The organism is Streptomyces sp. NPDC050418, assembly GCF_044458745.1.
In the GTDB taxonomy this organism is placed as follows: domain Bacteria; phylum Actinomycetota; class Actinomycetes; order Streptomycetales; family Streptomycetaceae; genus Streptomyces.
This window is the reverse complement of sequence record NZ_JBITIG010000008.1, coordinates 1-57671: the sequence shown is the minus strand read 5'-3', so window position 1 is coordinate 57671 and position 57671 is coordinate 1. Positions and strand designations below refer to the sequence as shown.

39 protein-coding genes and 1 rRNA gene (1 of these 40 running past the window's edge) are annotated in these 57671 nt (G+C 71.2%); 19 read left to right on the top strand and 21 right to left on the bottom strand.

All coding sequences use genetic code 11. The features are described from left to right. Positions 1-3514, bottom strand: partial view of a CDP-glycerol glycerophosphotransferase family protein gene (locus tag ACIBI4_RS20405; protein WP_399205349.1) — the 5' portion only. Its footprint begins 110 nt before the window's first position; only the first 3514 of its 3624 coding nucleotides appear in the window; the start codon lies at positions 3512-3514; its stop codon lies beyond the left edge, outside the window. Between the two features lie 120 nt (positions 3515-3634). Then, on the bottom strand, positions 3635-5707 hold the full coding sequence (locus tag ACIBI4_RS20400; RefSeq protein WP_399205348.1) for a CDP-glycerol glycerophosphotransferase family protein: 2073 nt from the start codon (positions 5705-5707) through the stop codon (positions 3635-3637). A gap of 244 nt (positions 5708-5951) precedes the next feature. Between ACIBI4_RS20400 and ACIBI4_RS20395 the strand changes: the two genes are divergently transcribed. After that, positions 5952-9452 (top strand): CDP-glycerol glycerophosphotransferase family protein, encoded by a 3501-nt coding sequence (locus ACIBI4_RS20395; RefSeq protein ID WP_399205347.1) that lies wholly within the window; start codon positions 5952-5954, stop codon positions 9450-9452. A gap of 68 nt (positions 9453-9520) precedes the next feature. Then, positions 9521-11017, top strand: a complete 1497-nt coding sequence (locus ACIBI4_RS20390; protein ID WP_399205707.1) for a hypothetical protein — start codon at positions 9521-9523, stop codon at positions 11015-11017. A gap of 67 nt (positions 11018-11084) precedes the next feature. Here ACIBI4_RS20390 and ACIBI4_RS20385 read toward each other — a convergent pair whose 3' ends face one another. Beyond that, complete coding sequence (locus tag ACIBI4_RS20385; protein WP_399205346.1) at positions 11085-13076, bottom strand: glycosyltransferase family 39 protein; 1992 nt, start codon at positions 13074-13076, stop codon at positions 11085-11087. A gap of 98 nt (positions 13077-13174) precedes the next feature. Next, entirely contained in the window at positions 13175-14587 is a 1413-nt protein-coding gene (locus ACIBI4_RS20380; RefSeq protein WP_399205345.1) for a CoA transferase, read from the bottom strand. Between the two features lie 129 nt (positions 14588-14716). On the opposite strand from ACIBI4_RS20380, the gene ACIBI4_RS20375 reads away from it, so the two are divergent. Beyond that, on the top strand, positions 14717-16366 hold the full coding sequence (locus ACIBI4_RS20375) for a glycosyltransferase family 2 protein (protein ID WP_399205344.1): 1650 nt from the start codon (positions 14717-14719) through the stop codon (positions 16364-16366). A gap of 38 nt (positions 16367-16404) precedes the next feature. Here ACIBI4_RS20375 and galE read toward each other — a convergent pair whose 3' ends face one another. Then, positions 16405-17385, bottom strand: a complete 981-nt coding sequence (gene galE / locus ACIBI4_RS20370; RefSeq protein ID WP_399205343.1) for a UDP-glucose 4-epimerase GalE — start codon at positions 17383-17385, stop codon at positions 16405-16407. Positions 17386-17454: 69 nt separating this feature from the next. Next, a complete protein-coding gene (locus ACIBI4_RS20365) occupies positions 17455-18129 on the bottom strand; it encodes a TetR/AcrR family transcriptional regulator (RefSeq protein WP_399205342.1) in 675 nt (224 codons plus the stop codon). 132 nt (positions 18130-18261) lie between these two features. Between ACIBI4_RS20365 and ACIBI4_RS20360 the strand changes: the two genes are divergently transcribed. The 5 genes from ACIBI4_RS20360 to ACIBI4_RS20340 all read left to right on the top strand — a co-directional run bounded on the left by ACIBI4_RS20360 (position 18262) and on the right by ACIBI4_RS20340 (position 25132). Beyond that, the gene (locus ACIBI4_RS20360; RefSeq protein WP_399205341.1) at positions 18262-19173 is read left to right on the top strand and encodes an ABC transporter permease; all 912 of its coding nucleotides are present in this window, start codon (positions 18262-18264) and stop codon (positions 19171-19173) included. Continuing rightward, entirely contained in the window at positions 19166-19999 is an 834-nt protein-coding gene (locus ACIBI4_RS20355; protein WP_399205340.1) for an ABC transporter ATP-binding protein, read from the top strand. The genes ACIBI4_RS20360 and ACIBI4_RS20355 overlap by 8 nt, the downstream gene beginning before the upstream one ends. A 158-nt stretch (positions 20000-20157) precedes the next feature. Then, positions 20158-21315 (top strand): alpha/beta hydrolase, encoded by a 1158-nt coding sequence (locus tag ACIBI4_RS20350; RefSeq protein ID WP_399205339.1) that lies wholly within the window; start codon positions 20158-20160, stop codon positions 21313-21315. Continuing rightward, the gene (locus tag ACIBI4_RS20345) at positions 21312-23510 is read left to right on the top strand and encodes a CDP-glycerol glycerophosphotransferase family protein (protein ID WP_399205338.1); all 2199 of its coding nucleotides are present in this window, start codon (positions 21312-21314) and stop codon (positions 23508-23510) included. Before ACIBI4_RS20350 ends, ACIBI4_RS20345 begins: the two co-directional genes overlap by 4 nt. Beyond that, positions 23507-25132, top strand: a complete 1626-nt coding sequence (locus tag ACIBI4_RS20340; RefSeq protein WP_399205337.1) for a glycosyltransferase family 2 protein — start codon at positions 23507-23509, stop codon at positions 25130-25132. Before ACIBI4_RS20345 ends, ACIBI4_RS20340 begins: the two co-directional genes overlap by 4 nt. 31 nt (positions 25133-25163) lie before the next feature. Here ACIBI4_RS20340 and ACIBI4_RS20335 read toward each other — a convergent pair whose 3' ends face one another. The 4 genes from ACIBI4_RS20335 to ACIBI4_RS20320 form a co-directional block, all read right to left on the bottom strand. Then, positions 25164-26450 carry a hypothetical protein gene (locus tag ACIBI4_RS20335; RefSeq protein ID WP_399205336.1) on the bottom strand — a complete coding sequence of 429 codons (1287 nt, stop codon included), beginning with the start codon at positions 26448-26450 and terminating at the stop codon, positions 25164-25166. Continuing rightward, positions 26431-26910, bottom strand: coding sequence for a GtrA family protein (locus ACIBI4_RS20330; protein ID WP_399205335.1), 480 nt, complete (start codon positions 26908-26910; stop codon positions 26431-26433). The genes ACIBI4_RS20335 and ACIBI4_RS20330 overlap by 20 nt, the downstream gene beginning before the upstream one ends. Positions 26911-26946: 36 nt before the next feature. Then, entirely contained in the window at positions 26947-27741 is a 795-nt protein-coding gene (locus tag ACIBI4_RS20325; protein ID WP_399205334.1) for a polyprenol monophosphomannose synthase, read from the bottom strand. Between the two features lie 179 nt (positions 27742-27920). Continuing rightward, positions 27921-32867 (bottom strand): NAD-glutamate dehydrogenase, encoded by a 4947-nt coding sequence (locus ACIBI4_RS20320; RefSeq protein WP_399205333.1) that lies wholly within the window; start codon positions 32865-32867, stop codon positions 27921-27923. A 516-nt stretch (positions 32868-33383) separates the two neighbouring features. On the opposite strand from ACIBI4_RS20320, the gene ACIBI4_RS20315 reads away from it, so the two are divergent. Further along, a complete protein-coding gene (locus ACIBI4_RS20315; RefSeq protein ID WP_399205332.1) occupies positions 33384-33950 on the top strand; it encodes a DJ-1/PfpI family protein in 567 nt (188 codons plus the stop codon). Between the two features lie 57 nt (positions 33951-34007). Here the strand turns inward: ACIBI4_RS20315 and ACIBI4_RS20310 are convergent, their stop codons facing one another. Further along, positions 34008-34667 carry an HAD family hydrolase gene (locus ACIBI4_RS20310; protein ID WP_399205331.1) on the bottom strand — a complete coding sequence of 220 codons (660 nt, stop codon included), beginning with the start codon at positions 34665-34667 and terminating at the stop codon, positions 34008-34010. A gap of 89 nt (positions 34668-34756) precedes the next feature. On the opposite strand from ACIBI4_RS20310, the gene ACIBI4_RS20305 reads away from it, so the two are divergent. Together ACIBI4_RS20305 and ACIBI4_RS20300 are read left to right on the top strand one after the other, a co-directional pair. Continuing rightward, positions 34757-35851 (top strand): LLM class flavin-dependent oxidoreductase, encoded by a 1095-nt coding sequence (locus ACIBI4_RS20305; protein WP_399205330.1) that lies wholly within the window; start codon positions 34757-34759, stop codon positions 35849-35851. Next, positions 35848-36582, top strand: a complete 735-nt coding sequence (locus ACIBI4_RS20300; protein ID WP_399205329.1) for a CE1759 family FMN reductase — start codon at positions 35848-35850, stop codon at positions 36580-36582. Before ACIBI4_RS20305 ends, ACIBI4_RS20300 begins: the two co-directional genes overlap by 4 nt. Before the next feature lie 61 nt (positions 36583-36643). Here the strand turns inward: ACIBI4_RS20300 and ACIBI4_RS20295 are convergent, their stop codons facing one another. Further along, positions 36644-37150 (bottom strand): DUF6912 family protein, encoded by a 507-nt coding sequence (locus ACIBI4_RS20295; RefSeq protein ID WP_399205328.1) that lies wholly within the window; start codon positions 37148-37150, stop codon positions 36644-36646. Positions 37151-37447: 297 nt separating this feature from the next. On the opposite strand from ACIBI4_RS20295, the gene ACIBI4_RS20290 reads away from it, so the two are divergent. After that, positions 37448-37885: an Rv3235 family protein gene (locus ACIBI4_RS20290; RefSeq protein ID WP_399205327.1), complete on the top strand. Its 438-nt coding sequence runs from the start codon at positions 37448-37450 to the stop codon at positions 37883-37885. Between the two features lie 98 nt (positions 37886-37983). On the opposite strand, the gene secA is transcribed toward ACIBI4_RS20290, so the two are convergent. Beyond that, entirely contained in the window at positions 37984-40845 is a 2862-nt protein-coding gene (gene secA / locus ACIBI4_RS20285; protein WP_399205326.1) for a preprotein translocase subunit SecA, read from the bottom strand. A 280-nt stretch (positions 40846-41125) separates the two neighbouring features. On the opposite strand from secA, the gene ACIBI4_RS20280 reads away from it, so the two are divergent. Both ACIBI4_RS20280 and ACIBI4_RS20275 read left to right on the top strand, forming a co-directional pair. Then, positions 41126-41695 carry a GNAT family N-acetyltransferase gene (locus tag ACIBI4_RS20280; protein ID WP_399205325.1) on the top strand — a complete coding sequence of 190 codons (570 nt, stop codon included), beginning with the start codon at positions 41126-41128 and terminating at the stop codon, positions 41693-41695. 52 nt (positions 41696-41747) lie between these two features. Further along, on the top strand, positions 41748-42920 hold the full coding sequence (locus tag ACIBI4_RS20275) for a winged helix-turn-helix domain-containing protein (RefSeq protein ID WP_399205324.1): 1173 nt from the start codon (positions 41748-41750) through the stop codon (positions 42918-42920). A 9-nt stretch (positions 42921-42929) separates the two neighbouring features. Here the strand turns inward: ACIBI4_RS20275 and ACIBI4_RS20270 are convergent, their stop codons facing one another. The 7 genes from ACIBI4_RS20270 to mtnA form a co-directional block, all read right to left on the bottom strand. Continuing rightward, the gene (locus tag ACIBI4_RS20270; protein WP_399205323.1) at positions 42930-43691 is read right to left on the bottom strand and encodes a response regulator; all 762 of its coding nucleotides are present in this window, start codon (positions 43689-43691) and stop codon (positions 42930-42932) included. Positions 43692-43879: 188 nt separating this feature from the next. Then, positions 43880-44569: a ribosome hibernation-promoting factor, HPF/YfiA family gene (hpf, locus tag ACIBI4_RS20265; RefSeq protein WP_399205322.1), complete on the bottom strand. Its 690-nt coding sequence runs from the start codon at positions 44567-44569 to the stop codon at positions 43880-43882. Positions 44570-44917: 348 nt separating this feature from the next. Further along, the gene (locus ACIBI4_RS20260) at positions 44918-45754 is read right to left on the bottom strand and encodes a ComF family protein (protein ID WP_399205321.1); all 837 of its coding nucleotides are present in this window, start codon (positions 45752-45754) and stop codon (positions 44918-44920) included. A gap of 162 nt (positions 45755-45916) precedes the next feature. Then, positions 45917-47797 (bottom strand): LpqB family beta-propeller domain-containing protein, encoded by a 1881-nt coding sequence (locus ACIBI4_RS20255; RefSeq protein WP_399205320.1) that lies wholly within the window; start codon positions 47795-47797, stop codon positions 45917-45919. Beyond that, positions 47787-49847, bottom strand: a complete 2061-nt coding sequence (gene mtrB, locus ACIBI4_RS20250; protein ID WP_399205319.1) for an MtrAB system histidine kinase MtrB — start codon at positions 49845-49847, stop codon at positions 47787-47789. The genes ACIBI4_RS20255 and mtrB overlap by 11 nt, the downstream gene beginning before the upstream one ends. Before the next feature lies 1 nt (position 49848). Further along, positions 49849-50526 (bottom strand): two-component system response regulator MtrA, encoded by a 678-nt coding sequence (gene mtrA, locus ACIBI4_RS20245; protein ID WP_399205318.1) that lies wholly within the window; start codon positions 50524-50526, stop codon positions 49849-49851. A gap of 193 nt (positions 50527-50719) precedes the next feature. Continuing rightward, on the bottom strand, positions 50720-51868 hold the full coding sequence (gene mtnA / locus ACIBI4_RS20240; RefSeq protein ID WP_399205317.1) for an S-methyl-5-thioribose-1-phosphate isomerase: 1149 nt from the start codon (positions 51866-51868) through the stop codon (positions 50720-50722). Positions 51869-52017: 149 nt separating this feature from the next. On the opposite strand from mtnA, the gene ACIBI4_RS20235 reads away from it, so the two are divergent. From ACIBI4_RS20235 to ACIBI4_RS20215, 5 genes are read left to right on the top strand one after another with little or no spacing between them, the layout of a single operon-like run. Further along, positions 52018-53328 (top strand): glycerophosphoryl diester phosphodiesterase membrane domain-containing protein, encoded by a 1311-nt coding sequence (locus ACIBI4_RS20235; RefSeq protein WP_399205316.1) that lies wholly within the window; start codon positions 52018-52020, stop codon positions 53326-53328. Between the two features lie 4 nt (positions 53329-53332). Further along, the gene (locus tag ACIBI4_RS20230) at positions 53333-54025 is read left to right on the top strand and encodes a DUF4129 domain-containing protein (RefSeq protein WP_399205315.1); all 693 of its coding nucleotides are present in this window, start codon (positions 53333-53335) and stop codon (positions 54023-54025) included. After that, positions 54022-55200: a DUF4350 domain-containing protein gene (locus tag ACIBI4_RS20225; RefSeq protein WP_399205314.1), complete on the top strand. Its 1179-nt coding sequence runs from the start codon at positions 54022-54024 to the stop codon at positions 55198-55200. The genes ACIBI4_RS20230 and ACIBI4_RS20225 overlap by 4 nt, the downstream gene beginning before the upstream one ends. Beyond that, positions 55197-56180: an AAA family ATPase gene (locus ACIBI4_RS20220; RefSeq protein WP_399205313.1), complete on the top strand. Its 984-nt coding sequence runs from the start codon at positions 55197-55199 to the stop codon at positions 56178-56180. The genes ACIBI4_RS20225 and ACIBI4_RS20220 overlap by 4 nt, the downstream gene beginning before the upstream one ends. Positions 56181-56191: 11 nt before the next feature. Further along, positions 56192-57502 (top strand): DUF58 domain-containing protein, encoded by a 1311-nt coding sequence (locus ACIBI4_RS20215; RefSeq protein ID WP_399205312.1) that lies wholly within the window; start codon positions 56192-56194, stop codon positions 57500-57502. A gap of 79 nt (positions 57503-57581) precedes the next feature. Here ACIBI4_RS20215 and rrf read toward each other — a convergent pair. After that, a 5S ribosomal RNA gene (gene rrf / locus ACIBI4_RS20210) occupies positions 57582-57671 on the bottom strand; the annotation flags it as partial.

The following is a 57671-nucleotide window of genomic DNA, read 5'->3' as shown; positions in this document are numbered from 1 at the left end:
CGCGCACGCTGTCGATGTCGCGTACGGCCTGCAGCACCTCGCTCGACGTGGTGAGCAGCGGGCCGGGTGCCTCCGCCTCGAAGTCGAAGTAGAAGCCGCGCAGGGTGTCGCGGTAGTGCTCCAGGTCGTAGGTGAAGAAGAGCATCGGGCGGCCGGTGTGGGCGTAGTCGAACATCACCGAGGAGTAGTCGGTGATCATCAGGTCCGCGATCAGATAGAGCTCGGAGATGTCCGGGTACTCGGAGACGTCGAAGACGAAGCCGTCGCCCGCGCCCGGCACCGCGTCGACCGCGTTGGAGTGCCGGCGCACCAGGACGACGTGGTCGTCACCGAGGCTCTCGCGGGCCTCGGCGAGGTCGAGCCGGAGATCGAAGCGGAACTGTCCGCGCCCGTGCGACTGGTCGTCGCGCCAGGTCGGCGCGTACAGGACGACCTTCTTGCCGGCGGGGATGCCGAGGCGGTGCTTCACGCGGTCGGCCTGCTGTTCGCGGTCGGGGGCGTGCAGCAGATCGTTGCGCGGGTAGCCGGATTCGAGGATCTCGCCCTCGTAGCCGAAGGCCCGCTCCAGGATCGGGGTGCTGAAGCGGTTCGCGGAGACCAGCAGGCTCCAGTTGCGCACCTCGCGTGGCAGCCGCTCCAGATAGCCGGGGTCGAACTTCGGGGCGGCGATGTCCAGGCCGATCTTCTTCAGCATCGTGCCGTGCCAGGTCTGCACGATGACCTGGCCGTCGCGCCGCTGCAGCCAGTCGGGCAGATGGGCGTTGGTGACGATGTAGCGGCAGGTGGCCAGCGCCTCGTACCACTCGCGGCCCCACAGCCGTACGGGCGTCACCCCCTCGGGGAGCTCGACCTGGCCGTCGCGGACCACCCACAGGTGTTCCAGGTCCGCGCCGCGGCGCGCGAGTTCGGCCTGGACGGACTTGGGGCTGTCGGAGTACTGCTTGCCGTTGTAGCTGACGTACAGGACGGAGTCGCGCAGCGGCTTGGCGGTGCGGGAGGCGTGGTAGATCTCGCGGCGCAGCTTCTTGCCGCGGTACGGGCCCTCCTCGTCCGGCGCGAGGTGCGAGTAGCAGTACAGGTTGGGGAAGTCGGGTCCCTGGGTCTCCAGGGCGTACCTGCGGCCGCGTACCTCGGCGGTCAGCGGGAACGCCTGGGCCACGAGGCGGTCCGTCTTGAACGGCACGTTCAGCACCAGACCGGTCTCGGCGTCGGTGGTCCTCAGCCAGAAGTCCCAGCGGCCGGACTGCAACGGCAGGGTGCCGCTGAGCCCGGGGTGCGCGGCGGGGTGGAACACGACACGGAAGCTGCCGTCCTCCGCGACCTCGAGGGGCAGCGACTTCTCGGCGGCACCGCCCCACTTGCGGACGACGAGCGTCGGATCGGCGGGCGCCGCGGTGGTCGTGCCGGCGAGCAGCAGGCCGCCGTCGTCGCCCCAGGCGACCTCGGTCAGCATGGCCCGGCTGGTGCGGCCCCACACCTGGAGGTAGCCGTCGTTGCCGGAGGTGAGCGCGATCTCGCAGGGCACCGGGCCGCGGGTGCGGGCGGCGGCGCGCAGGGGGGCGGGCAGCGGGAAGTGGCGGTCCCCGAGACCTTCGGCGGCGACCACGGAGTGCCGCTTGCTGCTGCCGTCGGCTTCCTCGACGCGGATCCGCACCTCCCAGCCGCGCTTGTTGGGCTTGGGGTCGTCGGCGCGTCCCGCGGCCCATTCGGCGGTGGTGACGGCCGCGGGCAGGAACGCCACGTCGTGCACGGGGATCTCGACCGAGAACGGGCGCCGGCCGTGCGCGTCCGGCTCCCCGGGCGTCAGCTCGTACTGCAGGGTGGTGCTGTCGTCCATGCAGTCGAGTTCGAGGCGTACGGAGCTTCCCTGCGCGGCCTCGAGCCGCAACTCGCCCTCGATGCACACCGATTCGCCCTCGACGCGCATCGCCTTGGCGAGGGCCCGCACCTTCTCGACGCGGATGCGGAAGCTGCGGTTCTGGGTGATGGGCAGCATGCGGTGGTCGTCGTCGAGCCAGCGGTACTCGGCGTGTCCGGCCTGCACGTTGTGGGTCGCGGCGAGCCGGGACCTGCCGAGGCCCGCCACGCTCAGGCTGCCGAGGCCGATCCGCCAGACGCCCTCGCGCCAGCCGTCGCGTCCGCGCAGCCGGGCGGGGTCGATGGTGAAGCTGTAGCCGGCCCAGTCGTAGCAATGGCGGTTGCCGCCCGAGGCGTTGGTGCGCTCCGGGCGGTACTCGGGACGGGTCGGCAGCACGATCACCCGCTTCGAACCCGCCTCCTTCATGACAGCGAGGCGCTTCGTCCGCCCGGGCGAGGCGAGCCCGATCCGCGGCACCCAGGCGTCACCGGTGACGACCAGCCGTCCGTCGTGCCAGATGGCGGTGCGGAGCGGGGCGCGCAGCCGCAGTTGCGACGGCTGGACGCGGGTGGCCCAGCGGGGCAGGTCCACCTTGGCCGGGAGGTCGGTGATGCGGGCGTGGCGGCGGCGCAGCCCGCGCAGCCGGTACGGGTCGCGGACCTTCTCGGCGGCGAGCAGCGCGAGAAGTTCGTCCTCGGCGGCGCGCTGGACGAGCAGCCATTTGATGCGCAGTTCGACGGGCAGCGACATCAGCGTCTCGCGGCTGACCCCGTCGAGGAACGCGCGGGCGACGGCGAAGAAGACGGACCGGAACTCCTCGTCGCCCTGCGGCAGGACCCGCAGGAAGATCAGCGCGTCGGCGAGCAGGGCGCTGCGGTCGTAGAGGTGCTTGAGGCGGGCGTCCTCGGGGCGCTTGGCGAGGAAGCGGCTGACCTCGGTGGCGCCGTCGATGCGGTCGCGCGCGGCCTTCGGCTCGGTGCGGCGCTGGGTGATGGAGGGCGCGGAGCCGCCCTCGCGCTCGCGCCACAGGTAGACCGGAGACCTGAGGATGTCGACGGACGTGGCGAGGACGTGCGCGGGGACGACGACCGGAGTGTCCTCGTACAACACGCCCTCGGGAAACGCGAGTTCGTGCTTCCGCCAGAATTCCGTGCGGAACATCTTGTTGCAGGCGATGCGGTCGCTGAGGAGTTCCGTCAGTTTGCTGACGTGGGTGCCGACGACGTCGCGCTGTGCGTGGAACCGGTGCATCGGAGACTGCGATGTGCCGCGCGAGTTGTAGCGCAGCACGTTTCCGGTGGCGAAATCCGAGCCCGATTTCTCCAGGCTCTCCACCATGATGCTGCAGGCATCGGGCGTGAGCAGGTCGTCGCTGTCGACGAACATCAGGAACGCGCTGCCCGGCGCCATGTTCCGCACGCCGACGTTCCTGGCCCTGCCGAGGCCGCCGTTCTCCTGCCGGATGAGCCGGAACCGGGAATCCTTCGCCGCGAACTCCTCGGCGATCTCGGCCGAATGGTCCGTCGACCCGTCGTCCACCATGACGACGTCGATGTTCTGGAAAGTCTGCCGCGCCAGTGATTCAAGGCATTCGGCGACGTATTCGACCACATTATAAATGGGGACGATGATCGAGACAGTCGGATTCCGGTCCATACGGGGATCAACCCCTCGTTCGTCCCCCGGTCACCCACCGTCCACCGTTCGGCGCAACACGAGTCGGACGAAACGCGAGTCACACCAGACGATCAACGGCGGGCGGGGGTACGGCGGTACTCAGACGCCGAAGACCGCTCGCACCACCCGCTCCGCCGCCCGTCCGTCGTCGTGCGGACAGAAGCGGGCCCGGAAGGCCTCCCGCAGTTTGGTGGTGTCGTCCGTGTCCCAGCTGCCGTCCTGGAGCAGGGAGATGAGCTGGTCCTCGGTGGTGGCGACGGCGCCCGGGGTCTCGCCCGGCACCCCCGAGAGCAGGTCGAAGTAGGCGCCACGGGCCAGGCGGTAGGCCTGCCAGTCGGGGGCGTACGTGATGATCGGACGGTCCAGGCAGGCGTAGTCGAACATCAGGGACGAGTAGTCCGTGATCAGCGCGTCGGCGGCCAGGCAGAGGTCCTCGACGCGGCCGTGGTCCGTGACGTCGAGGATCTGCGGGTGGTCGGCGAGGTCGGCGGACGAGCCGTAGAAGTAGTGGGCGCGGACGAGGACGACGTACCCGGGGCCGAGGGCGCGGACCAGGCGCGGCAGGTCGAGGCGGGGCAGGAAGCCCTTCTGGTAGTCGCGGTGCGTGGGGGCGTAGAGCAGGACCTTGTGGTCCTCGGCGATGCCGAGTCCGCCGCGGACGCGGGCGATGTCGGCGGGCGTCGCGGAGGCGTAGACGTCGTTGCGGGGGTAGCCGAGTTCGAGGGCCGCGTACGCCGAGGGGTAGACGCGCTCCCAGACTTCGGTGGAGTGCGGGTTGGCGGAGAGGCTGAAGTCCCACTGGTCGGTGTGGTCGAGGACCTTCTGGAAGCTGATGCCGTGCGTGCCCGCGGGGTAGCGGCGCTGGTCGAGGCCCATCTTCTTGAGCGGGGTGCCGTGGTGGGTCTGGAGGTAGATCTGGCCGGGGCGTTTGACGAAGCCGCCGGGGAACGAGGCGTTGTTGACCAGGTACGTGGCGCGGGCCATGGCCTGCCAGTAGCGGCGCGAGCCCTCGATGACGTACGGCATTCCGGCCGGGACCTTGTCGCGGTGGCGGCTGCTGACCACCCAGACGCCCTTGATGTGCGGGGCGAGTTCGCGGGCCTTGTGGTAGATCGCGAGCGGGTTGCAGGCGGGGCCGCGGTTCCAGTAGGCGCTGAAGACGGCCAGCTGCGGGTCGAGGGCGCGGCGTCGGTCGGTGCGGTAGGCCAGCTTCATCAGCGAGGCGCGCAGCCGCTTCTTGTGCCGGGTCAGGGCGGACCGGGCCGCGCGGACACGGCCGTTGGCGGTGCGCAGGGTCTCGAAGGCGGTGTACGAGCCGGCGGCGAGCGCGCGCTGGGCGTCACCGGCGGGTTCGTGTCCGGCCGGGCGGTAGGTGCGGTGCAGGCGGGCGACCGCGCGGAAGAAGTCGGCGCGGTCGGCCGGGCGGATGCGTCCCGGGTCGGCGAGGACGGTGAGCAAGTGCGCGACGGCGTACGGGAAGAGGCGGGGCCCTGAAGGGGAGCCGAGGAGGTGTTCGTAGCGGTCGGTGATCGCGAAGTGGGCGCGGCCCGGTGTCGTGGAATGGCTGCCGCCGCGGCGGCGGCGCCAGCGCACGCACACACGGTCGAGCAGGCGCAGGCGTTCGGCGGCGAGCAAGGTGGCGCGGTGGACGGGCACGACGTCCTCGTACGGCCCGTCGTCGAAGCGCAGCGCGTGGGTCACCCAGAACGAGCGGCGGATGACACGGTTCCATGCGGCCGGGGTGACGGCGAGCGGGTCGGCGCCGGGGGCGAGTTGGTCGCCGCCGGGCCGGACCGTCTCCCACCAGTCGACCTTGTCGTGTCCGAACAGGACCACGTCGGCCTCGGCGTCGAGGGCGTCGTCGATCGAGTGGAGGGCGCCGGGCAGCAGCAGATCGTCGCCGTCGAGGAAGAGCAGGAACTCGCCGCTCGCGTGCGAGGCACCCGTGTTGCGGGCCACGCCCGTGCCGCCGTGACGGTCGAGCCGGATCGGACGAACGCGCGGGTCACGTTCCGCATATTCCGCGGCAATGGCGGCCGACGCATCCGGTGACGCGTCGTCCACGACGATCAGTTCGAGATCGGCGAAGGACTGCGCGAGGACGGATTCCAGGCATTCCCGCAGGTAGCCCTGGACTCGATGGGCGGGTACGACAACGGAGAAGCGGGCCATGCCCCACGACCGTAGTCACCGGCGCGGGCCCTGTCGAAGACCGTCAAGTCGTTGCGGAAAGGTTCCGCTTGAAGATCACTGGGCTGTGGCGCCGCTGCGGTGTGCCTAATACGACAACCGAAGTCCCGACGATCACTCGTTACGGTGAGGCGACAGTGGCGAGTTGACGCGAACAGGAGAAGAACGGGCAAACAGGGCTGACACGGCACCACCGGTCTCGCTCTGCGCAGAAAGGCCCGCCTCCGTGCAGCACAGCACCGCCCCCGCCCCGTCCGCCTCTCTTCCCCGTCTCACCGTCGTCGTACCGATCTACAACGTCGAGGACTATCTCGAGGAATGCCTGCGCTCGATCGCCGGCCAGACCTTCAGGAACCTCCACGTCGTGCTCGTCGACGACGGATCGAGCGACGCGAGCCCGCGGATCGCCCGCGCCTTCGCGGCCCGCGACCCGCGCTTCCGGTACGTCCGGCAGGAGAACGCGGGGCTCAGCGCGGCCCGCAACACCGGGGTGCGCGAGGCGGATCCGCAGGTCGAGTTCCTGACGTTCGTCGACAGCGACGACATCGTGCCGCACGACGCGTACGAGCGGATGATCGCGAGCCTGGACGCCTCCGGCTCGGACTTCGCCAGTGGGAACGTGTGGCGGCTCAACGAGCGCGGGCGGCAGCAGGCCTGGCAGTACAAGTGGCTGAAGGGCGACCGCACCCGCACCCACATCACCCGCGATCCGCAGCTGCTCGCGGACCGCGTGGCGTGGAACAAGGTGTTCCGCCGCGCGTTCTGGGACGCGCACGCGTTCACCTTCCCCGAGGGCCGGCTGTACGAGGACACCCCGGTGATGATCCCGGCGCACTTCCTCGCGAAGAGCGTGGACGTCCTCGAAGAGCACGTCTACTACTGGCGGGTGCGCGAAGGGTCGATCACCCGGCGGCGCACCGAGGTCCGCGGCGTACGCGACAGGATCGCCGCGTGCGACAGCGTGAGCCGCTTCCTCGGCGAGCGCTTCCCGCAGCACAAGCGGATGTACGACCTGTCGTGTCTGCGCGACGACTTCATCTACTTCCTCGAAGGGCTGCCGCTCGGCGGCCCCGAGTACCGCGCCGCGTTCCTCACCGGCACCGCCGCGTTCCTCGCGCGCGCCGACGCCTCGCTGATCCACGAGCTGCCGGTCGATCTGCGCATCAAGTGGCAGCTGCTGCGGCAGGGGCGCTCGGCCGAGCTGATCGAACTGCTCGCGTACGAACAGCGCAACAAGGCGGCGTTCGCGGTGCGCGGCGGGCTGCGCAAGCGCGCGGACTACCCCGGCGTCAAGGGCGTACCGCGCCGTCTGGCCACGCTCAAGCGGGGCGAACTGCCCGTCGTGGCGCGGCTGTCCGAGGCCCGCTGGGACGACGACGGGCTGCTGCGGATCAGCGGCTACGCCTACATCCGCAACCTCGACGCCACCCGCCCCGGCCACTCCGTCAAGGCCGGACTCCTGAAGTCGGCGCACCACCGCGCCCGGTTCAAGCACGTCCCGACCCGTACGGTCCAGCGTCCTGACGCCACCGTCGACTCCGGCCAGCAGCTGCACTGCTACGACTACGCGGGCTTCGAGATGACCGTCGACCCCCGGCAGCTGAAGTCAGGCGGCCGCTGGCAGCCCGGCAACTGGCTGCTCGGCGTGGTCGTCGCCGGGCACGGGGTCGTACGCCGGGCCGCGGTGCGGGCCATGGACGGCTCGGCCGCGCAGTCCGTCGTACGGGAACTCGGCGACGGCATGCGGCTCGTGCTCGGCTACTCGCAGGGGCGGCTCGTCCTGCGGATCCAGGAGTACGCGGCCCGCGTGGAGACGCACGAGCGCGACGGGGACGACCTGGTGCTGCGCGGGCGGCTGCACCACGGCACGCGGGCCGAGGCGCTGCGGCTCGCGCTCCGTGAGCACAGCTTCGACTGTCCGCTGGAGCGCACCGGCGAGGAGTTCACCGTGCGGGTGCCGCTCGCCGGCCTGGAGCAGGTGCCGCCGACGCCGCACCGCGCGCCGAAGGAGGTCGAACCGCAGCACGGCGACCGCTGGAGCGCGAACCTGGTGCTCGCGGGCGGCACGCTCAAGTCCCTGGCCGCGAGCGCGGCCCTGGCCCCCGGCCGCTACGCCACCGGTCAGGCCCGGTACGCGGTGGGCCGCGAGGTGTGCGCCACCGCCGGCGACAACGGGCAGCTGGTGATCGAGCTGACCCGGCAGCCCGTCGCGGACGTGGCGCGGTGGCAGGACGACGGTCTCCTGGTCGTCGAGGGCACCGCCGCCCAGGACAGCTGGGGTCCGGCCGAGCTGATCCTGCGGCACAGCAGCGACCTCACCGAGGTCGCCGTACCGCTGGAGCGGTCGGCCGGACGGTTCCGCGCCACGCTCGTCCCCGCCACCGCGCACGGCGGACTGCCGCTGCCCGAGGGCCGCTGGTACCTCTTCCTGCGCGAGAAGCACGAGGGGGGCGAGGGCGTTCCGGTGCGCGTCCTCGCCTCGCTCGGGGCCGGACTTCCCTCCGTACAGGCCGCTGAAGGGCGGGAGTTCGCGCTCGCGCGGCGCTTCGGCGACCGGCTCCTGATCGACTCCGGCTCGGCGCTCGCACCGCAGGAACGCGGCGCGTACCGCCAGGCCCGGCTGCGCACCGCGCACTACCCGGTGCAGCGCTCCCTGCCCCTGCGCGACGCCGTCCTCTACCTCGACGGCGAATCGCCGCGGGCGGTCCACGAACAACTCCTGGCACGCGGCTGCGAGTCGGAGCACCTGTGGGTGACGCGGGACCAGCAGACGCGGGTACCGCCCGCGGCCGTCGGGGTCGCCGAGGGCAGCCGTGCCTGGTACGAGGCGCTGGCGCGCAGCCGTGTCATCGTCACCGCCGGGCAGCTGCCCGACTGGTTCGAGCGGCGCGCCGGTCAGCGGGTCGTGCAGACCTGGCACGGCACCCCGCTCAAGCGCGTGGGCATCGACCTCACCGACAGCCTGTACGCGGACCACTCCCGCCTCGACGCGCTGCCCGCGCTCTCCGCGCAGTGGAGCGTCCTGGCCTCGCCCAGCCGCCACGCCGCCGCCGTCCTGCCGCGCGCGCTCGCGTACGAGGGCGAGGTGCTCGCGGCCGGATCGCCGCGCAATGACGTGCTGTTCGCGGAGGACCGCGAGAAGGTCGCGGACCGGGTCCGTGCCGAACTGGGGCTCGCGCCCGACGACGGCCGCCGGATCGTGCTGCACGCGCCGACGTACCGCGACCATCTGATCCACAAGGCCGGCCGCTTCCGCTACGAGGAGCCGCTGGACTTCGCGGCCCTGGAGCGCGAGCTCGGCGAGGACCACGTCCTCCTGGTGCGCCGCCATCCGCTCTCGGCGGGCCGTCTCCTGGGCGCGCACGCGCCGTTCGTCCGGGACGTGACGACCTACCCGAACGTGACCGAACTCCTTCTGGTCGCCGACGTCCTGATCACGGACTACTCGTCCCTGATGTTCGACTTCGCACACACCGGCCGCCCGATGCTCTTCCACACGCACGACCTGGAGCACTACCGCGACACGGTGCGCGGCTTCACGCTCGACTTCGAGGCCGCCGCACCGGGACCGCTGCTCGCCTCGACGGGCGAGGTGGCCGAGGCGCTGCGCGACCTTGACGCGCTCGCGGCGCGGCACGCGGACGCGTACGCGGCGTTCCGGCAGGCGTACGGGGACCTGGACGACGGGAAGGCGGCGGGCCGGGTCGCGGACTGGATCCTCGCGTGACCCGTCGCACCGCCTTCCCCGCGGATCCTGTCGCGCGCGTCCGCCGGCCGCCCGGCGCCACCGCCGTCATGGGCGGCCTGCGCTCGCTGCGCCCCAGCCCGTATCTCGTCTACGGGACGCTCTTCTGGGTGCTGGTCACGGCCGCCGCCTGGCGGATCCCGGTCTGCTGCGACTTCGGGCAGCACGCGGCGGTCGTCGAGCGCCTCAAGGCCTCGCTCACCGACCCCGCGCACCCGATGGCCGCCGCGCCCGGCGACGGCAGCCCGTACTACTCCCCGTACGCCGTGCTGCAGGGACTGTTCGCGCAGGTGAGCGGGCTCGCAGGCTGGCAGGTCGTGAAGCTGTCCGGGCCGGTGAACCTGCTCGTGCTGCTCACCGGCCTCAACCGTTTCGTGAAGGCCCTCACCCCGAACCGCTGGGCGCCGCTGCTCGCACTCGCGTGCATGGTGCTGCTCTGGGGCACGCAAATGGCCTGGTGGAGCGGCTACTTGGGCCTGATGTCCCTCGCCGGACACCTCCCCTTCCCCTCCACGCTCGCGATCGGCCTCACGTTCTGGGCCTGGTCCTGGACGGCCCGTCTGACCCGCGATGGCGGCCGCACCGTCTCGTACGCGGGCCTCGGCGCCCTCGGCGGTCTGATCCTGCTGATCCACCCGATCTCGTCGGTGGGGGCGATGATCGGGGTGGTGGCGTTCGTGCCGGGGTGGGGGGTGCGGGGCGGGACGAGGACTGTGGCGGGTCCCAGGCTGCGACCGGTCGCCGGGTGGGCTGTCGCCTCGGTCGCGGCCGTGGTCGTCGTGCTGAGCTGGCCGTACTACTCGCTGTTCGACCTGCTCGGCGACGGCAGCATCGACGGCATGCACCGGGCGCTGTACGACGCGATGCCGGAGCGCTTCTGGCTGGCCTTCCTCGGGCTGCCCGCGCTGGTCGCGCGGTGGCGGCGCGACCGGCGCGACCCGCTGGTCCTGATGTTCGCGCTCGGCGCGCTGACCATCGCATACGGCTGGATCTCCGGGCATTACACCTACGGGCGGATCATGGGCCTGACCCTGATCCCGCTCCAGTTCGCCCTGGCCATCGAGCTCACCGGGCCGCGCCCCTGGACCTGGGGGCGGCGCGCCCTGGCCGCGCTGTGCGGTGCGGGGCTCGTGCTGGGCTTCCTCACCGTGCAGGCGGGCGCCGTCCTGCCGCGCGCCTGGGACCCGGTCGGCTTCGACCAGCCGCCGCGCTGGCCGTCGTACGCCTGGGCCGCGCGGCACATCGCACCGGGCGAGGTGGTCCTGACCAACGGCTACCGCGCCACCCGCTCGCTGCCGGGCTTCGGCCCGAACCTGGTGGCGCCCGCTTGGCCCGACCCCGCGATGCGCGAGACGGAACGCGCCCGCCGCTCCGGCGCCGTACGGCGCTATCTGGACCCGGCGTCCTCCGTGGCCGAACGGGCCCAGGTCGTCCGGGAGTTCCACGTGCGCTGGCTCCTGCTCGACCCCGGCCGGCGGGTGCCTCGGGAAGCCGTGGTCGTGGCGTGGGGCCCGCGGACCGGGGAGGTTCTGGCCCGGGTGGGGTGAGCGGGCAAAGACGCCCCCGGTGCGGCTCCCTTCAGGGGCCCGCCCCGGGGGCGTCTCCGTGTCCGGCTCAGTGCTGCTGCAGCGGCGGCAGTTCTACGCGGCCGTCGGCGGCGGGATCCTGTTCAGGGGCCTGCTCCACCGGGGTCGAGTCCGGGGCCTGCTCCACCGGGGCCGAGTCCGGGGCCTGCTCCACCGGGACCGAGTCCGGAGCCAGGCCCTCGGCCGGATCAAGCGCCTGTTCCGGCCCCGGCTGCGGAGCCACAGGCACCTCGGGAGACGAGGCGTCCGAACCGGCCGCGGCCTCGGGACCGGCCGCTCCGGCCCCCGCGCCCTGCCCACTCCTCCGGGCCTGCTCCTTCTCGTGCGCCTCGAGGACCGGGTCCACCACCGGCACCGGCTTGCCCGCCGGCCAGTCGATCGGGCGCTCCGGGACCCGGCGGACGTACAGCCGCAGGACGCCGGTGCGCTCGGGGAACTCGCCGCGCAGCACGAACTGTTCGCTGACCACGGAGATCTTCGCCTCGTCCGTGGCCGAGCCCGCCTTCCATGCCGCGTCCGTCGCGCGCGGCTCCGCGAGCACCCACACGCGATCCACCCCGGCGAGCCTGCGGCGCAGGTCGAGCGCGTCGGTCTCGGTGCCGTAGAGCGTGCCCGAGGCCTCCGGCCCGGCCTTGAGCGCGAGGTCCTTCGTGCCCTTGAAGCCGTCGGGATACGTGAGCGCGTGCCGGCGGGCCTGCGACGGCAGGTACAACACCGGGTCGCCGGGCCGCAGTTCGGCCGCCGCGAGCCGCGCGACCGCCGCCATGTCCTCCGGCCGCCCACCTGCCGCGGCCTGACTGCGGTGCTCCGGCAGCTGCCACAGGCAGGCCGCCGCCACCGCCACGACTCCGGTCAGCGCGGCCGCCGCGCGGTGCGGCCTGCGCCCGGGCAGCGAGCGCCGGACCACCGCGGCGCAGCGCTCGCCGCCCGCCGCCGCGAGCAGCGGCACCCCGGCCAGCGCGCACAGCACGTACGCGGGGTGGAAGAGCGGGGCGCTCTGCGCGAGCAGGAGCAGCAGCGCGGGCGGCACCAGGACCAGCGGCAGGGCCAGGGAGTTGAGGGAGAGCCGGCCCGTGCGCGGCAGCGGCGCGTTCAGGGCGATGCAGATCAGCAGCAGCACGGCGGTGATGACCAGGGGCGTGGGGCCCGCGAACGTCCGCAGGATCTCGTCGGCCCCGGACATCCCGGGCGCCTCGGTCCGGCCGGGCTGTCCGCCTTCGGCGCCCGCGCCGAGCTGCCCGTACGTGAGGCTGATCAGCGGCATCAGCGCGGTGAGCGCGGCCGCGGCGGCGACCGCCCAGCCGCGCCACCGGCCGCCGGAGACCCTTCGCCACGAGACGAGCAGCGTGACCGCGTGGGCCGCGAGCAGGAGGGCGGCGGATTCGTGCAGGTACGCGGTGCAGCCGACGACCGCCCCGTAACGGCACCAGTCGCGGCCGCGGCCGAGTTCTGCCGCGTGTACGAAGAGCAGGGTCGCGGCGGCGGCCCCGGCGCAGACCAGGGCGTACGGGCGGCCGTCCGTCGCGAAGTACCCGGTGGCCGGAGTGACCGCGTACAGGAGACCGGCCCACAGACCGACCCGCGCGCGGGCGAGCCGGGTGCCGAGTGCGGCGACGAGTCCGGCGGCCAGGGCGACGGCGAGCACCGACGGCAGCCGCAGCAGCACCTCGCCGGGGTGGAGCCGGAGCACGTAGTGCATCAGGACGTAGTAGACGCCGTGCACCGCGTCGGCCGAGCCGATCAGCTGCCAGATCTCGGGCAGCGAGCGCCGCGCGATCTCGTAGGTGACGCTCTCCTCGCGGCTCATCGACCCGCGGTCGAGCCCCCACGCGCCGATCGCGAGAGCCGCCAGGACCGGCACGGTCACGGCCGTGACCGCCGGACGGACGAGCAGCACCCGGGCGAGGGTGCGCAGATGGCCGGACGGGCCTTCGGCCGGTGCGGTGGCCGCGCGCGGGTGCGTGCGGTGCGCCGAGACGGTCGGGGAGCCGGGGTACGCGGAGGCCTGCGAGCGGTACATGGGTCGAGTTTGTGCTATTAACTGCCGATTCCTGTGGATTGACGCCCGGGTTTCTGCGCGGGCAGGCACACGCCCCTGCCGCACGCCGAAGACGTTCGTCAGGCGCCGCTCCAGGCCGGGGCGTCCGTCCCCCACAGACCCGGCGGGCGCGCCCAGTTCACCGGGCCACCGTCGTACGCCACCGGCGGCAGCGCGTGCCGCAGCCGGCCCATCGGGCTGTCGGTCTCGGTCAGCCGGTTCTCGGCGTCGAAGCCCTGGTCCGCGCCCGGTGCGGGCGCCAGGTCGTGGACCAGCCAGTGCGCGGTCTGCGTGAGCGCCAGGCGGACCAGCCGGGTGCCGCCGGTGCGGTGCTGCTCGGTGAGCGCGCGCAGGACACCGGCCGCCATCAGGTAGCCGGTGCCGTGATCGAGCGCCTGGGCAGGCAGCGCGCCGAGCGCGTCCGGCGAGCCCTCCAGTTCGGCGATACCGGTGGCCACCTGGACCAGGCTGTCGAAACCGCGCCGCTCGCCCCACGGTCCGTAACGGCCCCACGCGGAGAGCTGGGCGACGACGAGACCTGGACGGCGCACGGCGAGCGCCTCGGGCGTCAGCGCGAACCGGTCCAGCGCGCCCGGCCGGTAGCCGGTGACCACCACGTCCGCCGTTTCGAGCAGCTCCTCGAAGGTCCCGCGGTCGGTGCGCCGGCGCAGGTCCAGGGTGGTCGAGCGCTTCCCCATCCCCGTGTCGTTGTGGGCCTCCTGGCTCTCCGGCAGCTGCGGGGCGTCGATCCGCAGCACGTCGGCGCCGAGCAGCGCGAGCGTTCGGGTGGCGACCGGTCCGGCCAGGACACGGGTCAGGTCCAGGACGCGCAGCCCCGCGCACGGCAGCTCGGCACCGCCGGGCACTCGACCGGGGACACCACCGGGCACCCGCACCGGGGCGTCGCCGATGCGTGCCGTCGTCAGGAGCGGCTGCTCCGCGACCATGCGCCCCTGCTCGCTCCTGGCCCACGCCTCGGGGCCGCGCGCCGCGACGGCCAGGCCGCCCGCCGCGTACACGGCCTGCTCCACTTCCAGCGCGGCAAGCCCCGCGATTGCCTGAGCCACCGCGTCCACGGGGTCCCCGCCGGCGCGCCCCTCCACTCCGAGAGCGGCGAGCAACCGGGCCCGGTGGTGCGGGTAGTTGGCGTGCGTCCGCACCCACCCGTCGGCCGCCCGCCAGAACCGGGACAGCGGCGCGAAGGCCGACCACGCCTGCCCGTCGGCCCGCACCAGCCGGTCGCTGAGGAACGCCGTCGCGACCGCCTCGTCATCGACCCGCACCCGGGGCACGGGACGCCCTGTGCGTACGGAAGCGAGCTCGGCGGCCGCGAGCGAGCACGCCGCGACGGTCGCCCGCGCCAGTTCCATGACGGGCAGCCGCGCGGGAAGCCCTCCCGACGGGCCGCCGAAGGACACCCGGTCGAGCAGCGAAGCATCGGCACCCAGTGCCGCCCATGCCTGTTCCGTCCCTGAATCCTTGCGAGAAGTCACCTCCCTACCGTGGCACCGAGTGCCATCAAAGGGGAAGACCCGAGCGTGATCTGTTCGATGGGTGACGGAGATCCGGTCTTGACCTTCCCTTAACTGGACAATTACGGCCCACAACTACTATTTCCGACTATGGAAAGCCCGCCGTCCCTCGAGCCCACCGCAGCCCACAAGCCCCACGAGCCTCAGGTCTGCGTCGTCGTCATCGGCTACGACGACGCGGAGCACGTGGCCGACGCGGTGCGCTCCGCCCTCGCGCAGGGCACGGCCGTCCGCGAGGTCATCGCGGTCGACGACCGCTCGACGGACGGCAGCCTCGGCGTGCTGCACGGCCTCGCCGCCGACGAGCCGCGGCTCAAGGTGATCGCGCGGAGCACCAACAGCGGCGGCTGCGGCACCCCGCGCAACGACGGCATCGACGCCTGTACGTCCCCGTACGTGATGTTCCTCGACAGCGACGACGTACTGCCGCCGGGCGCCGTCGACGCGCTGCTCACGGCGGCGCGCGAGCACGACGCCCAGGTCACGGCCGGACTCTGCGTCCGCAAGGAGCTGCCCTCGGGCCGTGAGGTGCCGTGGGAGCCCGAGCTGTACGACACCCCGTCGATCGTGGCGCACCCGCGCCGGCGCCCGCGGCTCGTGCACGACACCCTGTGCGTCAACAAGCTCTACCGCACGGACTTCCTGCGCGAGCACGGCATCCGTTTCCCCGACGGCGCGGTGGTCTACGAGGACTTCGTGTTCGGCGCGAAGGTGCTGGCGGCGGGTCCGCGGTACGCGCTGATCTCCAACCCCGTCTACGTATGGCATGTGCGCCGCTCCGCCGCCCGGCTCTCCATCTCGCTGGACCGCGCGGGGATCGCCAACTGGCAGGCGCGGATGGACGCGCACCGCGAGGTGGTCGGGATCCTCGCCGACGCGGGCGAGAAGCAGCTGGCCAGGGCGGCGCGCGCCAAGTTCCTCGAGCACGGCCTGCGGATGTACACGCGCGAACTCGACCAGCGCACACCGGAGTACCGCGAGGAGTGGTGGCGCCTGACGCGCACCTATCTCGCCACGTTCGACGACGCGGACTTCGAGCGCGCGCCCGCCCCCGGCCGGGTCATCGCCCGCGTCCTGCTCGCCTCGCCGCACCCCGTCGACCTGCCGCGGCTGCAGCAGGTGGCGGCCCGCCCCGCCCGGCTCGTCCCGCCGTACGCGACGGACGGGGACGGCAGACCGGTGTGGTCGGCGGAGCTGGCGCGGGTGGGGCTCGGGCATCTGCTCGTACGGCCGATGCGGCTGCTGCCGCTCGCGGTCGACGCGAGCCTGCTGCCGCGGGTGCGCACCTCGGTGCTCACGCTGACGCTGCACGAGCTGTACGGACGCGTCGCCGCGGCCGGACCCACCATCGTGGACGTCGAGCTGCGGGACCGGGCCGGGGTCGCGCGGACGGTGCGGCGGACGGCGGCGTGGCGCGCCGGCCCCGGCCCGGGCGGCGGGAAGTGGACCGCGGAGGTGCTGATCGACCTCGGCGCGCTCGACCCCTCGGCGGCCGTGTGGGACCTGCGGCTGCGGGTGCGCTTCGCGGACGGCACGCACCGGGAGACCACGGGGCGCGCGGTGGCGGGGCCCGGGGTGCTGCGGCGCACGGCGGTACGCGATCTGCGGCGCGGCATCCGGCTCGTCCAGCCGTACGCGACCAGCGGCGGCAACCTCGCCGTCCGGGTGGCCCCCGGTGTGCGCGGCGTGGCGCAGGTGCTGCGCCGCCGCGCCCACCGGGTGGTCCGGGCACTGTCGTGAGCCGCCGGTCCGCTGTCGGGTGACCCGAGCGGAACGCGTCAGACGCGTGCCGCCTCCGGGTGGTGGTGCTGCCAGCCCTCCCAGGCCGAGGTGATCATGTCGCGGACATCGTGCCGGGAGCTCCAGCCCAGCTCGGCGGTGATCCGGTCGGCCGAGGCGACGACGCGGGCCGGGTCGCCGGCGCGGCGGTCGGTGACCTCGGGCGTGGTGTCGTAGCCGGTGACCTCGCCGATCAGATCGACGAGCTCGCGGACCGAAACGCCTTCGCCGCGGCCGATGTTGACCGTCAGGTCGCGGCCGGGCGCGGCGGCGAGGGTGCGGGCGGCGGCGACATGGGCGTCGGCGAGATCGGCGACGTGGATGTAGTCGCGCACACAAGTGCCGTCCGGCGTCGGGTAGTCGGCGCCGAAGATCTTCGGCGCCCCGCCCCCGGTGAGCCGCTCGAAGACCATCGGGACGACGTTGAAGACCCCGGTGTCGGCGAGTTCGGGGCTCGCCGCGCCCGCCACGTTGAAGTACCGCAGCGACGCGGTCGCCAGACCGTGGGCGCGGCCGGTCGCGCGGACCAGCCACTCGCCGGCCAGCTTCGTCTCGCCGTACGGGCTCATCGGCAGACACGGGGTGTCCTCGGTGACGAGGTCCACGTCCGGCATGCCGTACACGGCGGCCGAGGACGAGAAGACGAAGGAGCGCACCCCGCCGGCCGCGGCTGCGGCGAGCAGGACCCGCAGGCCCTCGACGTTCTCGTGGTAGTAGTGCAGCGGCAGTTCGACGGACTCGCCGACCTGCTTCTTGGCCGCGAGGTGCACGACCCCGGTGACCTCGTGCTCGGCGATCACCTTGTCGAGCACGGCCCGGTCGAGCACATTGCCCTCGACGAACGGCACGCCCTCGGGCAGCCGCGCGGCGATGCCCGTCGACAGGTCGTCGAGCACGACCGTCCGCTCGCCGGCCGCGAGCATGGCGCGGACGACATGCGCCCCGATGTATCCGGCGCCGCCGGTGATCAACCAGGTCATGGTCACCCTGTTTCCGTCTTCTTCAGCACCCTGTGCACGTTCGTTCTTCCGCACAGTGTGCATGGTCGGTCAGTTCTCCTGCGCGGGCGCCATCGCCCGCAGTCCCGCCGCCGTCGCCGCGGTCAGACGGTCCAGATAGCCCTTCGGCAGCGGGGTGCGCATGACGACAGAGCGCCAGTACAGCGGGCCGGAGATCAGGTCGAGCGCCAGGTCCTCGTCCACCGCACCGCCCAGCTCACCGCGTGCGACGGCCGCCTGGACGATGCCGCTGGCCACCGAGTGCTGGCCCTCGCGCAGGGCCTTGTCGAGGGCTTCGCGGATCTCGGGGTTGCGGGCCGCCTCGGCCTGCAGATCCGGCAGGATCTGGCCGGCCACGGGGTGCCGCAGGGCGCGCGAGCTGACCTCGTAGAGCAGCCGCAGATCGCCTTCGAGGGTGCCGGTGTCGGGCGCGGGCAGACCCTGCACGGCGACGGCCGAGACGAGGTCGAGCACCAGGTGCAGCTTGGAGCGCCAGCGCCGGTAGACGGCGGTCTTGCCGACGCCCGCGCGGCGCGCGACGCCCTCGATCGACATCCGCCCGTAGCCCACGGCGGCGAGCTCCGCGAAGACCGCCGTGCGGATGGCCTCGGTCACATCCTCGCGGAGCACCGCGGCGCCCGCGGGCGCCCGGCGCCGCGCGGCCTTCGCCTTGCCGTCACCGGGCGCGGCGGGGTCGGGGGCGGCGGGTGCGGGCGAGGACGTCATCGGCACAGCATACGTCCGTGACGACGAAACGGTTGCGTTCCGACGTCGATCCGCCCTACGCTCACGACGCGACGATACGGGTCCGTCCCGACGTAAAGCACGGCAATGAAGCACGGCAATGCGAGGTCATACGTGAGTCAGGTCCTGGAAGCCCCACCGGCGCTCCCGGCCGCCGGGCCGGCGCCCTCCGCCCGCGAGCTGGCCGAGCGGCACGGCCTGAGCGTCTCCAACGCCCGCCCCTCGCTGGGGAGTTACACCGTCCAGCTGTGGCGCAGACGGCACTTCATCACCGCGTTCGCGACGGCGCGGCTGACCGCGCAGTACAGCCAGGCGCGGCTCGGCCAGCTGTGGCAGATCATGACCCCGCTGCTCAACGCGGGCGTCTACTACCTCATCTTCGGGATCCTGCTCGGCGCCAAGCGCGGCATCCCGGACTACGTCCCGTTCCTTGTCACCGGCGTGTTCGTGTTCACGTTCACGCAGGCCTCGGTGATGGCGGGCACGCGCGCGGTCACAGGGAACCTCGGCCTGGTGCGCGCCCTGCACTTCCCGCGGGCCGCGCTGCCGGTCTCGTTCTGTCTGCAGCAGCTCCAGCAGCTGCTCTTCTCGATGCTCGCCCTGATCGCGATCGTCCTCGGCTTCGGGCTGCCGGTGACGGCGTCCTGGCTCCTGGTGCTGCCCGCCCTGACCCTGCAGTTCCTGTTCAACACGGGCCTCGCCCTGATCATGGCGCGCATCGCCGCCCGGACCCCGGACATCAGCCAGCTGATGCCGTTCGTCCTGCGGACCTGGATGTACCTGTCCGGCGTGATGTTCGCGCTCGACAAGGTCGTCACCGACGTACCGCACTGGGTGCACTCCGCCCTGATGTGCAACCCCGCAGCCGTCTACATCGACCTGATGCGCTTCGCGCTGATCGACAGTTTCACCGCCGGTCAGCTTCCGCCCCACGTCTGGGCCCTGGCCCTCGGCTGGGCACTGCTCGCCGGCGTGGGCGGCTTCATCTACTTCTGGAAGGCAGAGGAGACCTACGGCCGTGGCTGACACCCTCACCTCAAGCCCCACCAAGACCCTCACGACCCCCGCTCCCGTCCCGGCCCAGCGGACCGAGGAACGCGTCCCGACCGTCATCGCCGACAGCGTGGACATCGTCTACCGCGTCACCGGCGGCGGCGCGGGCCGCGGCTCCGCCACCTCCGCGCTCAGCCGGATCCTCGGCCGCCGCGGGCGGCCCAAGGTCCGTGAGGTGCACGCCGTGCGCGGCGTCTCGTTCACCGCGTACCGCGGCGAGGCGATCGGCCTGATCGGCACGAACGGCTCCGGGAAGTCGACGCTCCTGCGCGCTGTCGCCGGGCTGCTGCCCTGCGAGAACGGGCGGATCTACACCGATGGCCAGCCCTCCCTGATGGGGGTGAACGCGGCGCTGATGGACGATCTGACCGGCGAGCGCAATGTGACGCTCGGCTGTCTGGCCATGGGGATGGACCGCGAGCAGGTACGGGAGCACTACGACGGGATCGTCGGCTTCAGCGGGATCAACGAGAAGGGTGACTTCATCTCGCTGCCCATGCGGACGTACTCCTCGGGCATGAAGGCCCGGCTGCGGTTCTCGATCGGCGCGGCCAAGGACCATGACGTCCTGCTCATCGACGAGGCGCTCGCGACCGGCGACCGGCGCTTCCAGAAGCGCTCCGAGCAGCGGATCCGGGAGCTGCGCGAGAAGGCGGGCACGGTCTTCCTGGTCAGCCACAGCAACAAGTCGATCCGCGACACCTGCGACCGGGTGCTCTGGCTGGAGAAGGGCGAGCTCGTGATGGACGGGCCGACGGCTCAGGTCCTGGAGGAGTACGAGCGGTTCACGGGCAAGTGAGCCGTCCGGGCCCTGGAGCGGACGGGGCTCCGTGACGGGGCTCCGTGACCGTGCCCGGCCCGGTGACCGGCGTCACCCACGACTCGTAGAACCCAAACCGGACATTTAGCCTCTTCTTGTCGGGGACGGCCTCTCGCCCCCAGCAAGGAACGCACCCGATGGGACTCACCAGCACCACCCTGCTGCTGCTCACGGTCCTCGTGGCGATCGCGCTGTTCGCGCTCACCATGTGGCTGTGGCCACGGCTGGCGCGGACCAGTGTCCGTGCCCTGGCCGGACGGTTCCTGCTGCTCGTCTGCACACAGCTCGCCGTGCTCTCGGTGGTGCTCCTGTACGTCAACGACAAGTTCGAGTTCTACGCGTCCTGGGACGACCTCTTCGGCACCGAGCAGGGCGAAGGCGTCGTCCAGGAGGTCGGTCCGGGCGGCAAGCTCGTCTCCCTCCAGTCGGAGCAGGCCGTGCACGGGGGCGGCCGTCTGGAGACGGTGAAGATCACCGGGGCGAGCACCCGGATCGCCGCGGACGCCAAGGTGTATCTGCCGCCGCAGTACTTCCAGAAGGCCAACCGGGACAAGGAGTTCCCGGCGATCCTCGCCATCACCGGCTACCCCGGCACGGTCGACGGGATGATCGACGAGCTGGGCTTCGTGGACACCGCGCGCGACCAGGCGCGCCGGGGCAAGATGCCGCCCACGGTGATGATCTTCATCCGCTCGGCGGTGACCCCGCCGCGGGACACCGAATGCGTGGACGTACCCGGCGGCCCGAAGGTGCTCACGTACTTCGCGAAGGACCTCCCGAAGGCGGTCAGCGGGCATTACCGGGTCGGTACGGCCACGCGGCAATGGGGCGTGACCGGCTATTCGACGGGCGGCTACTGCGCGCTCAAGCTCCCGATGACCTACCCGCAGTCCTTCACCGCGGGCGCCGCGCTCTCCCCGTACTTCGCGGCGAAGACCGACGACACCACGGGCGACCTGTTCCACGGCGACAAGAAGCTGGAACAGCAGAACGACCTGATGTGGCGCATGGAGAAGCTCCCGCAGCCGCCGGTCTCCCTGCTCGTCACCAGCAGCGCCGAGGGCGAGTACGACTACCACAACACCCTCGACTTCCTGGCGAAGCTGAAGGAGGGGCCGATGCGGATGGCGCGGATCATCCTCGACGAGGGCGGCCACAACTTCAGCACGTGGAAACGCGAGGTCCCGGCCGCCCTGACGTGGCTCGGCACCCATCTCGACAAGCCCGTGCACAGAGACGAGCCCGCGCACAGCGACGTGCGCTCCGCCGAACACCCCCTAAGGAACGACCGGTGAAGCTGAGTGTGATCGTGACCGGGCCCGATGTGCAGGGCCGTCTGCAGGAGTGCCTGGACAGTGTGGCCGGGCAACTGGGCACCGGCGCCGATGTGCCCGAGGCCGAGCTTGTCGTGGTGCCCGCGGACGAGTCGGCCCGGGCCGAGTGCGACGGGTACGACGGGCTGAGCGCGCGGGTGCTGCCCGTCGAGCCGGACCGGGCCGCGGCCCGGCGCGCGGGCGCCGCGGCGGCGCGCGGACCATGGCTGCTGTTCCTCGACAGCAAGGACCTGCTGCTCCCGGACGCGGTCCGCACGCTCACCGAGCACGCGGAGACCCCGGCCGACGTGCTGCTCTTCGACCACGTCCGCGCCTACTGGTGGGACCCTTCGCGCCCCAGCACCGACACCCGGCTCCTCACCGCGGCGGGCCCCGAGCCGCGCCCGCTCGCCGCCGCACCCGCGCTGCTCGACGTGACCCCGCTGCTCGGCAACCGCGCCCTGCGCGCCGCCTTCTACCGCGACCGGCTCGACGACCACGACGGTGAACTCACCCTCGCCTACGCCTCGCTGCTCCGCGCCGACCGCATCGCCTGCCTCGACACCGCGCTGCTCGCCGAGCGCCGGCTGCGCCGCGCGAGCCTCCCGCCGCTCACCGCCGAGCAGCACGAGGCGTCCTTCCGTGAGTACGACGCCGTCTGGGCCCTCGCCGAGAACGCCCCCGCCACCGTGCGCGGAGCGCTCTACGACCGCATGACCGCCGAGTATCTGCGCACCATCGCCCGCCCCGGGCTGCTCCCCGAGAGCCTCGCGCCCGAGTACTTCCGGCGCGCCTCCGAGCACGCGGTCCGCTACCGCCCCGAGGGCCACAGCGCGCCCGACGGGCTCGCCGGAGTGCGGCAGAACCTGCTGCTCAAGGGCCAGTTCACCGCGTACCGCACGCTGCAGAAGGCGAACCGCAAGCAGCGCGAGCTCAGCGCCACGCTCCGGGCGCGCAAGCGCAAGCTGGGCGCGGGCGTGCGCAAGCGGCGCTACGAGAAGGCCCGTTCGCTGCCCGTGGACCGGGAGCTCGCGCTGTTCTCCGCGTACTGGGACCGCGGGGTGGCCTGCAACCCGGGCGCCATCGCCGCGAAGCTCGCCGAACTCGCCCCGGAGATCCACCCGGTGTGGGTGGTGAGCGCCGACAAGGTGCCGCTGCTGCCGCCCGGCACGGATCACGTGGTGCCGGGCACCAAGCGCTACCTGGACGTCATCGGCCGCGCGGGCTTCCTCGTCAACAACGTCAACTTCCCCAACATGCTGGTCAAACGCCCCGAGCAGACCTACGTCCAGACCCACCACGGCACCCCGCTCAAGCGCATGGGCCTGGACCAGCTGGACTTCCCCACGGCCTCCAAGGGCCTCAACTTCCGTGCGCTGCTCGCCCGCGTGGACCGCTGGGACTACAGCCTCTCCTCCAACAGCCACTCCACGCGCATGTGGGCGCACGCCTACCCGTCGCACTACACGCCGCTCGACTACGGCTATCCGCGCAACGACGTCTTCTACCGGGCCACGGCCGCCGACGTACGGGCCGTCCGCGAGAAACTCGGCATCGCGCCCGGCAAGCGGGCCCTGCTCTACGCGCCCACCCACCGCGACTACGAGGCGGGCTGGACCCCGCGCCTCGACCTCGCCGCGCTCGCCGAGTCGCTCGGCGAGGACACCGTGCTCCTGGTGCGCGGGCACTACTTCTACGGCGGCTCCGCCTCGCCGCTCGCCAAGCTGCGCGGCACGGGCCGGGTCGTCGACGTCTCCGCGTACGACCCGGTCGAGGACGTCTGCCTCGCGGCGGACGCGCTGATCGCGGACTACTCGTCGATCATGTTCGACTACGCCAACCTCGACCGGCCGCTCGTCATCTACGCCGACGACTGGGAGATGTACGCCCGCACCCGCGGCATCTACTTCGACCTGCTCGCCGAACCGCCGGGCCACGTCGCCCGCACCCAGGCCGAACTGACCGGGATCCTGCGCTCCGACGCCTGGAACGATCCCGCGTCGGCCAAGCTGCGGGCCGCGTTCCGCCGGCGCTTCTGCGAGTTCGACGACGGGGCGGCCGCCGAGCGCGTGGTGCGCCGGGTCTTCCTCGGCGAACGGCCCGAGGCGCTGCCCCGGATCATCCCGGTCGAGGACCGCACGCCCGCACCGAGCCCCGAGGAGGCGTGCGCCCGATGAACCCCGACGTCACGATCACCGTCATCGTCTACAACGACGCCGAGCGGCTGCCGCGCGCGGTGGCCTCGCTGCGCGCGCAGACGCACGCGAACATCGAGATCATCATCAGCGACGACTGCTCCACCGACGACACCCCCGAGGTGGCACGGCAGTTGGCGGCCGAGGACCGGCGGGTGCGCTATCTGCGGCTCCCGGTGAACAGCGGCGGCTGCAGCGCCCCGCGCAACCGGGCCATGGAGCTCGCGCGCGCCCCGTATCTGATGTTCCTCGACAGCGACGACGAACTGCCGCCGCACGCCGTCGAGTCGCTGCTCGCCGCGCATCGCGAACGCGCTGTCGACTTCGCGATGGGGCAGGTCGAGCGGGTGCGCGTGGACACCGGCCGGCGCAGTCTGTGGATGCCGGAGCTTGTCGCGGAGCGCCGTACGGTCGAGGGCATCGAGGCCGAGCCCCGGTTGCTCTTCGAGCATCTGTCGACCTCGAAGATGTACACGAAGGACTTCCTGGACCGGCACGAACTGCGCTTCCCCGAGGGCATCCACTACGAGGACCAGCTGTTCTCGGCACAGGCGTACTGCCTGGCCAAGGCGTTCACGATCGTGCCCGAGCCGGTGTACCGCTGGTACATCGAGCCGTTCGCGGACGCGGGCGCCGCCTCGATCTCCAACCAGCGCCACAAGATCAGCAACGTACGGGACCGTATCCACGTCCAGACCCTCATCGACGCCTTCCTCGTGGAGAGCGGTCACGGCGGGCTGCGCGAGGACAAGGACTACAAGTTCCTCAAGCACGACTTCCGGATGTACGCGGGCGATCTGCCGTTCCGCGACGAGGACTGGGTGCGCTCCTTCGCCGGCGCGGTGGTCCCCTATCTCGAAGCCGTCTCCCCCGCCGCGCTCGCCCGGCTGCCGCGCGCCGAACGCGTGGTGATCCAGCTGCTGCGCGACGGACGGTACGCGGACGCCCAGGTGGCGGCGCGCGGCATGGGCCACGGGGTGGCGCCGCGCGAGACGGTCACCGACGAGGACGGGCGGGTCTACTGGGGCGCGCGGATCCCGGTCACGGACCGGACGAAGGCCGAACTCGACCTGTCCGACCTGGAGTTGACCACCCGCCCCTTCGCCACCGCGCACTTCCGCCACGAGATCACCTCGGTCACACCGGGCGCGCCCGGCACGCTCGACCTGGCCGTGCGCACCTACGACCCGGGCCGTCAGCTGGCGGTCGGCCCGCATGTGGCGGCCCTGCACATCGCGCCCGGCGGCCGGCGCCATACGCGGCGCTTCCGCCTCGACGTCGTACGCCCCGGTGTCTACGAGGGCACGGTCCGCCTCGACCTCGCGGCGGCGGACCTCCCCGCGCAGGGCTTCACGGGCACCCGCCACCCGGTCCTGGAACTGGAACAGGACCGACAGCGCACCACGGGCCTGCTCCTCGCCCCGCTGGACTTCACCCCCCTGACCACGGTGATCCGTCCCCGCTTCGGCGTCGCCCACCGCGTGACCGTCGAGCCGGAGGGGCGCAACTCCGGGCGGCTGCAGGTGCGGTGGGAGCCGGTGGGCGCGGTGGTGAAGGCGCTGCGGCCGCTGAAGCGGCGGGTGAAGGGGCTGCTGGGGCGCTGAGGGCAGGGGTTACGACAGGGCCGGTCCGGCCCTACGCCCTGAGGACGTCCCCCTGCCGGTGCGCCGTCTCCGCCGCCTCCGGCGCCCCGGAGGCCGCGCCCCGTGCGAGCGCGGTCCGCCACATCCGGTCCAGGGACAGCGGCACGCCGACCACCACGACCAGCCACACCTGGACGTACAGCCGGTCCTGCTCGACGCGCAGCGGATGCGCGGCCATCGTCGCGAAGCCGACGAGGCCCACCGCCGCCAGGCACAGCGCGACCGGCACGGACCGTTTCCACGCGCCCCACAGGCCGACGGCCAGGAGCAGGAGCAGCAGGGGCGCGAGCGCCTCCTTCTGCAGCCACTGCCACCAGTAGTTGAGGTTCAGGCGGGCCAGCGCCCGCCAGGGGTCGGCGATCTCGGGGCGGTCCCAGTGCAGCGTGAAGGTGTCCTGCAGCGAGTCGCCCATGCCGGGCAGGCCGAGCGCCTTGCTCAGGGCGAGCGCCGCGGCGGTGGCGCCCGCCGAGAGGCCGGCGAGCCACCAGGTGCCGCGGTGCCGGGTCCGTGGCACGAAGAGCAGACAGACCGCGGCGGCGGACGCGAGGAACGGCGCGACCATCAGGAAGCTGGAGTACTTCACGCCGAGTCCGAGCGCGAACGCGCCCGCGAACAGCGAGGCACCGGCGGCGACCCGGCCCTGCAGCAGCCATACGGAGGCAAGCAGCAGCGCCGTCATCAGCGCCAGCATCGGGCCTTCCGTGAGCGGCCGTCCGCCCCACGCGGTCAGCGGGGTCACGTAGTAGAGGACCTGTCCGAGGACGGCGAGGAGAGGCGGTGCCCGAAGGGCGCGCAGCAGCATGTACACCAGCAGCCCGGCCAGCGCGGTGAAGCCGAGCGCGACCGCGGTCAGGCCCGCCTTGGCCCCGAGCAGGGCCACGAAGGGCGCGGCCATCAGCGGGTAGGCGGGCCGGGTGTGGAAGATCTTCTCGTAGCGCGGGTCGGTGGGTTCGAGGCCGTTCGCGTACGTCTTCTCGCACTTCGCGAGGTACTCGGCCTGCTGACCCGGCTCGCGGAAGGCCAGCTGGTCGAGCATGCGGTTGCGCTGCACGAGGTGGGCGGTGTCGGTGCAGTACGCGGTGACCGCCTTGTCCCGCGCGGTCTTCGGGGAGTCGCCGAGGAACTCGTAGGCGGCCCGCGCATAGCGGTACGAGTCGTTGGAGAACCGCGTCGCCGGATAGGCGAAGACGTGCAGGACCACAAGGGCGACGACGGCGAGCAGCGGCAGCGCTCGCACCAGCCGCTGCCGGCGCACCGCCTCAGGCGCGCTGCGCGTCATGCTGGAAGACCCACGTCCGGTAGACGAGGAAGCGGAACGCGGACGCCAGGATGATCGAGCCCGCCTTCGCGAGGTTCGAGCCGAGCGGTCCGTTCATCGCGATGCCGTGGTACGCCACATAGAACAGGCCGCTCTCGACCGCGACCCCGATCCCGCTGAAGACGAAGAAGAGCAGGATCTGGCGGCCGGTGCGCCTGGCGCGGTCGCGGTAGGCGAAGAAGCGGAAGCCCAGGTAGTTGGTGCCCATGGCGATACAGCTGGCCAGGACGGTCGAGGTCATCGCGCCCCGTCCGAGGCCGTGCAGGAGCAGGTTGAAGACGACGAAGTTCACGCCGACGCCACTGCCGCCCACGACCGCGAACTTCGCCAGCTCCTTGCCGTAGCGGACCATACGGCCCGCCCGGAGTCCCGGTGCCGCCTCCGGCAGCGCCACGGCGGGGGTGTCCTGCAGCGTGGTCATACGCGTGTGCTCACCAACTCGTCTCGGCCCGGCGGTTCAGCGCTTGGCACAGGCGGCGGCGCGGAGCTTCCACGGCATCGTCAGGGACTCCAGCTGCACGGCGAAGTCCATCTTCGACTCGCCGACCGTGCGGTCCTCGAAGTGGATCGGGACTTCGCGCACTCCGAAGCCGCGGCGCAGCGCCGCGTACTTCATCTCGACCTGGAAGGAGTAGCCCGCGCTGCCCACGGAGGCGAGATCGATGGCTCGCAGGGTCTCCGCGCGCCACAGGTTGAAGCCGCCGGTGAGGTCGCGGACGCGGGTGCCGAGGATGGTGCTCACGTAGGCGTTGGCCCAGCGCGAGAGCAGCCTGCGGTGGACGCCCCACGCGTCGGAGAGGGATCCGCCGGGCACGTAGCGGCTGCCGACGACGACTCCGGCGCCCGTGGACAGCGCGACTCCGAGCATCTCGGAGACCTTCCCGGCGGGGTGGCTGCCGTCGGCGTCCATCTGCAGCACGTATTGCGCGCCGTTCTCGACGGCCTGTCCCATTCCGGCCGCGTACGCACGGCCGAGGCCGTCCTTCCCGGTGCGGTGCAGGACCCGCATCCGGACGCGTCCGTCGTTGTAGCGCTCGCTGAGGGATTCGGCGATCTCACCGGTTCCGTCGGGGCTGGAGTCGTCCACGACCAGCAGGTTCAGACCGGGCAGCTGCTCGGTGAGCGCCATGACGGTCTCGGTCATCCGCGGCAGGTTCCCGGCCTCGTTGTACGTGGGCATCACCACGGTCAGCGCCGTGTCGGCCCAGGCGGTGGGCAGCGGCGCCGGTGACTCGGCTGTCTTCGTCGGCATCGGTGGGTCCTCCGTGCTCGTACACAATCTGGCCCACCTTAACCCAAATGACCGAATTGATCGCATAAAGGACAGACGTGGCGGCGTCGGCGCCCAGGAACCCCACGGACACCGGCCCCGGAAAACGCCGGAGCGCCTGGAGCCAAGGGCCCCAGGCGCTCCGGTACGGCGCTACCCCGCTACGAGTGCGAGCGCAACAGCGTGCGCATCGTCCGCATCGCCACGGAGAGGTTCGCCAGATCGAACGAGTCCGAGCTCTGGATCTCGTCCAGAGTCGTCTTCGCACGGCCCAGGATCGCCGCGTTCTTCTCCTGCCAGGACTTGAAGCGCTGCTCGGGCGTCGAGCCCCCGTTGCCCACCGTCAGGACATCCGAGGTGAGCGCCGCGTGCGCCGCGTACAGGTCCTCGCGGATCGCCGCGCGGGCCATGGACGACCAGCGGTCGGTACGCGGCAGCGCGCTGATCCGGTCCATCAGCTGCGTGATGGTGAGCCGGTCCCCGAGGTCGTAGTAGACCTCGGCCACCGCGAGCGGGTCCTTGCCCGCCCGGTCGGCGATCAGCACGATGTCGAGCGTCGGGAACACCGAAGAGAACCCGGCCACGCGCTGCGCCAGCTCCTCCGGCACGGACGCCTCGGTGAGCTCCTCGAAGATCTGCTGGTACCACTCCAGATCCGCGCCGCGAAGGAGCTTCGGCAGCTCCGCCCACACCTGGTGCACGCCCTCGCCGAAGAAGCCGATGGTGCCCGCCAGTTCGAGCGGCTGCGGCCGGTTGTTGAGCAGCCAGCGCGTGCCGCGCTCGACGAGGCGGCGCGAGTGCAGCCGGATCCGGGTCTGCACATCGGCCGCGACCGTGTTGTCCAGGGCCTCGACCGCGTCCCAGACCTCGCCGAGCCCGAAGATCGCGCGGGCCGCGGTGTGCGCCCGTACGACCTCTTCGAGCGAGGCACCGGTCTCCTCGCGCATCCGGTGCAGGAAGCTCGTACCGCCCGCGTTGACCGTGTCGTTCACGAGGACCGTGGTGACGATCTCGCGGCGCAGCGCGTGCGCCTCGATCTGGTCGGTGAACTTCTCGCGCAGCGCCGACGGGAAGTACGCGTGCAGCAGGCTCTGCAGATACGGGTCGTCGGGCAGCGAGGTCGAGATCAGCTCCTCGGCCACCGTGATCTTCGTGTACGCGAGCAGCACCGCCGTCTCCGGCTGGGTGAGCCCCTGTCCGTTGCCGAGCCGCTCGCGGATCTGGCGGTCGGTCGGCAGGAACTCCAGGGCCCGGTCGAGCCGGCCCTCGCGCACCAGCGTGCGCAGGAAGCGCTGCTGGGCGTGGACCATGCTGGAGGACTGCGCGAGCGCGTTGGCCAGGGCGGTGTTCTGCGCGTAGTTGTTGCGCAGGACGAGCCGGCCGACCTCGTCGGTCATCGTGGCGAGCAGCTTGTTGCGCTGCTTGACGGTCATGTCGCCGTCGGCCACCACCGCGTTGAGCAGGATCTTGATGTTCACCTCGTGGTCGGAGGTGTCCACACCGGCGCTGTTGTCGATCGCGTCGGTGTTGATCCGGCCGCCGTGGTGCGCGAACTCGATCCGGCCCAGCTGGGTCGCCCCGAGGTTGCCGCCCTCGCCGACGACCTTGACCCGCAGCTCGGCGCCGTCGACACGGATCGCGTCGTTGGCCTTGTCGCCGACGTCGGCGTTCGACTCGGCGGCCGCCTTCACGTACGTGCCGATGCCGCCGTTCCACAGCAGATCGACCGGCGCCTTGAGGATCGCCTGCATCAGCTCGGCCGGGGTGATCTTCGCGACGCCGGACTCGATGCCGAGCGCCTCGCGGATGTGCGCGTTGAGCTGGATCGCCTTGGCCGTGCGCGGGAAGATCCCGCCGCCCGCGGAGATCAGCTCGGTGTTGTAGTCCGCCCACGAGCTGCGCGGCAGCTCGAAGAGCCGGCGGCGCTCGGCGTAGGAGACGGCCGCGTCCGGGTTCGGGTCGATGAAGATGTGCCGGTGGTCGAAGGCGGCGACCAGGCGGATGTGCTCGGAGAGCAGCATGCCGTTGCCGAACACGTCACCGCTCATGTCGCCGACGCCGACGACCGTGAAGTCCTCGGTCTGGGTATCGACCCCGAGCTCGCGGAAGTGCCGCTTCACGGACTCCCACGCGCCGCGAGCGGTGATGCCCATGCCCTTGTGGTCGTAGCCCGCGGACCCGCCGGAGGCGAAGGCGTCACCGAGCCAGAAGTTGTACGACTCGGCGACCTGGTTGGCGATGTCCGAGAACGTCGCCGTGCCCTTGTCGGCCGCGACCACGAGGTACGTGTCGTCCTCGTCGTGCCGTACGACGTCCGCCGGGGGCACGACCTCGCCGGCCACCAGGTTGTCGGTGATGTCGAGCAGCGCCGAGATGAAGGTCCGGTAGCTGGCCACGCCCTCGGCGAGCCACGCGTCACGGTCCTTCGCGGGATCCGGCAGCTGCTTGGCGACGAAGCCGCCCTTGGCGCCGACCGGCACGATGACGGTGTTCTTCACCATCTGTGCCTTCACCAGGCCGAGGATCTCCGTACGGAAGTCCTCACGCCGGTCGGACCAGCGCAGACCGCCGCGCGCGACCTTGCCGAAGCGCAGGTGCACGCCCTCGACGCGGGGCGAGTACACCCAGATCTCGTATGCGGGACGGGGCTCGGGCAGGTCCGGGATGGCCTGCGGGTCGAGCTTCATCGAGACGTACGAGTGCGGCCTGCCGCCCGTGGCCTCCTGGAAGAAGTTCGTGCGCAGGGTGGCCTTGATGACGGTGAGGAAGGACCGCAGGATCCGGTCCTCGTCCAGCGACGCCACCTGGTCGAGCGCGCCGTCGAGCTCTTCGAGCAGCCCGTCGGTCAGCTCGGAGCCGGCCCGCTGGCGGTCCGGCGACATCCGCGCCTCGAAGAGGTTCACAAGGAGGCGCGTGGTGTGGACGTTGTTGCGGAGGGTGTCCTCCATGTAGTCCTGGCTGAACTTCGCGCCCGCCTGACGCAGGTACTTCGCGTACGCGCGCAGCACCATCGCCTGGCGCCAGTCCAGACCGGCGCGCAGCACGAGCGAGTTGAAGCCGTCGTTCTCGGCCTCGCCCCTCCACACGGCGGAGAAGGCCTGCTGGAAGCGGTCGCGGGCGTCGTCGGCGAGGTAGCCGCCGTTGCCGTTCGCGGCCGGCATCCGCAGCCCGAAGTCGTAGATCCAGGCGATCTTGCGGTCGCTGGAGCGCAGCTCGTACGGACGCTCGTCGACGACTTCGCAGCCGAGCCGCTGCAGCACGGGCAGCACCGCGGACAGCGAGACCTGGGCGCCGGACCGGTAGATCTTGAAGCGGCGCTCGCCCGGGCCCGCGCCCACGGGCTCGTACAGCGAGAGCGCGAAGTCCTGCTCGGACTGGCCGAGCGCCTCCAGGTGGACGAGGTCGGCGACCGCGGCACGCGGCGAGTGGTCGGCCTTGTAGCCCTCGGGGAACGAGCCCCCGTACTTGCGGAGCAGCTCGGCCGCGCGCTCCTCGCCGCACTCCGCGTTCAGCGCCTCGGCGAAGCCGTCGGCCCAGGAGCGGGCGGCGTCGACGAGGCGCGCCTCGATGCGCTCCTTGTCGGCGTCGGAGAGCTGCGGCAGCTCGGTGCCCGGGGCGACCCGGACGACGAAGTGCAGCCGGGACAGGATCGACTCGGTGTTCCAGGCGGTGAAGTCGACGCTGGCGCCGCCGAGCTCCTCCTTGAGGATGTCGATGATCCGCAGCCGTACACCCGTCGTGTAGCGGTCACGGGGCAGGTAGACGAGGGCCGAGTAGTAGCGCCCGTACTCGTCCTTGCGCAGGTACAGACGCAGCCTGCGCCGCTCCTGCAGATACAGGACGGAGGTGGCGATCTCGCGCAGCTCGTCGGCCGGGGTCTGGAAGAGCTCGTCGCGCGGGTACGTCTCCAGGATCTGCAGCAGGTCGCGCCCGTCGTGGCTGTTGGGCGAGAACCCGGCGGCCCGGAGCACCTCGTCGACCTTGCGGCGGATGACCGGGACGCGGCGCACGGACTCGGTGTAGGCGGCCGAGGAGAACAGGCCGAGGAAGCGGCGCTCGCCGATGACGTTGCCGTCGGCGTCGAACTTCTTCACGCCGACGTAGTCGAGGTAGCTGGGGCGGTGCACGGTGGCGCGGCTGTTGGCCTTGGTGAGCACCAGGAGCTTGTGCTCACGGGCCTTCGCGCGGGCGTCCGCGGGCAGCCGGCTGAAGGACGGGCTGACCGGGTGCGCCTCCTCGCCGCCCGCGTGCTGCGGGTCGGAGCGCAGGATGCCGAGGCCGGTGCCGGGGACGGCGGTCAGGGAGTCGTCCTCGGTGAGGTCGTACTCGCGGTAGCCGAGGAACGTGAAGTGGTCGGCGGCCAGCCAGCGCAGCAGCTCACGGGCCTCCTCGACGTCCTGCTCGCGCAGATCGTCGGCGGTGGGCTCCTGCGGCAGCTCCTCGGCGATCCGCATCGCCGCCTCGCGCATCTTCTCCCAGTCCTCGACGGCCTCGCGGACGTCGGACAGGACGCGCAGCAGGTCGGCGGTGATCTGCTTGAGGTCGGCGCGGTCGGTCTCGCGGTCGATCTCGACGTGGATCCAGGACTCGACGAGGGTCTCGTGCGCGGCCTCGGCGGCCTTCTCGGCCGCGGCGTTGTCCGCGATGACCTCGATCAGCTTGCCGGTGACATCGCGGCGCACGACCACCTGAGGGTGAATGACCACGTGGATGCCACGCCCCTGGCGCGACAGCTCATTGGTCACCGAGTCCACGAGGAACGGCATGTCGTCGGTGACGACCTCGACCACGGAGTGGCTGGAGGTCCAGCCGTTCTCCTCGACGGTCGGGGTGTGCACCCGGACGTTGGCGGTGCCCTGCGGCCGGTTCTCGGCGAGGCGGTAGTGCGAGAGCGCGGCGCCGAAGACGTCGACCGGGTCGCGGTCGGTCAGGTCCTCGGGGGCGGTGTGCAGGTAGTAGCGCTGGAGATACGTGAGGACGGTGTCGCCGTCCGGGCGGTCCTCACTCGCGGCACCGGTCGGAAGTTGTCCTCCGACCGGGCTGTGCTCAGCGACCCGGGCAGCCCGTGCGAGCAGCTCGGCCTTGGCTTCGTCCAGCTTGGTCTGCATGTCCTCTGGCTCCTGTCGCGCGCCGTTGCGCAACGTAGAAGGAAGTGGCGTCACTTATGACATTTACGACATTCATGGCATCGCGCCGCGACTCGGGGTGATGAGCCGAACTCGACGGTAGGCCGTCATCGCAACAAAGGAGGGCGGAATCAGCCACTGCGGTGGGCCTCGCGACGGTCGTCACGGCTCCCACGGCGGGCCTGCCCCGGAGGATCTCGGCGGCCTTCCACGCACGGCGGTCGGCCGGGCGCAGGCGGGGGGCTCCGGTGCCCCCGTGGCTTATCGCACTGATCACGCCGTACAGGCTATCGCCCTTGACGGGGTGACCGGCATGGTCCGTATTGGCACAAAAGCCGGGCCCGAAGTTTGACAGTCCGGACAGAGACGCGGGGGCCATACGGGGCGTAACGGGACCCGCTCCCGCGCCGCACCCCCTTGGCAAGGACGGCCGGGCGATGCACGTTGGCGGGAGGGCGGCGCGGCGCCGGCCGATGCACGTTGGCAGGAGGAGCGGCGATGAGCAGCAAGATCCTGATCGTGACCGGTGACGCGGCGGAGTCCCTCGAGGTCCTCTACCCGTACCAGCGACTGCGCGAAGAGGGCTACGACGTGCACATCGCGGCCCCGGCCCGCAAGAGGCTCCGGTTCGTGGTGCACGACTTCGAGCCCGGCTTCGACACGTACACGGAGAAGCCGGGCTACACCTGGCCCGCGGACCTCGCCTTCTCCGAGGTCGATCCCGGCCAGTACGTGGCCCTGGTGATCCCCGGCGGCCGGGCCCCGGAGTACCTCCGCAACGACCCGGAGCTCCGCAAGATCGTCAAGACCTTCTTCGACACGGACAAGCCGGTCGCCCAGATCTGCCACGGCCCGCTCCTCACCGCGGCCATCGGCAGCCTGACCGGCCGCCGGGTCACGGCCTATCCGGCCCTGGAGCTGGACATGCAGGCCGCGGGCGCGACCTTCCAGGACGCGGAGGCGGTGGTCGACGGCACCCTCGTCTCGTCCCGCGCCTGGCCGGACCACTCGCGCTGGATGCGTGAGTTCCTTACGGTGCTGCGGGCGAAAGCTCCTGTGACGTAGCCAGGGCGCTGACGTGGCCCGGGCGGTGACGTAGCCCTCCGGCCAGGGGGCGCGGCCTCAGCCCACGAGGCGCTCCGCCTCGGCCACGGCCTCCGCCAGGGAGTCCACCACCGGTACGCCCGCCGCGGCCAGGCTGGCCCGGCTGTGCGAGCCGCCGGTGTACAGCACGGCCCGCGCGCCCACGTGGGCCGCCGCCACCGCGTCGTCGACCGCGTCGCCGATCACCACGGCCCGCGAGGCCTGGACGCCGTCCAGGGCCGCCAGGTGGCGCGCCATCTGCTGGGCCTTGCCGTCCGTGGAGTCCCCGACCCGTCCGTCGACCCGGACGAAGCGCTCCTCGATGCCATGTGTGCGCACGATCGGCAGCAGCCGGTCGTGCGGCGCGAGCGAGCACATCGACTGGGTGAGCCCGGCCTCCTGCCACTCGGCGAGCAGCCGGGGCGCCCCCTCGGCCAGCCCGGCCGATTCCGCGAAGGCCCAGTAGTGCCGGTGGAAGGCCTCGTCCATGACGGCCCACTCGGCATCCGTCGGCAGCCGCCCCATGAGCCGCTCGTAGAACTTGGGCACCGGCACGCAGTAGAGCTCCCGGTACCGCTCCAGCGTGATCGGCTCCAGACCGATCTCCGCGAACGAGGCGTTCGTGGCCTGTATGACGGCGTCGATGTCGTGGAACAGCGTCCCGTTCCAGTCCCACACGATGTGCGCTTGCTTCCCCATCCCTCGAAGGTACCCGTCCGGAATAGCCCGGCGGAGGCCGCTGTTCTCCGGTATAGTTGAATAGTCAACAACTAGTGAAGGTGAGCAGCATGCAGTTCGGGATCTTCACCGTCGGCGACGTCACGGTCGACCCGACCACCGGCCGCGCCCCCGGCGAGCACGAGCGGATCAAGGCGATGCTCGCCATCGCGCAGAAGGCGGAGGAGGTCGGTCTCGACGTCTTCGCGACCGGCGAGCACCACAACCCGCCGTTCGTCCCGTCCTCGCCGACCACGATGCTCGGCTACATCGCGGCCCGCACCGAGAACCTCATCCTGTCCACCTCCACGACCCTCATCACCACGAACGACCCGGTGAAGATCGCCGAGGACTACGCGATGCTCCAGCACGTCGCGGACGGCCGCATGGACCTCATGCTCGGCCGCGGCAACACCGGCCCCGTCTACCCGTGGTTCGGCAAGGACATCCGCGACGGCATCGACCTCGCCGTCGAGAACTACGCCCTGCTGCGCCGCCTGTGGGACGAGGACGTGGTGACCTGGAAGGGCAAGTTCCGTACGCCGCTGCAGTCCTTCACGTCCACGCCGCGCCCGCTCGACGGCGTCGCCCCGTTCGTCTGGCACGGCTCCATCCGCTCCCCCGAGATCGCCGAGCAGGCCGCGTACTACGGGGACGGCTTCTTCCACAACAACATCTTCTGGCCCGCGAGCCACACCAAGCAGATGGTGCAGCTGTACCGCCGGCGCTTCGCCCACTACGGGCACGGCACCCCGGAGCAGGCCGTCGTCGGCCTGGGCGGACAGGTCTTCATGCGCAAGAACTCCCAGGACGCGGTGCGCGAGTTCCGCCCGTACTTCGACAACGCGCCGGTGTACGGCCACGGCCCGTCCCTGGAGGAGTTCACCTCGCAGACCCCGCTGACCGTCGGCTCCCCGCAGGAGGTCATCGAGCGGACCCTGTCCTTCCGCGAGCATGTCGGCGACTACCAGCGCCAGCTGTTCCTGATGGACCACGCGGGCCTGCCCCTCAAGACGGTCCTCGAGCAGCTCGACCTGCTGGGCGAGGAGGTCGTCCCGGTCCTGCGCAAGGAGTTCGCGAGCCTCAAGCCGGCGAACGTGCCGGACGCGCCGACCCACGCCGCACGCGTGGCGGCGAAGAAGCAGGAAGAGGTGGAGCAGGTATGAAGGTCGTCGTCGTCTCCGCGGGGCTGAGCTCCCCGTCGTCCACCCGCCTGCTCGCCGACCGCCTCGCGGCGGCGACGGTGGCCCAGGTGGACGCGACGGCCGAGGTCGAGGTCGAAGTGGTCGAACTGCGCGATCTCGCCACGGAGATCGCCCAGCACTTCGTCACCGGCTTCCCGCCGGCCCGTCTCGCCGCCGCGCTCGACGCGGTGGCGGCGGCCGACGGACTGATCGCGGTCACACCGGTCTTCGCCGCGTCGTACAGCGGCCTGTTCAAGTCGTTCTTCGACGTCATCGACAAGGACGCCCTGACCGGCAAGCCGGTGCTCGCGGCGGCAACAGGCGGCACCGCACGCCACTCCCTGGTCACCGAACACGCGATGCGCCCGCTCTTCACGTACCTGCGCGCCGTCGTCCTGCCGACCGCCGTCTACGCGGCGTCCGAGGACTGGGGCGAGGAGGGCCTCGCACAGCGGATCGCCCGCGCGGGGCGGGAGTTGGCGCGTTTCATGGCGGCGGACGCGTCTGGGGCTGGGACTGCGTCTGGGGCTGGGGCTGGGACTGCGTCCGTGCCTGCGTCGGGATCCGCGCCCGTTTCCGGGCCGGACGTCGACACGACGGCAGCCATCGCACCGCGCTCGCTGCACGGCGCGATCACCTCGGTCGACCCGGACGGCGGCTTCGAGGTCACCCCGTTCGCGGAGCGACTGGCGGCGCTGCGCCCCAGCGACTAGTTCCTGCAGGGGAGTTGACGCGTACGGATCCGAGGCTCCGGCCCCGGATCCGTACACTCGCTCACGCGATCAGATTCGGGATCTCCTGCGTCGCGAACCACAGCAGCTCGTGGTCCTCGGCCCCGTCCACCGTGAACTGGGCGTCATCGTCCCCGAGATCGGCGGCGCCCAGCGCGGAGGCGGCCGCGGCGACATCCGCCACCGCGTCGTCCGCGTCCACGTGCACGGCCGCCACCTTCTTCAGCGTCACCGCCTTCGCCAGCCGCACCTCGCCCAGCGCCCCGGGGTCGAGCCCGCGGTCGGGGTCGACGGCCGTGTCCGCGTCCGGTACGTCGACGGCCACGACCACACGCCGCGGCACCGCCGCCGGGTCACCGGCGATCAGCCGCAGCGAGGCCGCGGCGGCCCGGTTGAGCGCCGCGTACTCCAGCTCCTCCAGGTCGTCGGACACGTACCACTCCCGCAGCGCGGGCGTCACCGCGTACGCCGTCAGCGGCCCGGGCCCCAGCTCGGCGGCCTTGTGGGCCTGTGCGAGACCGGCCAGTGTCAGGGGGACGTAGACACGCATGAAGCCGCCGCTTTCGTCATCGGAATGGGATTCCCACGTCGTACGGGAAGGCTCTCAGGATACGTGCGGGCGTCCCCTTTCGAGTTGCTGCCAGGGCACCGTACGACGTCAACCCGACGCCCCTCACCAGGGCCGTGGAGCCCGTCACGGCAGCCTCCGGACACCCTGATAGGTGAACCCCGTCCGCACCTCGGCACGGTGGCGGCCCGCATTGCCCCGACCCCCGCGTTCCCCGTACAAGAAAGCCAGACCTACCGCCGGGTAACCACACCCGACCAGGCAGAACGGGGATCCGAGATGAGTACGAGCACCACGCGCCCGCCCTCCCGCCGCACCACCGCGTCCCGCGGTCCGGCCTCCCGCCGCGATCCCCGGCGCCCGGGCGAATCCCGCCGCGTACCCGTCCAGCAGCGCCCCACGCTCCCCCGCTACTGGTTCGCCGAGCGTCTCCTCGCCGTCCTCAGCGGCCACCGCCCCGTGCACTGGATGCTGAACCACACCCTCGGCGAGGCCTACGACCAGCTCTCGCTGCTCGCCCCGCGCACCCCGCTGAGCGGGCGCGGGACCCGCCCCGTCATCCGCGACTGCGGCGAGCACCGCCCCGAGGACGGGGTGATCGAGGCCTTCGCCCGGATCGCGGCCGGCGGCCGGCTGCGGGCCATGGCCTTCCGCCTGGAACAGGGCACGGACCTGCGCTGGAAGTGCACGGCCATCGAGGTGGGCACGCCTGCGTGACCGGCGAGGCGATGGGCGCCGGCGAGGCGATGGGCGCAACGCACACCGGGGCCCCGCACATCGCGTGCGGGACCCCGGCCACGTACTGCCGAACAGCCTTACTTCTTGCGGCGCCGGCCGCCGCCCTTCTGCGCCTTGCGCCGCTCTGCCCGGGTCATCCCGTCCGCGGCGGAGCGCACCGGACCGGACGGTGCGTCGTCGACGAGGTCGCCCTCGACCACACCGCCCTCGCCGTCCACCGACGGCGCCGAGAAGTGCAGACCGCCACGGCGCTGCGGGGCCTCCAGGCCCTTCGCGCGGATCTCCGGACGGGAGGCGGCCGCGGGGACGGCATCCTCCTTCTCGAGGGACGGCTTCGCGTCCTCGACCGGGACCTCCTCGACCTGCTGCTCCACCTGGACCTCCAGGTTGAACAGATAGCCGACGGACTCCTCCTTGATGCCGTCCATCATGGCGGTGAACATGTCGAAGCCCTCGCGCTGGTACTCGACCAGGGGGTCCTTCTGCGCCATCGCGCGCAGGCCGATGCCCTCCTGGAGGTAGTCCATCTCGTAGAGGTGCTCGCGCCACTTGCGGTCGAGCACGGAGAGGACCACGCGGCGCTCCAGCTCACGCATGATCTCCGAGCCGAGCTGCTCCTCGCGCGCGTCGTACTGCGCGTGGATGTCGTCCTTGATCGCGTCGGAGATGAACTCGGCGGTCAGACCGGCACGGTCACCGGCCTCGTCCTCCAGCTCCTCGACGGTGACCTTGACCGGGTAGAGCTGCTTGAACGCGCCCCACAGACGGTCCAGGTCCCAGTCCTCGGCGAAGCCCTCGGCGGTCTCGGCCGCGATGTACGCGTCGATCGTGTCGTCCATGAAGTGGCGGATCTGCTCGTGGAGGTCCTCGCCCTCCAGGACGCGGCGGCGCTCGCCGTAGATGACCTCGCGCTGGCGGTTGAGCACCTCGTCGTACTTCAGAACGTTCTTACGCGTCTCGAAGTTCTGCTGCTCGACCTGCGACTGTGCGGAGGCGATGGCGCGGGTGACCATCTTGTTCTCGATCGGCACATCGTCCGGCACGTTGGCCATGGCCATGACGCGCTCGACCATCGCGGCCTTGAACAGACGCATCAGGTCGTCACCGAGCGACAGGTAGAAGCGGGACTCGCCCGGGTCGCCCTGACGGCCGGAGCGACCGCGCAGCTGGTTGTCGATACGGCGCGACTCGTGCCGCTCCGTGCCGAGGACGTAGAGACCGCCGAGGTCCTTGACCTCGTCGTGCTCGGCCTTGACCGCGTCCTCGGCGCGCTCGAGGGCGGCGGGCAGCGCGGCCGCCCACTCCTCGATGTGCTCCTCGGGGTCGAGGCCCTGCTGGCGCAGCTCGGCCTCGGCGAGGTCCTCGGGGTTGCCGCCGAGCTTGATGTCCGTACCGCGGCCGGCCATGTTGGTCGCGACGGTGACGGCGCCCTTGCGGCCGGCCTGGGCGACGATGATCGCCTCACGGTCGTGCTGCTTCGCGTTGAGCACCTCGTGCGGGATGCCGCGCTTGGAGAGCTGCTGCGAGAGGTACTCGGACTTCTCGACGGAGACGGTACCGACCAGGATCGGCTGGCCGTGCTCGTGCTTCTCGGCGATGTCGTCGACGACCGCGTCGAACTTGGCCTTCTCCGTGCGGTAGATCAGGTCCGACTGGTCCTTGCGCACCATGGGGCGGTTGGTCGGGATCGGCACGACGCCCAGCTTGTAGATCTGCTGGAACTCGGCGGCCTCGGTCATCGCCGTACCGGTCATGCCGGACAGGCCGCTGTCGTAGTCGGGGCGCTTGTAGAGGCGGAAGAAGTTCTGCAGGGTGATCGTGGCGAGCGTCTGGTTCTCGTCCTTGATGTCCACCCCTTCCTTCGCCTCGATCGCCTGGTGCATGCCCTCGTTGTAGCGGCGGCCGGCGAGGATACGGCCGGTGTGCTCGTCGACGATCATGACCTCGCCGTCGATGACGACGTAGTCCTTGTCCTTCTTGAACAGCTCCTTGGCCTTGATGGCGTTGTTCAAGTAGCCGACGAGCGGGGTGTTGACCGACTCGTAGAGGTTGTCGATGCCCAGCCAGTCCTCGACCTTGGCGACACCGGACTCGTGGATGCCGACGGTGCGCTTCTTCTCGTCGACGTCGTAGTCGCCGGTCTCCTCGATGCCCTTCATGGGCTGGGCCGGCTCGCCCTTTTTCAGGCGCGTGACGAGCTTGGCGAAGTCGCCGTACCACTTGGTGGCCTGGTCGGCGGGGCCGGAGATGATCAGCGGCGTACGGGCCTCGTCGACAAGGATGGAGTCGACCTCGTCGACCACGGCGAAGTTGTGGCCGCGCTGGACGAGCTCGTCCTGGCTCCACGCCATGTTGTCGCGCAGGTAGTCGAAGCCGAACTCGTTGTTCGTGCCGTACGTGATGTCGCAGTTGTACTGCTCACGGCGCTGGGCCGGGGTCATGTTGGCCAGGATGCAGCCGACCTCCAGGCCCAGGAACTTGTGGACACGGCCCATCATCTCGGAGTCGCGCTCGGCCAGGTAGTCGTTCACCGTGATCAGGTGGACGCCCCGGCCCGACAGGGCATTGAGATACGTGGGCAGCGTGCCGACGAGGGTCTTGCCCTCACCGGTCTTCATCTCCGCCACGTATCCCATGTGGAGGGCGGCGCCACCCATGATCTGCACGTCGTAGTGACGCTGGCCCAGGACGCGCTTGGCGGCCTCGCGGACGGTGGCGAAGGCCTCCGGCAGCAGGTCGTCGAGGCTGTCACCGGACTTGCCGTCGCTGTCGACGTATTCCTGGTAGCGCTCCTTGTACTCCTCCGTGAGCGCACGGAGCTCGGCGTCGGAGAGGCCTTCGAAGTCCTCTTCGATGGAGTTGACCTGGTCCGCAATGCGGTGCAGCTTGCGCAGGATCTTGCCTTCGCCTGCACGCATGAGCTTGGTGAGGACGGACACGAGGGCTGGTCTCCTTGCCGTTCGGGCGGCCTGGCGGTCGATTTGTGGTGACTTCTTGCGATGACTCTTGGTGTGCGGTCACGGCAGGTGTCCCCCACCGCAACGGCCATCGTATGCGAGGAGGACACGGCCCCGGGAGGTCCACCTTCAGGTCCAACGGACGGGAGGCCCGGAAGGTGCCGGAAACTCAGCCCCGCCGCCTTCGGACGGGGTGCCCGCACCGTCACACCGGGCCGGAATTCCCTGGCCACGACACCCGTCTTACTAGGACAATCCCGCAATGGACCCCGTGACACTGACCACCGACCGCCTCACCCTGCGCCCCCTCGGCCCCCAGGACATCGACGCGGTGTACGCCGCCTGCCAGGACCCCGAGGTCGGCCGCTGGACGACCACCCCCACCCCGTACCGCCGCGAGGACGCGGAGACCTTCGCCGGGACGATAGCCCCGCAGGCCTGGATCAGCGGCAAGGAGTACTGCTTCGCCGTCCTCGACCGCGAGCAGCGCCTCGTCGCCGTGACCGGTCTGATGGAGCGCATCGGCAACGCCCGCGAGATCGGTTTCTGGGCGGTCAAGGAGCACCGCGGCCAGGGCTATATGACCGAGGCCGTACGGGCCGTCACGCGCTGGGGCTTCGAGGAGCTGCGGATCGACCGCATCGAGTGGAAGGCCGAGGTCGGCAACCACCCCTCGCGCGCGGTCGCCGTGAAGGCGGGCTTCGCCTTGGAGGGCACCCTGCGCTCGGCGCTCCTCAACAAGGGGGCGCGGCGTGACTGCTGGGTCGCCTCGCTGCTGCCGAGCGACCTCGGACTGCCCTCGCAGGACCCGTATCTGCCCGCGGAGAGCTGAACTCGCTGCTCCTGCGCGCGGATTGTCAGTGCCGCCTCGTACCGTTACGTGCATGACCTCCACGTCCGCGCCGCTCTCACTCTCCGCCGACGACGCCCGCCGTATCGCCCTGCGCGCCCAGGGCTTCCTCGGCGCGCCCGACCGGCGCGCGGGGGTGCGCGGCGTGCTGCGGCATCTCGGCTCGGTCCAGCTCGACACCATCTCGGTGCTCGCCCGCTCCCACGAGCTGATTCCGTACGCGCGGCTGGGCGCCGTCGGCAGGGGGACGGTCGAGGACGCGTACTGGACGGAGGGTCACGCCTTCGAGTACTGGTCGCACGCGGCCTGCATCCTGCCCGTCGAGGAGTGGCCGCTCTTCGCGTTCCGCCGCCGCGCGTACCGGGACCGGCCGCACTGGGGGCACGAGCTGGCCGACGGGGCGTACGAGCAGGTCATCAAGCAGCTCCGCGCCGAGGGCCCGCTCACGGCCACGGAGCTGGGCGGCGCGAAGAACAAGGGCGAGTGGTGGGACTGGTCGGACTCGAAGATCGCCGTGGAACGCGCGCTGATGTACGGCGAGGTGGTCTGCACCGAGCGCCGCAGCTGGAAGCGGGTGTACGACCTGGCGGAGCGGGCCGTCCCTGACCGGCTGCTGCATGACGACCTGACGGACGCCGAGTGCCTGCGGCGCCTGGTCCGGCAGTCCGGGGAGGCACTCGGTGTGGGCACGCGCGCGGACATCGCCGACTACCACCGCCTCAAGAGCGAGCAGTTCGACGCGGTCGTCGAGGACTCGGGCCTGGTCCCGGTGGAGGTCGAGGGCTGGTCCAAGCCGGCCTGGGCCGACCCGGCGGCGCTGGCCACACCGCCGCGCGGCCGCCACCGCACCACGCTGCTCTCCCCCTTCGACTCGCTGATCTGGGAGCGCGCGCGCACGGAGCGCATCTTCGGCTTCACCCACCGCCTGGAGGCCTACGTTCCGAAGCCGAAGCGGGTGTACGGCTACTTCGCGATGCCGCTGCTCTCCGGCGGGCGGCTGCTCGGCCGGGTGGACCCGGCGCGCGAGGGCAGCACCCTGGTGGCCCGGCACGCCTCGCTCGACACCGTGAAGGCGGTGGAGCCGATGGCCAAGGCGCTGGTGGAGGCGGCGGGTTGGGTGGGGTGCACGCAGGTGCGGGTGGAGCGGGTCACGCCCGCGGAGCTGAAGGCTCCGCTGACGGCGGCGGTCGCCGCCCTCACCGCCTAGGGCGGCGGCTCACCTGATCTCGAGGATCTTCTCCCGCATCGCGTAGATCACGGCCTCCATCCGGGAATGCAGCTGCAGCTTCTCCAGGATGTTGCGCACGTGGTTCTTCACGGTGTTCTCGGAGATGAAGAGCTCCTTGGCGATATCCCGGTTGTTCATCCCGGTCGCCACCAGCTTCAGGACTTCCAGCTCGCGGTCGGTCAGCCGCGGCGCGGGCACCAGTCGGCGCTCGTCGGTGCGCTGGATCATCGACTTGAATTCGGTGAGCAGCTTCGACGCCATCGACGGGCTGATCTGCGACTGCCCGTCGGCCACCGCGCGAATGGCCGTGGCGACCTCGTCGGTGGAGATCTCCTTGAGCAGATAACCGGTGGCCCCGGCCTTGATCGCGTCGTAGAGATCGGCTTCCTCGTCGCTGATCGTCAGCATGATGATCTTCGCGCTCGGAGCCACTTCCTTGATCGAGGTACATGCCTCGATCCCGCCGCGCTTGGGCATCCGCACGTCCATCAGGACGATGTCGGGCAGCAGGTCTGCGGCCTTGTCGACGGCCTCCGCGCCGTCCCCCGCCTCACCCACCACCTGGATGTCCTCCTCCTGCGCGAGGACGATCTCCAGGCCGCGGCGGAACAGGGCGTGGTCGTCCACGACGAGCACCCGGATCGGCTCCTTGCGTGCGGCCTCCGCGTCGGCGTCCTCGCCGATGCCTGACCGCACGCGGGCACCGTCATCGGCACCCTCGTCACGCATCGGTCCGAAGCTGTCCGCCATCGTTCCTCCCCCTGAAGGCCGAGGCCTGGTGTGGTCCGCCAACCCGCGTCGGCAGTACGCGGGTTGGTCTGCGGGGCCATGATTTCATGCCGCGCCGTCCGTGCAGTGCCCGAAGGGGTCGCACACCGGTGCCCCTGGGGGCGCGCAGGCGTCCCAGGGGCACCGACTACGGAATCGCTCCGCGGGCATCAGCCGCCGAGCGCACCGCCCGCACCGGGCGATTCGGCCTTCGCGACCATCGGGTCGGTGTTCAGGTGGATGACGCCGTAGTCGTAGGCGTGCCGCCGGTAGACGACGCTGGGTTCCTTCGTCTCGGAGTCGACGAACAGATAGAAGTCGTGCCCGACCAGCTCCATCTCGTAGAGCGCCTGGTCGAGCGACATCGGGGCGGCCACGTGCGTCTTCTCACGGACCACCAGGGGACCTTCGCCCTGGATCTCGAGCGAGCCGATGCGCTTGGTGGGCACCGCCTCGTTCTCCTCGGGTGCGGGTGCGCCGTCACCGTTGAGTGTCGCGGCACCCGGGACGCGGTCGGCCACCTCGGCCGCCGACAGACGGCCGTTGCCGCGCCGCGTGGAGCGCTTGCTGTGCTGCTTGCGCAGCCGCGCCTCCAGCTTCTCCTGGGCCAGGTCCAGCGCCGCATAGGGGTCGCTCGCGGATGCCTCGGCCCGGATCACCGGCCCGCGCGAACGCAGGGTGATCTCCACCCGGTCGCTGCGGTCGGCCTGACGGGGGTTGGGCTCCTTGGACACCTCGACGTCGAGGCTGATCACCTTGCCGTCGAGCTTCTGGATCTTCTCCAGCTTCAGCTTCTCGGCCACGTGCTTGCGGAACCGCTCGGGCACCTCGGTCTTGCGGCCCTTGACGACGATGTCCACGCAGAACTCCGTTCCCGGATAGCTCCGCTCCTACAGGCGGAGCATCTCCCTCTTGCACCAGACTCCGGTGAGCCCCGGAGCCTCGGACTCGGTGACTTCCACCTCCTCCTCCCCCGTGGACAAGATCTCCACCCCACCCCATGAGGGTGATTGCCGAAACCCACGGCTAACCACTCACGGGGCATTCGGATATACGAGGCGTGCTTCCCGGAAAGGTTCTTCGAAGCTTCTCCGAGGCCTCACAACCGAACATATCTCGCCCGGACGGATGTCGTCACCCTCTACTGCCGCGTACCTCCGTTCAGGTGCTAACGCACTCTCACTACCTGCAACGATGCAAGTTCTCAGTCAGTTCCGGTTTATTTCGAAAGAATCCGGTGAAGCGGCAACGACCGCCGCCAGTGTTCGATGGAATGCCCCGCTTCCCGCACCCGTTCCCGCACACCCCGGCGCGCTGCTTCCCGGGCCGCCCCGCCTTTCCGCGCCCGTCGCCCGGGCCGCGCTTTGCGCCGGCTCGACGGCGCGCAAAGCGCGGGCCGCCTCGGCGAGCGAGGCTCCGGTCGTCATGAGGTCGTCCACCAGCACCGCCCGTCCTGTCGCCAACAGCCTCTCGCCACCCGGAACTACGTCCAGCGCCCCCTCCATGTTCACCAGCCGTGCGCGGGCGTCCAGCCCGGCCTGGTCCACCACCGCACGCCGCTGCCGCAGCACCGGCAGCATCCGGGCCCGCACCCCGTCGCGGCGCAGGGCACGCGACGCGACCAGGGCGATCCGGCGCACCGGGTCATGGCCGCGCGCGGCCGTGGCACCCCGTGCCGAGGGCACGGGGACGAGCAGCAGCGGCTCACCGGCCCGCGCACCCGCTCCGGCACCCGTTCCTGTACGCACCCCCGTGTGCACACCCACACGCACCGCCCGTGCCAACGCCTCGCCCAGCGCTCCGGCCAGGACCAGGGCACCGCGCTCCTTGTGCGCGAGCAGCACGGCACGCGCCGCGTCCGCATACGGCGCCGCCGCGTGGACGACGGGCAGCCCGGGCGGCACGGTCAGCGGACGCACCCGGCGCGGAACGGCTCCGTACAGCGCCTTGCGACAGGGCTCGCACAGCGCCGTACGGGCACGACCGCAGCCACCGCAGTCGGCCGGCAGCACCAGGTCGGTGAAGTCCTGCCACCACCCCCGCATGTCTCCACTGTGCCAAGGCGGCTCGGGTCCGGCCACCCCTGTGGATAACTCCACGGAGGGTCACGAAGGAGGCTCACGAGGCTGTGGACAACTCCGGCCGGGAAGGGGCTCGTTGCCCGGATGGGGCGGCGTCACCGCGGGCGACCTCACCCCGGGGCGACGTCACCCCGGATAGACCGGCGCCGACCCTTCCTTGTCCACCGGCTTCCAGCCTTCGCCCTCGCCGAGCCGGACGATGCCGTCCTCCTGGGAGCCTGCCAGCAGCGGTAGTTCGGGGTTCTCGGCAGCCGCGACCGCGGTCACGCCTGTCAGGCCCGGCAGCGTCCGCTCGTCCGAGGGCAGCGAGCCGTCGCTCTGCACGAACCGCATCTGCTGGACGCCGTCGACCGCCTTGCCCACCACGAGCAGCCGGCTGCCACCGCCCCAGGACATCGCCGTGACCTCTTCCATCTTCGGCGCGGCGGGCCGCAGTTCGGCCACGGTGAGCTCGGGATCGCCGTCCTTGCCCGTCGTCCGCTCGATCCGCCCGACGCTCAGCTCGGTCCTGCCGTCCTTCTCGACGAGCAGCGCGATCCGCACGCCGTCCGCCGCGACCCGTACCGCCTTGACCCGGCCCAGACCGTCCTCGCCCAGCGGCTGGTCGAATCCGACCTCCACCGGCGCGGCCGACCCCTTCTCGAGCCACAGCAGCTTCGGATGCCCGGGATTCTGATCGGCGACCCACAGGTCGCCCCGGCCGTCCCAACTGGGCGCCGTCAGACGGTCCTTCTCCTTGTCCGCACGGCTGAGCACCTTCGTCTTCTCGGCGGCGGCCCCGTCGCGCAACTCACCGACGATCAGCGAGCGCCCGTCCCCGGACACCCCCGCCGCCCAGTCCTCGTCGCGCGAGACGGCCGCCGAACGCAGCTCCTGCTTCCCCTCGCCGAGCTCACCCGGCACGGCGGACGCGCTGCTCTGGTTCTTCGCCAGCTGCACCAACTGGTGCTTCTCGTCGAGGAAGTACTGGAACTCGGGCCGGTCCAGCGGATCCGCCGCGACAGCCTGCGCCTGCCCGGAATCGAGCACGCACAGCGGCGACTCGCCGTCGGACCGCAGCAGCTCCACTTCCTTGATCCCGGAGGGCGTGGCCAGGTACTTCAGCGTGAAGTAGATCTGCGCGGCCATCTGCTTGCAGCGGTCCTGCTTGAGGTTGTCCACCTTGTTGTTCAGCGGAATCTGCAGTCGCTTCTGCTCGTCCGGCGCCAGCACCCTGGTGCCCTCGCGCAACTGCGTACCGCTGGGGAAACGCGAACCCACCACCGGGTCGAGCCACCGCGTGGGCCCGGCGAGCAGCGCCTTGACCACATCGGTCAGCTCCGGGTCCGGTTCGCCGCGCACATACACGGGGTCGGCGACGAGCGGCTGGTCCTGAGGATGACGGCCGTCGCCCTTGAAGTCCGCGTAGTAGTACTTGTCGACCGGCTTGTAGAGCCGTCGGAAGTCCGGCTCACCGAGGACGACACCGGGGGGCAGCTCGTCGATCCGCCACTGCTTCTCGCCCTTCTTGCCTTCCTTCACGAGCTGGATGGACTCCGTGTAGGGCTGCGCCTCCAGCTCCGGCCGGTACGCGGAGTCGGCGTCCAGCGTCGCGACGCGGCTGCCCTCCAGCTCGTAACTGTCGCTCTGCGCGCCCTGATCCTGCTCCCGCTCCTGTTCCGGCTTCGACGACGTCGTCTTCGGACCGGCCGCCAGAATCGTCGTGGACACGTTCGGGTCCCAGGTCTTCGCCGCGTCCGCGGTCAGGTATTTGCGCGCGATCGAGAAGTCCGGGTCGTCACCGGTGAGCGTCTCCAGAAACCCGTCGACGATCTCTCCCGGCGCGGCGTTTGGCTTGGGTGGTGTTGCGAACACCCGTACGGCGGGCTTGTTGGGCGATGCGTCCACCGGCTCGGGCTCACCGCTGCTCGGCATCGACGCACAGCCGGCGAGCAGGAGTCCGCCGCAGCCGAACACCGCCGCGTTCCGGACCGACCGCCGCCTGCGCCCCGCACGTTCAGCGCCCACGGCCGCCCTCTCCTTCTTCCCGTACGTCCGCTTCGCCGGCGTTCTCCGGTACGGGGACTTCCTGTGCCGGAACCTTCGCCGCGGAAGCCGCCTCCTCCGGGCTGCGCACTGGGCGCGGCACCACGCGTGCCCCGTTGCCGGGCAGCGCCGTCGGGTCGACGGTGCTGGGCGTGGGCGCGGAGAGGGCGGCGCCGGATATCGGCCCCGGCACGCGCTCCTGCGCGGCCTGCGCCGGCACCGTCGCCCGCTTGCTCTGCCCGCCGGACGGCAGCCCGGCCTCGCTGAGCCCGCGGTTACGGCGCGAATCCTCCGGCTCCAGCGGTATCGGCGAACCGCGCAGCGGCTCGTCCGCGGTCCGCGGCAGCGTCAGCCGGAACTGCGACCCGCCACCCGGCTCACCCCACGCCTGCAGCCAGCCTCCGTGCAGCCGCGCGTCCTCGAGCGCGATCGACAGCCCGAGACCGGTACCGCCCGTGGTCCGGGCACGCGCCGGATCCGCCCGCCAGAAACGGTTGAACACGCGGGTCGCCTCACCCGGCTTCAGCCCGACTCCGAAGTCCCGTACGGCGACGGCGACGGCCCCACCGGCCGCACCGAGCCGCACGACCACGTCCTTGCCGTCCCCGTGCTCCACGGCATTGACCACGAGGTTGCGCAGCACGCGCTCGACACGGCGGGCATCCGCCTCCGCAACCACCGGCTGGCTGTCGCCGAGGATCCGGATCCGGCTCCCCTTGCGCTCGGCCAGCGGCTCGGCGCCCCCGACGACCCGGCGGACGACATCCCGCAGATCTATCGGCTCGGCGTCGAGCGCGGCCGCACCCGCGTCGAACCGGCTGATCTCGAGGAGATCCGCGAGCAGCGACTCGAAACGGTCGAGCTGATCGGTGAGCAGTTCGGCGGAACGCGCGGTGACCGGGTCGAAGTCGACCCGGGCCTCGTGAATGACATCGGCGGCCATACGGACCGTGGTCAGCGGAGTGCGCAGCTCGTGCGAGACATCGGAGACGAACCTGCGCTGCATCCGCGAGAGATCCTCGAGCTGCTGGATCTTCAACTGGAGGTTCTGCGCCATCTTGTTGAAGGCCTCGCCGAGCCGCGCGATGTCGTCCTCGCCGGTGACCTTCATCCGCTCCTGCAGCCGCCCGGCCGAGAGCCGCTCGGCGATCCCGGCGGCCATCCGCACCGGCGTCACGACCTGGCGCACGACGAGCCACGCGATGGCGCCGAGCAGCACCACGACGAACAGCCCCGCGGTCGCCAGCGTGGTCTTGACCAGGTTGAGGGACTCCTCCTCCTGCGTCAGTGGGAAGACGTAATAGAGCTGATACGGGTCCCCGTTGTCATCGTCGAGCCGCGTACCGATGACGAGCGCGGGCCCCGGCTCCCGTCCGGCCTCGGGACGATAGACGGCCTGGGAGTAACTCCGGAACGCCCCGGACTCCTCGTCGACCTTGCGCCGCAGATCATCGGGAACGGTCTCCGGCAGTACACCGGAGGAGCGCGCCGCCCTGTTGCGGCCCAGGCCTCCGTCCGCGCTCGACCCGATGGCCAGCACGTCGAACGCGTCCTGCCCACCGCTGGCCAGCTGGTCCAGCCACGGAGTCGCGTTCGAGCTCCTGCCCTCGCCACGGCGTGACGCGCTGTCCGCCCCGGCCGCACTCCCGGTCCGTGCCAGGTCCGCGGCCGCGCTGAACCCGCCCGTGGCCTGGATCTGCGCGGCGTTCTTCTTCGCCTCGAGGAGCCCGTTGCTCACCTGGCTGATGACCACGAAGCCGAGGACAAGCACGACGATGACGGACATCAGCAGAGTGCTCACCACGACGCGCAGCTGAATATTGCGCCGCCACAGCCGCATCACCGGCAGCAGCGGGCGTCGCACCCAGCGCGTGAAGAGCCGCAGGACGAGGCTGCTCTGCACCCCGTCCTGAAGCAGCTGTCCACCGCTGCGGAACCGTCCGATCAGGGACGTGCGCCGACCCGGGCGCAGCGGCCGCTCCGGCCGGTGCCCCGCCTGCCCGGGCGCCGAAGCGGCACGGTCCCCCGGCACGTCAGCTCGGTCCGGCCTTGTAGCCGACGCCACGTACGGTCACCACGATCTCGGGGCGCTCCGGGTCCTTCTCGACCTTCGAACGCAACCGCTGCACATGCACATTGACCAGGCGCGTGTCGGCGGCGTGGCGGTAGCCCCACACCTGCTCGAGCAGCACCTCTCGCGTGAACACCTGCCACGGCTTACGGGCCAGCGCGACCAGCAGGTCGAACTCCAGCGGGGTCAGCGCGATCGACTCACCGTCCCGCTTCACCGAGTGACCGGCCACATCGATGACCAGGTCACCAATGGTCAGCTGCTCCGGCGCGGGCTCCTCGGACCTCCGCAGCCGCGCCCGGATCCGGGCGACGAGCTCCTTCGGCTTGAACGGCTTCACGATGTAGTCGTCCGCGCCCGACTCGAGCCCGACCACCACATCGACGGTGTCGCTCTTGGCGGTGAGCATCACGATCGGCACACCCGACTCGGCCCGGATCAGCCGGCACACCTCGATGCCGTCCCGTCCGGGCAGCATCAGGTCGAGCAGCACCAGATCCGGCTTGGCCTCCCTGAAGGCAGCCAGCGCCTTGTCACCGTCCGCTACGAACGACGGCTCAAAACCTTCTCCACGCAGCACAATGCCGAGCATCTCGGCCAGCGCGGTGTCGTCGTCAACGACAAGGACTCGTCCCTTCATGTCGACATCATCCCATTCTCGTAACGGTGGAGTAGGCCCTGGTGAGGTAGGTCACGGGCTCGTGACGCTAGTCGCCCGGAGCAGTCACTGTCTGCCCCCATGCATACACGCCGACACCAACTGGCGCCGACAAACCGAACCGGCAGTCGTACCAAAGAAGTTGGCCGGAAGATCCCACCTCCCCGCGCCGCACTCAGCCCTCGGCGCTCCCGGCACCCCTGGCGCACAGGTCGGCCAGCGCATCGGCTGTGACCGGCGACACCACACCGTGCTCGGTAACGATCGCCGTCACGAGCTCGGGCGGCGTCACATCGAACGCCGGGTTGTACGCCTGCGTACCCAACGGCGCCACCGGGATCCCACCCCCGGCCTCACCGTCCGCTGTCGGCAGCTGCGCCGCCGCGAACTCGGTCACCTCGTGCCCTGCCCGCTGCTCCACCTCGATCGAGCCCCCGTCCGGGGTGTCCTCGTCGATGGTGCTCAGCGGCGCGACCACGATGAACGGCACATGGTGATACCGGGCGAGCACCGCCAGCGGATAGCTCCCCACCTTGTTCGCCACAGCCCCGTCCGCCGCGATCCGGTCCGCACCGATCAGCACGGCATCGACCTCGCCCGCCGCGAACAGCGAACCCGCCGCGTTATCGCTCAGCAGCGTGTACGGCATGTCATTGCGAGCCGCCTCGTACGCGGTGAGCCGGGCCCCCTGCAGCAGCGGGCGGGTCTCGTCCACCCAGAGCCGCCGCAGCCGGCCGTCCCGGTGCGCCTCGAGCGCCACGGCGAACGCCGTGCCCTCCCCACCGGAGACCAGCGCACCCGTATTGCAGTGCGTGAGGATCCGATGGGCGCCCCCGGACAAGAGCTCGTCGAGCAGCGTCAGCCCATGCCGCGCCATCCGCCGCGAGGCGTCCGCGTCCTCCTCGTGCAGGGCCCGCGCCTCGGCCAGCGCCGCCGCGGCAGCCTCCTCCTGCGCCGCGCCCGCCTGTACGGCCGCCCGGTACGCATCCCGCGCCCGCACCACACCTCGCGCAAGGTTGACCGCGGTGGGCCGCGCGGTCGCCAGGGCCTGCGCCGCCTCCTCGACGTCGAAGCCACGCGCCGCGGCCAGCGCCACCCCGTAGGCCCCGGCGATCCCCAGCACGGGCGCTCCCCGCACGGCGAGCGTCCGGATCGCCTGCACAAGGGCAGGCGCGTCCGTACACACCCACTCGACTTCCTCGGCCGGCAGCCGTGTCTGGTCGAGAAGCACGACCACGGGGCCCTCCGGCGGCTCTTCCCAGCGGATCGCGGGGAGGAACTCGGGGCCGCCGTCCTTGAGGGATGGTGCGTACTGATCAGCCATCCGCCCAGTCTGCCCCGTACCGGACGGACAATTGAAGGTGCGCAGCCATTGGAGTGCCCTGCCTGCCCGGCCCACGAACGGGTACACCGTGGCACGATGGCTGCCAACCCGCCGCCGCGAACGCGGAAGGGCACCGTGAAGGAGCGACGATGAACGACACTCCGGGCTGGGCCTCGCCCGGATCTGCCCCCTCCGAAGGACAGCCCGACGGGCAGCCCTCCGGACCGGATCACGCCGTGCCCCGCCCCAGCGAACCGTCCGACCAACAGTCCGACCAGCAGTCCGCGGACAACCCCGCAGGCCCGGACAAGTGGTCCAAGCAGCAACCACCGGCCGGCCAGTGGTCCGCCCCGGGCACTCCGGGCGTACCCGGGCAGCAGCCCGCCGGTGGCCCTCAACAGTGGGGCGGCCCCGCCGTCCCGCCCGGCCGGGGCCCCGGCTGGGGAGGCGGCTGGAACGCGCCGCCCGCGGCGGCCAAGCCCGGAGTCATCCCGCTTCGCCCCCTGGGCGTCGGCGAGATCCTCGACGGCGCGGTGTCCACGATGCGCGCGCACTGGCGCACCGTCCTCGGCTTCTCCCTGACCGTCGCCGTGATCACTGAGATCGTGGCGATCCTGCTGCAGGGCCTTGTCCTGAACAGCGACGCCAGCACGGCGGTCCTCGAAGACCCCGACGCCACGCTCAGCGAGCTCTCCGGCGCCCTGGCCGACGTCATGCGCGACACCGGCATCCTCCTGCTCCTCTCCCTCCTGGCCACCTTCGTGGTCACCGCACTCCTGACCATGGTCACGAGCCGAGCGGTGCTCGGTAAGCCGGTGACGATCGGCGAGGCCTGGCGCGACGCCCGGCCTCAGGTGCCCCGCCTGCTCGGACTCACCTTCCTGCTGCCGCTGCTTGCAGCGGGCATCGTCGCGGTCGGCACCCTGCCGGGTGTCCTCGTGGCCCTCGCCGGTGCGTCCGAGGGCGGCGCGACGCTGGCCATCCTCGGCGGCCTCGCCGCGCTGGTCGTGGCGATCTGGCTGCTCGTCCGCTTCTCTCTGTCCTCTCCGGCGCTGATGCTGGAGAAGCAGACGGTCCGCAAATCCCTCGCCCGCTCGGCCAAGCTGGTGCGCGGCTCGTGGTGGCGCGTCTTCGGTATCCAGTTGCTCGCCGCGATCCTGGTGAACATCGTGGTGTCGATCATCGTCATCCCGTTCTCCATCCTGGCCGGAGCCGTGAGCGGCGACGGCATGAGCGGCTTCCTCGAAGCGAGCGGGAACGCAGGCTGGACCTTCCTGATCATCACGGGCATCGGTTCCGTGGTCGGTTCGATGCTCGCCTTCCCGATCACCGCGGGCGTCAGCGTGCTGCTCTACATCGACCTGCGCATCCGCCGCGAGGCCCTCGACTTGGAGCTCACCCGCGCGGCCGGGATCCAGCAGTCCGGCCCCGGCACCACCGGCCGACGCCCGGGGAGCTGATGCGGTGATCCGGCCGGGGGGAGCCACACACACGGTATTGCTGCGTCCGTTCACCGACGACGAACCGCCGGTGACGATCCCACGCGATCCCGCACGCGAAGCCGCCGAGCGCGAACTGTCCGATCCGCGATACCACCAGAACGACCCGAACCTGCTCGAACGCGCCCTCGACCGCCTCTGGGAATGGATCGGCGATCTCTTCTCCGCGGCCTCAGGGGCCGCCCCTGGCGGCGCACTCGGCCTGGTGGTCATCGTCATCGTCGTACTGCTGCTCGTGGCCGCCCTGTGGTGGCGGCTCGGCGCCCCCCGCCGCTCCCCGACGACATCGCCCCACCTGTTCGACGACCGCCCTCGCAGTGCCGCCGAACACCGCGCCTCCGCCGAAGCACACGCTGCGGCACAGCGCTGGAACCAGGCGGTCCAGGAACAGATGCGCGCCATCGTCCGCTCCCTCGAAGAACGAGCCTTGCTGGACGAACGCCCGGGCCGCACCGCCGACGAAGCCGCCGCGGACGCGGGCCGCACACTGCCCGACCACGCGCCCCAACTGGTCGACGCGGCCCGCTCGTTCGACGACGTGACATACGGCGGCCGCACGGCCGACGAGTCCGCGTACGCACGGCTGGCCGACCTGGACCGTGACCTCGAGCGCACCCGGCCCGCCCTCGGCGCGGCCGCCCAGGGAGCCGCCGAATGACCGAGGCCCCCACCACCACGTCGGCCTCCCCCACAGCCCGCCAAGTGTGGACCCGCTCCCGCGGCCTGCTGCTCGCCCTCACCCTGCTGCTGGTCGCCGGTGTCGTCATCGCCGCGGTCCGCTCCGGTGACCAGCACGGCCGCCTCGACCCGCGCTCCTCCGACCCTTCCGGCAGCCGTGCGGTCGCCGAACTGCTGAAGGACCGCGGCGTCGACATCCGCGTCGTCACCACCTCCACCGACGCAGCCCGCGCCGCCGGATCCGACACCACGCTCCTGATCGCCTCGCCCGACCTCCTCACGGAGAAACAGCAGACAGCGCTGTACGAGGCGACGCAGAATTCCGGCGGCCGCACCATCCTGATCTCGCCCGGCCCTGTCTCCGTGGACCGTCTCGCGCCCGGCGTCATGGCCTCGGGTCCAGGCTTCGAGTCCGCGCTCCAGCCCGACTGCAGCCTCCCCGAAGCCGACCGCGCCGGCGACGCCGACACCGGCGGCATCCGCTACGTGGTGACGGCCGAAGAAGCGACGGGCTGCTACCCGGAGGACGGCGAGCCCACGCTGGTACACCTGCCGGGCCAGGACGGCGAGACCGTGGTGCTCGGCGGCCCCGGCCTCCTCTACAACGACCTGCTCGACGACCGGGGCAACGCCTCGCTCGCTCTTCAACTCCTCGGTTCTCGCCCGCATCTGGTCTGGTACCTCCCGTCCTTGGGCGACACAGCGGCCACCGACGGCGGCGACCGCAGCTTCACTGACCTGATCCCTTCCGGCTGGCTCTGGGGCACGCTCCAACTCACGCTGGCCGCAGCCCTGGCCGCACTCTGGCGCGCACGCCGCCTTGGCCCACTGGTCCCGGAGCAGCTGCCCGTCGCCATCCGCGCCTCCGAAGCCGCGGAAGGCAGGGCACGCCTCTACCGCAAGGCGAACGCCCGCGACCGCGCCGCAACAGCCCTCCGTACGGCAGCACTCAACCGCCTGGCCCCCCTCGTCGGCGTTCCTCCCTCCCGCGCCCACAGCCCGGAGGAAATGCTCCCCGCGCTGTCCACCCAACTCCCCGACGGAGCCAGGGACCTGCAATCCCTCCTCTTCGGCCCACCGCCCGGCGACGACACGGCCCTGATCGCCCTCGCCGACCAACTCGACGCCCTCGAAAGAGAGGTACGCACCTCATGAGCGCCCCGATCTCCGACACCCCCGGGAACGCGGACCGCGCCCGCGCCTCCCTGGAGGCCCTGCGCGCCGAGATCGCCAAGGCTGTGGTCGGCCAGGACCCGGCGGTCACCGGCCTGGTGGTCGCCCTGCTGTGCCGCGGCCACGTCCTCCTCGAAGGCGTACCGGGCGTAGCCAAGACCCTCCTCGTCCGCGCGCTGGCGGCCTCTCTCGAACTCGACACCAAGCGCGTCCAGTTCACCCCCGATCTGATGCCCAGCGACGTCACCGGTTCGCTCGTCTACGACGCGCGCACCGCGGAGTTCTCCTTCCAGCCCGGTCCCGTCTTCACCAACCTCTTGCTCGCGGACGAGATCAACCGCACCCCACCGAAGACCCAGTCCTCCCTGCTCGAAGCCATGGAGGAACGCCAGGTCACCGTGGACGGCACGCCCCGCGCACTCCCCGAACCCTTCTTGGTCGCCGCCACCCAGAACCCCGTGGAGTACGAGGGCACTTACCCCCTTCCGGAAGCCCAGTTGGACCGCTTCCTGCTCAAACTGAACGTCCCCCTTCCGTCCCGCCAGGACGAGATCGCCGTCCTCACCCGGCACGCAGAGGGCTTCAACCCCCGCGACCTCAACTCCGCCGGCCTACGCCCCGTTGCAACTCCGGCCGACCTCGAGGCAGCACGCGCCGCCGTGGCCAAGACGGCTGTCTCCCCCGAAATCACCGGCTACGTCGTGGACATCTGCCGCGCCACCCGCGAATCCCCCTCGCTCACTCTCGGCGTCTCCCCGCGAGGCGCGACGGCCCTGCTCTCCACCGCACGCGCCTGGGCCTGGCTCACCGGCCGTGACTACGTCACACCCGACGACGTCAAAGCCCTTGCCCTGCCCACCCTTCGGCACCGCGTCCAACTCCGCCCGGAGGCAGAAATGGAAGGCATCACTGCCGACTCCGTCATCACCGCGATCCTCGCCAACGTCCCCGTACCCCGCTGAGTCGAGGACCCATGGCACTCACCGGTCGAGCCGCCCTGCTCGCGGCTCTTGGCTCCATCCCCGTAGGTCTGCTCGCACCCAGCTGGACCGGCATGCTCGCGGTCAATTCACCCCTCGCACTCGCAATGATGTGCGACTACGCCCTCGCGGCGCCAGTGAGATCGCTCCGCTTCACCCGATCCGGTGATACATCAGTTCGACTCGGTGACGCTGCGGACATCACGCTCACCATTGAAAACCCATCGCGCCGGCCACTGCGCGCCCATCTTCGCGACGCCTGGCCTCCGAGCAGCTGGATCCCCGGCACCGAGACCGACGCATCACGCCATCGCGTCGACGTTCCCCCGAGCGAACGCCGCCGCATCACCACCCGCCTGACCCCGACCCGACGCGGCGACCGCGAAGCCGCACGGATCACCGTCCGCTCATACGGCCCTCTTGGACTTCTAACTCGACAAGGCGGCCATCAAGTTCCCTGGACCGTCCGCGTCCTGCCTCCCTTCCACAGCCGGAAGCACCTGCCGTCCAAGCTCGCGCGCCTGCGTGAACTCGACGGCCGCACCAGCCTGTTGACCCGCGGCGAGGGAACCGAGTTCGACAGTCTCAGGGAGTACGTGCCCGGCGACGACACCCGCTCCATCGACTGGCGCGCCACCGCCCGCCAGTCCTCTGTCGCAGTGCGTACGTGGCGTCCTGAACGGGACCGCCGCATCCTCCTGGTCCTGGACACCGGCCGCACCTCCGCCGGCCGAGTCGGTGACGCACCCCGCCTCGACGCTTCCCTGGACGCGGCACTCCTCCTTGCGGCGCTTGCCGCCAGAGCGGGCGACCGCGTCGACCTCCTTGCGTACGACCGGAGGGTTCGCGCACTCGTCCAGGGCAAATCGGCCGGCGACGTTCTGCCGTCTTTCGTGAACGCCATGGCGGCACTCGAGCCCGAACTCATCGAGACGGACGCCCGCGGCCTGGCATCCACCACTTTGCAGACCGCCCCGCGCCGTTCATTGGTCGTCCTCCTGACAAGCCTCGACGCGGCCCCAGTCGAAGAAGGCCTCCTCCCGGTCCTGCCTCGCCTCACCAAACGACACACTGTGCTCGTCGCATCGGTGGCAGACCCTCGTATCCAGAAGATGGCAACAAGCCGCGGCACCGTGGACGGTATCTACGAGGCCGCAGCTGCGGCTCAGGCCCAGGCCGAGCGTCGTCGCACAGCGGAAAAGCTCACTCGCAGCGGCGTGACGGTCGTCGATGCGGCTCCGGATGACCTCGCACCGGCACTTGCTGACGCATATCTCGCGCTGAAGGCCGCCGGCCGACTTTAGGCGTCATGCGCGTCAGGGCATTGCCCCTGAAACGCAGAAACCCCCGAGTCTGATGACTCGGGGGTTTTCTCTACAATTAGTTCGGCGGCGTCCTACTCTCCCACAGGGTCCCCCCTGCAGTACCATCGGCGCTGTGAGGCTTAGCTTCCGGGTTCGGAATGTAACCGGG

Excerpts from the sequence above, each read along its gene's own strand:
- ACIBI4_RS20350 (WP_399205339.1), top strand. The coding sequence starts at position 20,158 with ATGGGACTCACCAGCACCACCCTGCTGCTGCTCACGGTCCTCGTGGCG.
- ACIBI4_RS20375 (WP_399205344.1), top strand. The coding sequence starts at position 14,717 with ATGGAAAGCCCGCCGTCCCTCGAGCCCACCGCAGCCCACAAGCCCCAC.
- ACIBI4_RS20385 (WP_399205346.1), bottom strand. The coding sequence starts at position 13,076 with ATGTACCGCTCGCAGGCCTCCGCGTACCCCGGCTCCCCGACCGTCTCG.
- ACIBI4_RS20225 (WP_399205314.1), top strand. The coding sequence starts at position 54,022 with ATGACCGAGGCCCCCACCACCACGTCGGCCTCCCCCACAGCCCGCCAA.
- ACIBI4_RS20215 (WP_399205312.1), top strand. The coding sequence starts at position 56,192 with ATGGCACTCACCGGTCGAGCCGCCCTGCTCGCGGCTCTTGGCTCCATC.
- ACIBI4_RS20235 (WP_399205316.1), top strand. The coding sequence starts at position 52,018 with ATGAACGACACTCCGGGCTGGGCCTCGCCCGGATCTGCCCCCTCCGAA.
- ACIBI4_RS20320 (WP_399205333.1), bottom strand. The coding sequence starts at position 32,867 with ATGCAGACCAAGCTGGACGAAGCCAAGGCCGAGCTGCTCGCACGGGCT.
- ACIBI4_RS20295 (WP_399205328.1), bottom strand. The coding sequence starts at position 37,150 with ATGCGTGTCTACGTCCCCCTGACACTGGCCGGTCTCGCACAGGCCCAC.
- ACIBI4_RS20340 (WP_399205337.1), top strand. The coding sequence starts at position 23,507 with ATGAACCCCGACGTCACGATCACCGTCATCGTCTACAACGACGCCGAG.
- ACIBI4_RS20305 (WP_399205330.1), top strand. The coding sequence starts at position 34,757 with ATGCAGTTCGGGATCTTCACCGTCGGCGACGTCACGGTCGACCCGACC.
- ACIBI4_RS20260 (WP_399205321.1), bottom strand. The coding sequence starts at position 45,754 with ATGCGGGGGTGGTGGCAGGACTTCACCGACCTGGTGCTGCCGGCCGAC.
- ACIBI4_RS20220 (WP_399205313.1), top strand. The coding sequence starts at position 55,197 with ATGAGCGCCCCGATCTCCGACACCCCCGGGAACGCGGACCGCGCCCGC.
- ACIBI4_RS20325 (WP_399205334.1), bottom strand. The coding sequence starts at position 27,741 with ATGCCGACGAAGACAGCCGAGTCACCGGCGCCGCTGCCCACCGCCTGG.
- ACIBI4_RS20290 (WP_399205327.1), top strand. The coding sequence starts at position 37,448 with ATGAGTACGAGCACCACGCGCCCGCCCTCCCGCCGCACCACCGCGTCC.
- ACIBI4_RS20270 (WP_399205323.1), bottom strand. The coding sequence starts at position 43,691 with ATGGCGGACAGCTTCGGACCGATGCGTGACGAGGGTGCCGATGACGGT.
- ACIBI4_RS20275 (WP_399205324.1), top strand. The coding sequence starts at position 41,748 with ATGACCTCCACGTCCGCGCCGCTCTCACTCTCCGCCGACGACGCCCGC.
- ACIBI4_RS20365 (WP_399205342.1), bottom strand. The coding sequence starts at position 18,129 with ATGACGTCCTCGCCCGCACCCGCCGCCCCCGACCCCGCCGCGCCCGGT.
- mtnA (WP_399205317.1), bottom strand. The coding sequence starts at position 51,868 with ATGGCTGATCAGTACGCACCATCCCTCAAGGACGGCGGCCCCGAGTTC.
- ACIBI4_RS20315 (WP_399205332.1), top strand. The coding sequence starts at position 33,384 with ATGAGCAGCAAGATCCTGATCGTGACCGGTGACGCGGCGGAGTCCCTC.
- ACIBI4_RS20300 (WP_399205329.1), top strand. The coding sequence starts at position 35,848 with ATGAAGGTCGTCGTCGTCTCCGCGGGGCTGAGCTCCCCGTCGTCCACC.
- ACIBI4_RS20330 (WP_399205335.1), bottom strand. The coding sequence starts at position 26,910 with ATGACCACGCTGCAGGACACCCCCGCCGTGGCGCTGCCGGAGGCGGCA.
- ACIBI4_RS20335 (WP_399205336.1), bottom strand. The coding sequence starts at position 26,450 with ATGACGCGCAGCGCGCCTGAGGCGGTGCGCCGGCAGCGGCTGGTGCGA.
- mtrA (WP_399205318.1), bottom strand. The coding sequence starts at position 50,526 with ATGAAGGGACGAGTCCTTGTCGTTGACGACGACACCGCGCTGGCCGAG.
- ACIBI4_RS20280 (WP_399205325.1), top strand. The coding sequence starts at position 41,126 with ATGGACCCCGTGACACTGACCACCGACCGCCTCACCCTGCGCCCCCTC.
- ACIBI4_RS20310 (WP_399205331.1), bottom strand. The coding sequence starts at position 34,667 with ATGGGGAAGCAAGCGCACATCGTGTGGGACTGGAACGGGACGCTGTTC.
- ACIBI4_RS20400 (WP_399205348.1), bottom strand. The coding sequence starts at position 5,707 with ATGGCCCGCTTCTCCGTTGTCGTACCCGCCCATCGAGTCCAGGGCTAC.
- ACIBI4_RS20390 (WP_399205707.1), top strand. The coding sequence starts at position 9,521 with ATGGGCGGCCTGCGCTCGCTGCGCCCCAGCCCGTATCTCGTCTACGGG.
- galE (WP_399205343.1), bottom strand. The coding sequence starts at position 17,385 with ATGACCTGGTTGATCACCGGCGGCGCCGGATACATCGGGGCGCATGTC.